Origin of the sequence: Streptomyces sp. NPDC020996, from assembly GCF_040641355.1 — a bacterium.
Taxonomy (GTDB): domain Bacteria; phylum Actinomycetota; class Actinomycetes; order Streptomycetales; family Streptomycetaceae; genus Streptomyces.
The window spans coordinates 113216-170281 of record NZ_JBFADM010000005.1 but is presented as its reverse complement, the minus strand read 5'-3'; the positions used below and the strand labels follow the sequence as shown (position 1 = coordinate 170281).

Sequence of the window (57066 nt, the reverse complement as noted above, 5' to 3'; positions counted from 1 at the left end):
ACCACCTGGATCATCGCGCAGGCGGTGATCAACATCGGTGCGGTGCTCGGCCTGCTGCCGATCGCCGGCGTCCCCCTCCCGCTGTTCTCCTACGGGGGATCCGCCCTGCTGCCGACCATGTTCGCCATCGGGCTGCTGATCGCGTTCGCGCGTGACGAGCCCGCTGCGCGGGCGGCGCTTTCGATGCGGCAACCTCGCTTTGGTAGAAAGCGGGCGGGAGGCGCCGTGCCGGCACGGGGGCCTCGGAGATGGAACACGATGCGACGGCGTGCCTCGGCGGCGCGCACGTCCGGAGAGCGGTGAATTTCGGTGCATGTCGTACTCGCCGGTGGGGGGACCGCCGGCCACATCGAGCCCGCGCTCGCCCTCGCGGACGCCCTGCGCAGGCAGGACCCGACCCTGGGGATCACGGCCCTGGGCACCGAGCGCGGCCTGGAGACCACGCTCGTTCCGCAGCGGGGCTACGAGCTCGCGCTGATCCCCGCCGTACCGCTGCCCCGCAAGCCGACGCCCGAGCTGATCACCGTCCCGGGCCGGCTGCGCGGCACCATCAAGGCGACCGAGCAGATCCTGGAACGCACCAAGGCGGACGTCGTCGTCGGCTTCGGCGGCTACGTCGCGCTGCCGGGCTACCTGGCGGCCAAGCGCCTCGGCGTGCCGATCGTGATCCACGAGGCCAACGCCCGCCCGGGCCTGGCCAACAAGATCGGCTCGCGCTACGCGGCCCAGGTCGCCGTCGCCACTCCCGACAGCAAGCTGCGCAACGCGCGCTACATCGGCATCCCGCTGCGCCACTCCATCGCCACCCTCGACCGGGCCGCGGCCCGCCCCGAGGCCCGCGCGATGTTCGGCCTCGACCCCAACCTGCCCACGCTGCTGGTCTCCGGCGGCTCGCAGGGCGCCCGCCGCCTCAACGAGGTCGTCCAGCAGGTCGCCCCGTGGCTCCAGCAGGCCGGCATCCAGATCCTGCACGCGGTGGGCCCGAGGAACGAACTGCCGCAGGTACAGCAGATGCCGGGAATGCCCCCCTACATCCCGGTAAGTTACCTGGACCGGATGGACCTCGCGTACGCCGCGGCCGACATGATGCTCTGCCGCGCGGGCGCGATGACCGTCGCCGAGCTCTCCGCCGTCGGCCTCCCGGCCGCCTACGTCCCGCTGCCCATCGGCAACGGCGAACAGCGGCTGAACGCCCAGCCGGTGGTCAAGGCCGGCGGCGGACTCCTGGTCGACGACGCGGAACTGACGCCCGACTGGGTGCGGGAGAACGTCCTGCCCGTGCTCGCCGACCCGCACCGGCTGTACGAGATGTCCCGTGCCGCCGCCGAGTTCGGCCGCCGGGACGCCGACGACCTGCTCGTCGGCATGGTGTACGAGGCGATCGCCTCGCACCCGCGCCGGTGACGCACCGGCGAGCGAGCCGGAGGGGCGCGGGCTGAGGCGCCCCGGTGGTTCTCCCCCGGGCCGAGGGCGGCCGGGGGGAGGGCCGAGCCAGGGAAAGGGAGTGTGCGTGGCCGGATCGACCACCGCCGAACGCGGTGAACGCCAGCAGGAGTCGCCCGCTGCGCTCCTGGTCCGGCGGTTCGGGCCCCGCCGGCCCCGTACGGCCGTCGTCATCGCCGCCGCGGCCGTCGTCCTCGGCGCCGCCACGCTCTGGCTGCTGTACGGCTCGCCCTGGCTGCGCGTGCGGCAGGTGTCCGTCTCCGGGACGGCGGTGCTGACGCCCGCTCAGGTACGCGCGGCCGCCGACGTCCCGGAAGGGGCGCCGCTGATCTCCGTGGACACCGCGGAGGTCGAGGCGCGGCTGCGCCGGGAACTGCCGCGCGTCGGCACCGTCGAGGTGGTCCGCTCCTGGCCGCACGAAATCGGGCTGAAAGTAATCGAGCGCAGCCCGGTGCTGATTGTCCGAAAGGGTGGGAAATTCGTCGAAGTGGACCAGGAAGGCGTCCGTTTCGCCACGGTCTCCCAGGCCCCGAAAGGCGTTCCCACGCTCGAATTGCGCCTGTCCCGCCCCGGTTCGGCGGCCGCGAGCCTGCGGCGCTTCGACGGGAAGCGGCTGGTGCGGGAGGCGGTCCGGGTCGCGGACGCCCTCCCGGCCGCCGTCGCGCGCGGCACCCGCACGGTCAAGGTGCGTTCCTACGACGACATCTCGCTGGAGTTGGGCGACGGCCGCACCGTCGCCTGGGGGAGCGGCGAGAGGGGCGCCGCGAAGGCCCGCACGCTGGTCGCCCTCATGAAAGCGGCACCCGGCGCGCGGCACTTCGACGTCAGCGTTCCCACCGCCCCCGCGTCATCGGGGAGTTGACGCACATCCGCGCAGGCCAGCACCCTGGTTGGGCAGCGCTATGCCTGATCACATAGGGTGAAAAGAAAAACGGGAGGTTCGGCGTGTTCGTTGAACGCGCGCCACTTGTCGACTTAGTGTCCTGTTCGGAAGACTCCAGCGAACAGTCACACTGGTAACCCTAAACTTCAACGTTAGGGTTCGGGTCGGCGAAACGGACCGTCCCATTCGGCATCAGTCGTCGGATCGCGAGGCGCAGCTGCGTCCCGGTGATCCGCCGACACGTAACTCGAGGCGAGAGGCCTTCGACGTGGCAGCACCGCAGAACTACCTCGCAGTCATCAAAGTCATCGGTGTCGGCGGCGGTGGTGTCAATGCCATCAACCGGATGATCGAGGTCGGTCTCAAGGGCGTCGAGTTCATCGCCATCAACACCGACGCGCAGGCGCTGTTGATGAGCGACGCCGACGTCAAACTCGACGTCGGCCGCGAACTCACCCGCGGACTCGGCGCCGGAGCCAACCCGGCCGTCGGCCGCAAGGCCGCCGAGGACCACCGCGAGGAGATCGAGGAGGTCCTCAAGGGGGCCGACATGGTCTTCGTGACGGCCGGTGAAGGCGGCGGCACCGGCACCGGCGGCGCGCCCGTCGTGGCCAACATCGCCCGCTCCCTGGGCGCCCTCACCATCGGCGTGGTCACGCGCCCCTTCACCTTCGAGGGCCGCCGCCGCGCCAACCAGGCCGAGGACGGCATCGCGGAACTCCGCGAAGAGGTCGACACCCTGATCGTCATCCCCAACGACCGGCTGCTGTCCATCTCGGACCGCCAGGTCAGCGTGCTCGACGCGTTCAAGTCCGCCGACCAGGTGCTGCTGTCCGGTGTGCAGGGCATCACCGACCTGATCACCACGCCCGGTCTGATCAACCTCGACTTCGCCGACGTCAAGTCGGTCATGTCGGAGGCCGGATCGGCCCTCATGGGCATCGGCTCGGCCCGCGGCGACGACCGTGCGGTGGCCGCGGCCGAGATGGCGATCTCCTCCCCGCTGCTCGAGGCGTCCATCGACGGCGCCCGGGGCGTGCTGCTGTCCATCTCGGGCGGCTCCGACCTCGGCCTGTTCGAGATCAACGAGGCCGCCCAGCTGGTGAGCGAGGCCGCCCACCCCGAGGCCAACATCATCTTCGGCGCGGTCATCGACGACGCCCTCGGCGACGAGGTCCGGGTCACCGTGATCGCGGCCGGCTTCGACGGTGGCCAGCCCCCGGCCCGCCGGGACACCGTCCTCGGCTCGTCCTCGGCCCCGGCCCGCCGCGAGGAGCCGACCCCGGTACGGCAGCCCGAGAGCCGCCCGTCGTTCGGCTCGCTCGGCAGCGTGACGCCGAAGGAGGAGCCGGAGCCGCTTCCCGAGCCGGTCGCCGACATCCCGGTCGCCCCGCCCGTTCCCCCGTCGCGGTCCTACTCGGACAGCGCGGCAGAGGAACTGGACGTACCGGACTTCCTCAAGTGATCCTTCAGACGTGACCACACAGCGCGACATCGTGAACGGCGCGCACTTCGCCTTCACCGACCGGTGGGGCGGGGTGAGCGCCGTTCCGTACGAGGAGCTCAACCTCGGCGGAGCGGTCGGCGACGACCCCGAGGCCGTGAGGACCAACCGGGAGCTGGCCGCCAAGTCGCTCGGCCTCGATCCGGCCCGGGTGGTCTGGATGAACCAGGTGCACGGGGCGGACGTGGCGGTGGTCGACCGACCGTGGGGCGACCGGCCCGTGCCGGAGGTCGACGCGATCGTCACCGCCCGCCGCGGACTCGCCCTCGCCGTCCTCACCGCCGACTGCACGCCCGTGCTGCTCGCCGACCCGGTCGCCGGCGTCGCCGCCGCCGTCCACGCGGGCCGGCCCGGCCTGGTCGCCGGGGTCGTCCCGGCCGCCGTACGGGCCATGGCCGAGCTGGGCGCCGAGCCGTCCCGGATCGTCGCCCGGACCGGACCGGCCGTCTGCGGACGGTGCTACGAGGTGCCGGAGGCGATGCGCGCCGACGTGGCCGCCGTCGAGCCGGCGGCGTACGCCGAGACGAGCTGGGGCACCCCGGCGGTCGACGTGACCGCCGGAGTGCACGCGCAGCTCGACCGGCTCGGGGTGTGCGACCGGGAGCAGTCGCCGGTGTGCACGCTGGAGTCGGGAGATCACTTCTCGTACCGCCGCGAGCGCGCCACGGGGCGACTCGCGGGATATGTCTGGCTGGACTGATAGGGCATGACGGACCGTAAGGACGAACTCGCCGCGAACCTGGCGAGGGTGGAACAGCGCATCGCCGACGCCTGCGCGGCCGCGGGCCGCGGGCGGGAGGAGGTGACCCTGATCGTGGTCACCAAGACCTACCCGGCGAGCGATGTGAGGATTCTGTCGGAACTCGGTGTACGGCACGTGGCCGAGAACCGGGACCAGGACGCGGCGCCGAAGGCGGCCGCTTGCTCGGACCTGCCCTTGATGTGGCACTTCGTGGGTCAGTTGCAGACCAATAAAGTGCGTTCCGTGGTCGGTTATGCGGATGTGGTGCAGTCCGTCGACCGTTCCCGGTTGGTCACGGCCCTGTCGAAGGAAGCCGTGCGGGCCGGGCGCGAGGTGGGGTGCCTCATCCAGGTCGCCCTCGACGCGGGGGCGAGCGGGCGGGGGGAGCGCGGGGGCGTGGCGCCCGGCGGAATCGAAGAGTTGGCCGATCTGGTCGCCGGCTCTCCCGGACTGCGGCTCGACGGACTGATGACCGTCGCTCCGCTCACCGGCGAGTACGCGGGGCGTCAACGGGCGGCGTTCGAGCGGTTGATGGATTTGTCGACCGACCTGCGCCGAAGCCATCCGGCTGCGAACATGGTCTCGGCAGGGATGAGTGCGGACCTCGAACACGCGGTGGCCGCCGGAGCGACACATGTGCGCATCGGCACCGCGGTACTCGGAGTCCGCTCCGGGCTCGGGTAACGTCGCCAGGAAGTCGGACCACAGCAGAAAATATGGTCAATACCGCCGAAAGGCGGGTGTAAAGACCTCGTGGATCGCGGGCACTTGGCGGTCGTCAGCCGATCCACCACAGAGCGGAGGACTCAGAGCATGGCCGGCGCGATGCGCAAGATGGCGGTCTACCTCGGCCTCGTGGAGGACGATGGGTACGACGGCCAGGGATTCGACCCCGATGACGATTTCGAGCCCGAACTCGACCCCGAGCCCGAACGGGAGCACCGGCGGCACGAGCCGTCACTCCCGTCACACGGCGCACACCAGTCCCAGAGGGACGAAGAAGTCCGCGTCGTGCAGCCGCCCGCACCCCGTGAACCGGTCGCTCGGTCCGCTTCGCTGTCCGCGGAATCCGGCCGCCCGGCGCGTATCGCGCCCGTGGCGTCCATCACACAAGAACGCGCAAGCCTGGAGAAGAACGCACCGGTGATCATGCCCAAGGTCGTGTCGGAACGAGAGCCTTACCGGATCACCACGCTGCACCCGCGGACCTACAACGAGGCCCGTACCATCGGGGAACACTTCCGTGAGGGCACCCCGGTGATCATGAATCTGACCGAGATGGACGACACGGACGCGAAGCGACTTGTCGACTTTGCGGCCGGATTGGTGTTTGGTCTTCACGGCAGCATCGAGCGGGTGACGCAGAAGGTGTTCCTGTTGTCGCCTGCTAACGTCGATGTCACGGCGGAGGACAAGGCCCGCATCGCAGAGGGCGGGTTCTTCAACCAGAGCTGAGACGCACAACCGGAAAAGCAGTACACGAGCAGTACCGAGCAGCACCGAAACAGGGGAGAGGGAAGCACCGAACATGGGCGTGGTCCTGGATGTCGTCTACATCGCGCTGATGTGCTTCCTCATCGTGCTCATCTTCCGGTTGGTCATGGACTACGTCTTCCAGTTCGCCCGCTCGTGGCAACCCGGCAAGGCGATGGTGGTCGTTCTGGAGGCCACCTACACTGTCACTGATCCACCGCTCAAGCTTCTGCGGCGGGTGATCCCGCCGTTGCGTCTCGGGGGCGTGGCGCTCGACCTGTCCTTCTTCGTACTGATGATCATCGTCTACATCCTGATCTCGATCGTGAGCCGGCTGTGAGCGATGTGACCTACCGTCTTGCCGAATGCCGACGACTACGTTGAGGTGAAGAGATGCCGTTGACCCCCGAGGACGTGCGGAACAAGCAGTTCACGACCGTCCGCCTCCGAGAAGGCTATGACGAGGACGAGGTCGATGCCTTCCTCGACGAGGTCGAAGCCGAACTGACCCGTCTGCTCCGCGAGAACGAGGACCTGCGCGCCAAACTGGCCGCGGCCACGCGTGCCGCTGCCCAGAACCAGCAGAACATGCGCAAGCCCCCGGAGGGTCCCGGCGGTCCGCAGGATCAGCAGCAGGGTATGCCCCAGCAGCAGGGCATGCCGCAGCAGGGTGGCATGCCCCAGCAGGGCGGTATGCCCCAGCAGGGCGGAATGCCCCAGCAGGGCATGCGAGGACCCGGCGCTCCGGTGCCCGCCGGGATATCGGGCCCGCCGCAGCAGCAGATGGGTGGCCCCATGGGTGGCCCGCCCCAGCTGCCGAGCGGTGCACCGCAGCTGCCCGCCGGTCCCGGCGGTCAGGGCGGTCCGCAGGGTCCCGGCCCGATGGGTCAGGGTCCCGGCCCCATGGGCCAGGGTCCGGGCATGGGCCAGGGTCCGATGGGTGGTCAGCCCCCCATGCAGCAGATGGGCGGCCCGATGGGCGGTCCCATGGGCGGCCCGATGGGCGGCCACGGACAGGGCCCCGGTGGCGACAGCGCCGCCCGTGTCCTCTCGCTGGCCCAGCAGACCGCCGACCAGGCGATCGCCGAGGCCCGCAGCGAGGCCAACAAGATCGTCGGCGAGGCCCGCAGCCGCGCCGAGGGTCTGGAGCGGGACGCCCGCGCCAAGGCCGACGCGCTGGAGCGGGACGCGCAGGAGAAGCACCGCGTCGCGATGGGCTCCCTGGAGTCCGCCCGCGCCACGCTGGAGCGCAAGGTCGAGGACCTGCGCGGCTTCGAGCGCGAGTACCGCACCCGCCTGAAGTCGTACCTCGAGTCGCAGCTGCGCCAGCTGGAGACCCAGGCCGACGACTCCCTGGCCCCGCCGCGTACTCCGGCCGCGGCCTCCCTGCCGCCGTCCCCGGCGCCCTCCATGGCCCCGGCCGGCGCGAGTGCCCCGTCGTACGGCGGCGGCAACCAGGGGATGGGCGGTGCGCCGAGCCCCGCTGCTCCGTCCTACGGCGGCCAGCAGCAGATGTCCCCGGCGATGACCCAGCCGATGGCGCCGGTCCGCCCGCAGGGCCCGTCGCCGATGGGGCAGGCCCCCTCGCCGATGCGCGGCTTCCTCATCGACGAGGACGACAACTGACGGCGGCGTAGCACGCCGTAGGCGTCGGCAGCGTTCAACAGGGCGGGGCCCCGGATCAGATCCGGGGCCCCGCCCTGTTACGCGTGTTGATCCCTGTGCCGACGGCTGCCGTGCCCCGAGGACCGGTGTGGCGGGGCCGGTTGTGCTGGCGGCTGCCGTGCCCCGAGCACCGGTGTGGCGGGGCCGGTTGTGCCGAGGGGTGCGGTGTCCCGACGCCCGGTCGCGGGGCCGGTTGTGCTGGTGGGTGCCGTGTCGCGAGGCCGGTGCGCCGAGGGCCCGGTCTCCGCGGGGAGACCGGGCCCTCGGGCGCCGTGCGGTTACGCCTTGCGCAGGCGGAAGGTGAGGGACAGGCCCTCGTCGGTGAACGGGTCGCCGTAGGAGCCGTCCGCCTCGCCCTGGGCGAAGTCCGTGGCCAGGACCTCGTCGGCGATCAGGGCCGCGTGCTCGGACAGGGCCGCGATCACCGCGGGGTCCGTTGACGTCCAGCGCAGGGCGATGCGGTCGGCCACGTCCAGGCCGCTGTTCTTGCGGGCCTCCTGGATGAGGCGGATCGCGTCACGGGCGAGACCCGCCCGGCGCAGCTCCTCCGTGATCTCCAGGTCCAGGGCGACCGTGGCGCCCGCGTCGGAGGCCACCGACCAGCCCTCGCGGGGGGTCTCGGTGATGATGACCTCGTCGGGGGCGAGGGCGACGGTCTCGCCGTCGACCTCCACCGCGGCCGTGCCCTCGCGCAGGGCCAGGGACAGCGCGGCCGCGTCGGCGTTCGCGATGGCCTTCGCCACGTCCTGCACCCGCTTGCCGAACCGCTTGCCCAGGGCGCGGAAGTTGGCCTTTGCGGTGGTGTCCACCAGGGAACCGCCGACCTCGGACAGGGTCGCGAGGGCGCTGACGTTCAGCTCCTCGGTGATCTGCGCGTGCAGTTCGGGGTGGAGGGACTCGAAGCCCGCGGCCGCCACCAGCGCGCGGGACAGCGGCTGGCGGGTCTTGACGCCCGACTCCGCGCGCGTGGCGCGGCCCAGTTCGACGAGACGGCGGACCAGGACCATCTGCTTCGACAGCTCCGGGTCGATGGCCGACAGGTCCGCCTCGGGCCAGGACGTCAGGTGCACGGACTCCGGGGCGCCGGGCGTGACCGGCACGACCAGGTCCTGCCACACCCGCTCGGTGATGAACGGGGTCAGCGGGGCCATCAGCCTGGTGACCGTCTCGACCACCTCGTGCAGGGTGCGCAGCGCGGCCTTGTCGCCCTGCCAGAAGCGGCGGCGGGAGCGGCGCACGTACCAGTTCGACAGGTCGTCGACGAAGGCCGACAGCAGCTTGCCGGCCCGCTGGGTGTCGTACGCATCCAGGGACTGGGTCACCTGGTCGGTCAGCGCGTGCAGTTCGGACAGCAGCCAGCGGTCCAGGAGGGGCCGGTCGGCGGGGGCCGGGTCCGCCTCGGACGGCGCCCAGTCGGAGGTGCGGGCGTACAGGGCCTGGAAGGCGACCGTGTTCCAGTAGGTGAGGAGGGTCTTGCGGACCACCTCCTGGATCGTGCCGTGGCCCACCCGGCGGGCCGCCCACGGGGAGCCGCCGGCCGCCATGAACCAGCGGACCGCGTCGGCGCCGTGCCGGTCCATCAGCGGGATCGGCTGCAGGATGTTGCCCAGGTGCTTGGACATCTTGCGGCCGTCCTCGGCGAGGATGTGGCCCAGGCACACGACGTTCTCGTACGACGACTTGTCGAAGACCAGCGTGCCGACCGCCATCAGCGTGTAGAACCAGCCGCGGGTCTGGTCGATGGCCTCGGAGATGAACTGCGCCGGGTAGCGGCTCTCGAACAGCTCCTTGTTCTTGTACGGGTAGCCCCACTGCGCGAACGGCATCGAACCCGAGTCGTACCAGGCGTCGATGACCTCCGGCACGCGCGTGGCGGTCTTGGCGCACTTCGGGCAGGCGAAGGTGACGTCGTCGATGAACGGCCGGTGCGGGTCCAGGTCCGACTGGTCGGTGCCGGTCAGCTCGGTGAGTTCCGCGCGGGAGCCGACGCAGGTGAGGTGGTCGTCCTCGCACCGCCAGATCGGCAGCGGGGTGCCCCAGTAGCGGTTGCGGGACAGCGCCCAGTCGATGTTGTTGTTCAGCCAGTCGCCGTACCGGCCGTGCTTGACCGTGTCCGGGAACCAGTTGGTGTTCTCGTTCTCCCGCAGCAGGCTGTCCTTGATGGCAGTCGTGCGGATGTACCAGGACGGCTGCGCGTAGTAGAGGAGCGCGGTGTGGCAGCGCCAGCAGTGCGGGTAGCTGTGCTCGTACGGGATGTGCTTGAACAGCAGGCCGCGGCTCGCCAGGTCCTCCGTGAGCTTCTCGTCGGCCTTCTTGAAGAAGACGCCCCCTACCAGCGGGACGCTCTCCTCGAAGGTGCCGTCCGGGCGGACCGGGTTCACCACGGGCAGCCCGTAGGCGCGGCAGACCTTGAGGTCGTCCTCACCGAAGGCGGGGGACTGGTGGACCAGACCCGTACCGTCCTCGGTCGTCACGTACTCGGCGTTGACCACGTAGTGGGCCGGTTCCGTGAACTGCACGAGCTCGAACGGACGCCGGTACGTCCAGCGCTCCATCTCGGCGCCGGTGAAGGTCTGCCCGGTGCTCTCCCAGCCCTCGCCGAGCGCCTTGCCGAGCAGCGGCTCGGCGACGACGAGCTTCTCCTCGCCGTCGGTCGCGACGACGTAGGTGACCTCCGGGTGCGCGGCGACCGCGGTGTTGGACACCAGGGTCCAGGGGGTGGTCGTCCAGACGAGCAGCGCGGCCTCGCCGGCGAGCGGGCCGGAGGTGAGCGGGAAGCGGACGTACACGGACGGGTCCACGACCGTCTCGTAGCCCTGCGCCAGCTCGTGGTCGGACAGGCCCGTGCCGCAGCGCGGACACCAGGGGGCGACGCGGTGGTCCTGGACCAGCAGCCCCTTGGAGAAGATCTCCTTCAGCGACCACCAGACGGAGTCGATGTACTCCGGGTCCATGGTGCGGTAGGCGTCGTCGAGGTCGACCCAGTAGCCCATGCGGGTCGTCAGCTCGGTGAAGGCGTCGGTGTGCCGGGTCACCGACTCGCGGCACTTCGCGTTGAACTCGGCGATCCCGTACGCCTCGATGTCCGGCTTGCCGGAGAAGCCCAGCTCCTTCTCGACCGCCAGCTCCACCGGCAGGCCGTGGCAGTCCCAGCCGGCTTTGCGGGCCACGTGGTAGCCGCGCATGGTGCGGAACCGGGGGAAGACGTCCTTGAAGACGCGCGCCTCGATGTGGTGGGCGCCCGGCATGCCGTTCGCGGTGGGCGGGCCCTCGTAGAACACCCACTCGGGGCGGCCCTCGGACTGCTCCAGGGTCTTGGCGAAGATCTTCTGCTCGCGCCAGAATTCGAGCACCGCGTGCTCGAGCGCGGGCAGGTCGACCTGGGCGGGCACCTGGCGGTACGTCGGCGTTGTCATCAGCGAGCTTCCTCCGGCGGACTTGCTGCCTTCCGTCCGGAGGGACGAGAGCGACGACTGCGCGTACGTCCTGCCGTACGCCGTCCACGCCGGTCTCGGCGCGCTCCCGCGGTACCACCCTCCTTGGCCCCCCGGCGCGTTCCGCACGCCGGTGAGCCCCCTCATTGGGGTCGCGATGCCGGTTCTACTGGCCTGTCGGGCGTTCTTCCGGCGGCTCCGGGGTGATCTTCGCGTCGCGCTCGCCCCCGGGCTCCCACCGTCCCCGGGTCGCTCTGGGCTGCGTCCGCCGCTACTCGTCCCCATCCACGCTTTTCGCTGCGCCCAGTGTACGGCGCCGCGGGGACAGCGGCCGACCGGTTTTCCGGCCCCGGACACGAGGCGCGCCACGGGGGCGGGGGCGACCCGAACGGGGGCCTGCGGGCCGGTCCGCGATGCGGGACCCGGGTCTCGGCGGATTACCCGGCGGGGAGCTGGGCACAACGGATGCAGGCTCGCCGCGCGCGTGTGCGAGCCGGGCGAATCGGGCGGTGTGCCCCGTTGCCGCGGGACGCAAGTCGATTTATCGTCCCAGCACGATTCGCGAGCTAGATCACGTATGTGAAGGGACGCGGCCATGGTGGCGAAGAAGACCGCCGTACAGCAGCCGGCGTCCGGCAGGTCCACACGTGCCTCCGGCGGTGCGGCCAAGGACGTGAGCGGGGCGAAGAGCGGGCGGGCGGGCGCAGCGGCGCGTACGGCGAAGCCGGCCGCCGGGGCGGCTCCCGCGAAGAGGGCGGTGGCGGGGAAGGACGCCACGAGGAAGTCGGCGAAGAGGTCCGTGGCGAAGGCCACGGCGAAGGCCGCGGCGAAGGTCACGGAGAAGTCCGAGAAGCCCGCGGCGAAGGTCACGGAGAAGTCCGAGAAGTCCGCGGCGAAGGCCACGGCGAAGGCCGCGGCGAAGTCCGTGGCGAAGAAGGCCGCCGGGAAGGGCGCGGCCGGGCGGAGCGCGGTCGCCGAGGCCGCCACCAGGAAGGGCGCGGCCCGGAAGAGCGCGGTCGCCGGGAGCGCGACCACGACGGCCACGGCCGGGAAGAGCAAGGCCGGGAAGAGCACGACCGAAACGGCGGGCGCGGCCGAGGCCGCGAAGCAGACGGGAGCCACGACAGTGGTTGCGAAGAAGACCCCTGGCACGGCCACGGCGGCGACGACCGGCCTGCCCGAGGCGCGGATCGCCACGGTGGAGCCGGGCGAGCTCGCGGTACGCCCCGGTGAGGACCCCTGGACCCCGGAGGAGGTCGAGGAGGCCCGCACGGAGCTGCTGTCCGAGGACGCCCGGCTGCGCGCCGAGATCAGCTCCTCGGAGGCATCCCTCGTGGGCCTGATGCGGGACTCCGGGGACGGTGCCGGCGACGACCAGGCGGACACCGGCACCAAGAACATCACGCGCGAGCACGAGCTGGCCCTCGCGGCCAACGCGCGCGAGATGCTCATCCAGACCGACCGGGCGCTGGAAAGGCTCGAAGCGGGCACCTACGGCCTGTGCGAGAACTGCGGCGACCCCATCGGCAAGGCGAGGATGCAGGCGTTCCCGAGGGCCACGCTGTGCGTGGAGTGCAAGCAGAAGCAGGAACGCCGGTACTGAGGGCGCCGGGGGACGTGCCGTACCCTCGTCCTCAGTCAGGTACTAGGCGAGGGACTCACGTGGCAGAGGCGGAGCGCATCATCGGTACGCCGGACACCCCAGAGGCGGCGGGGACCGGGCCGGAGCAGGACGAGACCGCTCGCCCCCGGGGCAGGCGCCGGATCGCCGTGCTGTTCGCGGTGGCCGCCCTGGCGTACCTGCTCGATCTGGGCAGCAAGCTGCTCGTGGTGGCCAAGCTGGAGCACCACCCGCCGATCGAGGTCGCGGGTGACTGGCTGAAGTTCGAGGCGATCCGCAACGCCGGCGCGGCCTTCGGCTTCGGCGAGGCCTTCACCGTGATCTTCACGGTGATCGCGGCGGCCGTGATCGTGGTGATCGCGCGCCTCGCCCGCAAGCTCTACAGCGTGCCGTGGGCGGTAGCGCTCGGCCTGCTGCTGGGCGGCGCGCTCGGCAACCTCACCGACCGGATCTTCCGTTCGCCGGGGATCTTCGAGGGCGCGGTCGTCGACTTCATCGCGCCCAAGGGCTTCGCCGTCTTCAACCTGGCCGACTCGGCGATCGTGTGCGGCGGCATCCTGATCGTGCTGCTGTCCTTCCGGGGCCTCGACCCGGACGGGACCGTCCACAAGGACTGAGCGCGCGTACGGGGCTGTCTCACCCGTCCGGCATACTCGACGGGTGAGCACGATTCCCGAGATCCGTACCCTGCCCGTGCCCGACGGCCTGGAGGGCGAGCGCGTCGACGCCGCCATCTCCCGCATGTTCGGCTTCTCCCGCAGCAAGGCCGCGGAGCTGGCCGGGGCGGGCAAGGTGCTGGTCGACGGCGCGGTCGTCGGCAAGTCGGAGCGGGTGCGCGGAGGCGCCTGGCTCGAGGTGGAGATGCCGCAGGCGCCCGCGCCCGTGCAGGTCGTCGCGGAGCCGGTCGAGGGCATGGAGATCGTGCACGACGACGATGACGTGGTCGTGATCGTCAAGCCGGTGGGCGTGGCCGCGCACCCGTCGCCGGGCTGGACCGGGCCGACGGTCATCGGCGGGCTGGCCGCGGCCGGGTACCGCATCTCCACCTCCGGCGCCGCCGAGCGCCAGGGCATCGTGCACCGCCTCGACGTGGGCACCTCGGGCCTCATGGTGGTCGCCAAGTCGGAGTACGCGTACACCTCGCTCAAGCGCCAGTTCAAGGAGCGCACGGTCGACAAGCGCTACCACACGCTCGTGCAGGGCCACCCCGATCCCACCAGCGGCACCATCGACGCGCCCATCGGCCGCCACCCCCAGCACGACTACAAGTGGGCGGTCACCGCCGACGGCAAGCCCTCCGTCACGCACTACGACCTCATCGAGGCGTTCCGCGCGGCCTCCCTCCTCGACGTCAAGCTGGAGACCGGCCGCACCCACCAGATCCGCGTCCACATGGCCGCCCACCGCCACCCCTGCGTCGGCGACCTCACCTACGGCGCCGACCCGACCCTCGCCAAGCGGCTGCACCTGACCCGGCAGTGGCTGCACGCCGTGCGCCTCGGCTTCGAGCACCCCGGGGACGGGCAGTGGGTCGAGTTCGCCTGTGACTACCCGGCCGATCTGCAGAGCGCCCTGGACCAGGTCCGCGAGGAGACCTACCGGTGAGCCCGTCGGCGTACGAGGTGCGGGTCGCCGAGGACGCCGCGGACCGCGAGGCCTGCTTCGCCCTGCGCAAGGAGGTCTTCGTCCGCGAGCAGGGCGTGCCCGAGGACCTGGAGTACGACGAGTACGACGCCGTGGCCGTGCACCTGCTGGCGGTGCGGGAGGACGGGGTCGCGCTCGGCACGGGACGGCTGCTGTACGGCGAGGCGGCCGCGGCGAAGACCGGCGGCGACCCGTCGGTCGGGTCCCTGGGGCGGCTCGCCGTGGCCGCTCAGGCGCGCGGACTGGGCGTCGGCGTCGCGCTGGTGCGGGCCGTCGAGGAGGCCGCACGCGCGCGCGGGCTGGCCGCGGTGGACCTGCACGCGCAGACCCACGCCCTGGGGTTCTACGAGCGGCTGGGGTACGAGGCGTACGGACCCGTGTACCCGGAGGCGGGGATACCGCACCGGGCGATGCGGCGCCCGCTGTAGCCGAGAGCGGCGCCCGGTGTAGCCGGGAGGCCGAAATCGCTGGTCGCGGCGGCGGCGTGGCAGGCTGGATGTCTTCCGTCCGTCCGTCGACCCGCCCGGAGCGCTGACCGTGGACCAACTGGCCCTGTTGTTCGTGCTCTTGCTCGGGGCCCTGGTGAGCGTCCCCGTCGGAGACCGGTTCGGTCTGCCGGCGCCGGTGCTGATGACGCTGCTCGGGATCGTCCTCGCCGTGCTCGACTTCGTCCCGAACGTCGACGTGCGGCCCGAGCTGATCCTGCCGCTGCTGCTGCCGCCCCTGCTGTACGCGGCGGTGCGGCGGACGTCCTGGCGGCAGTTCGCGGCCAACCGGCGGCCGATCTTCCTGCTGGCCGTGGCGCTGGTGTTCGTCACCATGGCCGCGGTGGCCGCCGTGGCCGCCGCGATCGTGCCGGGGCTGCCGGTCGCCGCCGCCTTCGCGCTCGGCGCGCTGGTCGCGCCGCCCGACCCGGTCGCGGCGACCGCGGTCGCCGGTCAGCTGGGGCTGCCGCGCCGGCTGGTGTCCATCCTGGAGGGCGAGGGCCTGTTCAACGACGTGACGGCGATCGTGCTCTACCACGTCGCGATCACCGCCGTCGTCACCGGTTCCTTCTCGCCCTGGCGGGCCGGGCTGGACCTGGTGCTGTCCGCCGTCGTGGCCGTCGTGGTGGGGCTGGGCCTCGGCTGGGGCGCCAACAAGCTGCTGGACCTGCTGGGGGACGCCACCCTGCAGATCGGGCTCACGCTGCTGGTGCCGTACGCCTCCTACGTGCTCGCGGAGGAGCTGCACGGCTCGGGCGTGCTCGCCGTGCTGACCACCGCGCTGTTCCTCGCCGAGTACGCCACCGACGCCGACGACGTGATGATCCGGCTCGCCGGGCACACCTTCTGGAACATCGTCGACACGCTCGTCACCGGTGTGGCGTTCGGGCTGATCGGACTGGAACTGCACAACGCGATCCGGACGGCGTCCGGGCGGTGGGGCGAGATGCTCGGCTGGGCGGCGGCGGTCGTGGTCGTCGTGGTGCTGGTGCGGCTGGTCTGGCTGCTGCCGGCCACCTGGCTCACCAAACGGCTGCACGCCCGGCGGGACCACGACGAGGACATCCCGGCGAGCTGGCGGGAGACCGTCGTCATGTGGTGGTCCGGGATGCGGGGCGTGGCCTCCGTGGCGCTGGCGCTGGCGATCCCGCTGACGACCGACGACGGCTCGCCCTTTCCGGACCGCGACGAGATCGTGTTCATCGCCTTCGGGGTGATCATGGCGACCCTGGTGCTCCAGGGGCTGACGCTGCCGTGGCTGGTGAAGCGGCTCGGGGTGCGCGCCGACACCGAACGCGAGAAGGACTTCGAGAAGGCGCTCGCGGCCCGGGCGGCGAAGGCGGCTAAGCGCCGGCTGCGGGAGATCGAGCAGGTGGAGGAGTTGCCGGACGAGCTGTCCGAGCAGATGCAGCGGCGGGCCTTCGACATCGGACTGCGCATCAGCCCGGAGATCGGGGAGGACGAACGGCGCGAGGACCACGAGATGCGGGTACGGCGGCTGAAGCGGGTGCGGCGCATCCAGAACGAGATGCTGAGCGCGGCACGGCACGAGGTGCTGGCGGCGCGCAGCGAACCGGGCGCCGATCCGGAGGTGGTGGACCGGGTGCTGCGCCACCTCGACGTGCGCAGCATGCGGTGAGGCGGCGGGCGCGGCACCGGCGTGGCCGACGGCGAGGGTGCTCGCCGTCGGCGGCCGGCCGTTTGTAGGGTCTGTCCATGGCTCGCAACGTGGTGATCAGTGGTGGCGGTACGGGGATCGGGCTCGCCGCGGCCCGCGTCTTCGCCGAGGACGGGGACCGGGTGCTGCTGGTCGGGCGGCGGGGCGACGTGCTGGAGCGGGCGGACGTGCCCGGCGCGTCGACTTACGCCGCCGATCTCAGTGATCCGGGCGCCGTGCGCGGACTCGCCGCCCACGTGGAGCGGGAGTTCGGCGCCGTCGACGTACTGGTGCACGGGGCCGGGGGCAACGGGCAGCTCGAGGAGCCGGCCGGCGGCGACGACCCGCTCGACCGCGTCGCGCACGAATGGACCGTCGACTTCCGGCTCAACACCCTGACCGCGGCGCTGCTCACCGAGGGGCTGAAGGACCGGCTGGCCTCGCCCGGCGGGCGGGTGCTGTTCATCAGCTCCATCGCCGCCTACCGGGGCTCCGGCAGCGGGGCGTACGGCGGGGCCAAGGCCGCGCTGCACCCCTACGCCCACGACCTGGCCCGCACGCTGGGGCCGCGCGGGATCACCGTGAACGTGGTCGCGCCCGGCTACATCGAGGGCACCGGGTTCTTCGGCCCGCGCATCGACCCGGCCCGCCGCGAACGGCTGGCCGGCGAAACCCTGGACAAGCGCGTCGGCACCCCCGGAGACGTCGCCGCGACCCTGCACTGGCTCGCCTCCCCGGGCGCCGGGCACATCACCTCGCAGATCGTCCAGGTCAACGGCGGCGCGGAGCGCGGGCACTGAGCCCGCGCCCGCTCAGCCCCGGCCGGTCCGCGGCGTCTCGTGGGCGCGGCGCACGGCGGCGCCGTCCCGGGCCGCGCCGTCCCGGGCCGCCCGCAGGATCCCGTCCGCGGACGTCCGGGGCGGCGGCAGCGCCGCGTCGGCCGTGTTGACGCGGGGCAGCGCGTAGGGGTGGTGCTCGCTCAGCCAGGTGATCATCCGCTCGCGGACCGTCACCCGCACCGTCCAGATGTCGTCCGCGTCCTTCGCCGTCACCAGCGCCCGCACCTGGATGGTGTTCGGGGTGGAGTCCGTGACGGCCACGCCGTAGTCGCGGCCGTCCCAGGCGGGGCAGGAGCGCAGGATGTCGCGGAGCTGCTCGCGCATCGCCTCCACCGGCGCCGAGTGGTCGAGGTGCCAGTAGACGATGCCCGTCATCTGACTGCTGCCGCGCGACCAGTTCTCGAACGGCTTGGAGGTGAAGTACGACACCGGCATGGTGATCCGGCGCTCGTCCCACGTCCGCACCGTCAGGAACGTCAGCGTGATCTCCTCGACCGTGCCCCACTCGCCGTCCACCACCACCGTGTCGCCGATGCGCACCATGTCGCCGAAGGCGATCTGCAGCCCGGCGAACATGTTGCTGAGCGTGGACTGGGCGGCGACACCGGCGACGATGCCGAGGATGCCGGCCGAGGCCAGCAGCGAGGCGCCGGCCGCCCGCATCGCCGGGAACGTCAGCAGCATCGCGGCCGCGGCCACCACGCCGACGATCGCCGAGACCACCCGCATGATCAGCTCGACCTGGGTGCGGACCCGCCGGACCCGCGCCGGGTCGCGGTGGACGCGGGCGTAACGGCTGTACGACGTCTCGACGACCGCCGCCGCGATCCGGATCACCAGCCAGGCCGCCGACCCGATCAGCACCAGGGTCAGGGTCCGGCCGACGCCGACCCGGTGCTGCGGCAGCAGGTCCGCCTGGTCGTAGGACCCTCTGAGGAGGGCCGCGCACAGCACGAGCTGGTAGGGCACGCGGGCACGGCGCAGCAGACCCCACAGCGGGGTCTCGTGGTGCCGCCCGTCGGCCTTGCGCAGCAACTGGTCGGTGACCCAGCCGACAGCCAGCGTCAGCACGACCGAGCCGCCGAGCACGATCAGCGGACGCAGTACGTTCTCCATGCCGTCGAACCTAACCGGCCCCGGGCGGGCACGAACATGTGAGTTTCACGCGTTCCTGGGTACGGCCGCGAGCACGCGTTGTCGTACCCCGCTGGCACCATGGCCCCATGAACCTCATGCTCTTTCACTCCACCTACGGCCTCAGGCCCGCGGTGCGTCAGGCCGCGGACCGGCTGCGCGACGCCGGACACGAGGTGTGGATCCCGGACCTCTTCGAGGGGCGCACGTTCGACACGGTCGAGGAGGGCATGGCCTTCAAGGACGAGATCGGCCAGGACGAGCTGCTGAGACGGGCCGTGCTGGCCGCCGCCCCCTACTCGGAACGGGGACTGGTGTACGCCGGGTTCTCCCTGGGCGCGGCCGTCGCCCAGACCCTGGCGCTCGGCGACGAGAAGGCGCGCGGGCTGCTGCTCCTGCACGGCACCTCCGACGTCGCGCCGAACGCCTCCGCGGACGGCCTGCCGGTCCAGCTGCACGTGGCCGAGCCGGACGCGTTCGAGCCCGACGACTGGCTGAGCGCCTGGTACCTGCGGATGGGCAGGGCGGGCGCCGATATCGAGGTGTACCGGTACGCCGGGGCCGGTCACCTGTACACCGACCCCGGCCTGCCGGACTACGACGAGGAGGCGGCCGAGGCCACCTGGCGGACGGCGCTCGGCTTCCTGGAGTCGCTCCGGTGATCCGCTACACCGGGTCGTAGGTCCGTTCCACCTTCTGCGTGCCGCTGCGGGTGCGGTAGGAGCGGGCCCACGACGAGGTCGCGTTCGCCGACGTGCGGTCGGACAGGACGTAGTAGTCCATCTGCGCGCGCTCGGCCGTGACGTCCAGGACGCCGTAGCCGTGCCGGTCGGTGTCGACCCAGTGGACGTGCCGGTTGGCGGCCTTGATGACCGGCGCGGCGATCGCGGAGACCGTGCCCTCGGGGACCTTCACGATGTCGTCCAGATTGTCGGAGGTCACCGAGGTGACCACGAACTCCGTGGCGGCCGAGGCGGACAGCGGATAGGTGCCGGCGTCCACGGGCACGTCGTTGGCCCACGCCATGTGGATGTCGCCGGTGAGGAAGACGGTGTTGCGGATGGCGTTGGACCGCAGGTGGGCCAGCAGCTCCCGCCGGTCGTCGGTGTAGCCGTCCCACTGGTCGGTGTTGAGGGCGAGGCCCTCCTTCGGCAGCCCGAGCAACTCGGCGAGCGGCTTCAGCAGGTCGGCGGAGAGGGAGCCGACGGCGAACGGCGAGATCATCACCGAGTTGCCGACCAGCCGCCAGGTGGTGTCGGACGTCTTCAGCCCCGCCTTCAGCCAGTCGAGCTGGGCGCGCCCGGTGATCGTGCGGTCCGGGTCGTCCACCGAGCCGTTGCCGACCTTGACCTGCTGCGAGCGGAACGAGCGCAGGTCGAGCAGCGACAGGTCGGCGAGCCTGCCGAAGCGCAGCCGGCGGTAGGTGGTGCCGGCGGTCGCCGGGCGCACCGGCATCCACTCGAAGTAGGCCTGCCTGGCCGCCGCCTGACGGGCCGACCAGCTGCCCTCGGCGCCCTCGGTGTGGTTCTCGGCGCCGCCCGACCAGGCGTCGTTGGCGAACTCGTGGTCGTCCCAGATCGCGATGACCGGCGCCTTGTGGTGCAGCGCCTGCAGATCGGGGTCGGTCTTGTACCTGCCGTGGCGGGTGCGGTAGTCGGCGAGGGTGAGGATCTCGTGGGTGGGCGCGTGCGGCCGTACGACGGTCCCGCGGGTGCCGTAGTCGCCGCTGCCGTACTCGTAGATGTAGTCCCCGAGGTGCAGCCAGGCGTCCAGGTCGCCGCGGGCCGCGAGGTGGCGGTACGCGGAGAACCAGCCGGCCTCCCAGTTGGCGCAGGAGACCACGCCGAAGCGCAGGCCGGACACCGCCGCGTCCGCCGCCGGCGCGGTGCGGGTGCGCGCCGGCGGGGAGTCGGTGCCGCCCGCGGAGAAGCGGAACCAGTAGTCGGTGGCCGGCTCAAGGCCGCGGACGTCGGCCTTGACGGTGTGGTCGGAGGCGGCGGTCGCGGTGACGGACCCCTCGGTGACGATGTCCGTGAACGCCTTGTCCCGGGCGACGACCCAGCCGACCTCGGTGTCCGGGCCGAGCCCGGAGCCGGGCACGGCCTCGGCGGTGGGGGTCACCCGGGTCCACAGCAGGACGCCGTCGGGCAGTGGGTCGCCGGAGGCGACGCCGTGCAGGAAGGCGGGGGTGCCGGCGGCCGCGCGGGCGGGCAGCGCGGCGGCCAGCGGACCGGCCAGAACGGCGGTGGCCGCGGCGGCCTTGACGATCGTACGGCGGCGCGGCGAAAGCGAGTTGACGCTCTCGGCGGGCGCGGATGCTCTGTATCGACTGGTCACGACCGATCAGGTTACTGATCGGTATGAACGGGAGCGGGTGAACTCGGAAAGTTCGCCCGCTCTTCCGCTGAAGGTCGCCTCGGACGGTCCGTCAGCCCTTGAGGGCCGCGCCGACCACCTGGTTGAACTGGGCCACCGTCATGGGCGGGTTGCCGTTGCCGTCGGCGGTGAGCATCTTGCCGTTCATGACGAGGCTCGGGGTGCCGGTGACGCCGTCCTTGTTGGTGTCGAAGGTCTTCGACATGGCGAGCGCCCAGGCGTCGTAGGTGCCCTTCTTCACCGCGTTCTGGAAGCCGGCGTTGTCCTTCAGGGCGGGAACGGTCTGGGCGACCTTGATGAGGTAGTCGTCGCTCTTGAACTTGTCGTCCGACTCGTCGGGGTGCCACTTCTTGGAGTAGAGCGCGGTCTTGTACTCCAGGAACGCCTCGTCGCTGACGTTCAGCGCGGCGCCCATGGCGCTCATCGCGTTCTTGGAGCCCTCGCCGCGCGAGCCGATCTGGCCCTTGCCGAGGGAGTCGCCGTCGAGGAACGTGCCGCCGACGTACTGGAGCTTGTACTTGCCGCTGTCGAGGTCCTTCTTCACGGTCGGGCCGACGGTTTCCTCGAACTGGGCGCAGATCGGGCAGCGGGGGTCCTCGTAGATCTTCAGCGTCTTCTTGGCGCTCGCCTTGCCGATGACGACCGTCGTGCCGTTCGTGCCCGTGGTGTTGGCCGGCGCGACGACCTTGTCGTCCTTCACGGCCTCCCAGTGGCCGGGCTTGTTCGCCTGGACGACGGCGTAGCCTATGCCGCCGGCCGCGGCCAGCACGGCGACGACCGAACAGGCCACGATGACCTGCCGCTTGACCTTGGCCCGCTTGGCCTGGCGCTCGCGCTCCTGCCTCAGCCGCTCACGGGCCGCCGTCTTGGCCGACTGGGTGTTCCGCTTGCTCATATCGGTGATCTCCATGTGGGACGCGCATGTGTGGTGCGCGGGATACGTGTGGGGGTCTGCTGGTACTCGACTGTGGTTCAGGCGAACGCGGCCGAGCACGGCGGTCCACGCCGTCCCAGGGAGTGCACGAGAAGCCGGTCGCGGACGACGGCGGACCGGCGGACGGGACGCCGCAGGCGCCCCTGCGCCTCGGCGGGCCGGACGGCCACCGCGGCCGCCGCGAGCAGCAGCGGCCGGAACGTGGTCGCGGCGACCGCCCGCAGCAGCTGGGCCAGGGCCCGCTCACCGCGGCGCAGCCAGGCGGCGGCCAGCAGCCCCACGGCGACGTGCGCGCCGAGCAGCAGCCAGGCGGTCGCCGGGTCGGCGTGGGCGAGCAGTACGGCGAGCCGGTCGGCGCCGGTGCCCGTCACGTGCGCCAGCGGGCTGCCGACCTCGGTGCGGTTGCCGCACAGCACGTCGAAGCCGACGGAACGCAGGGGGCCCGCGACCGGGCCGCCCGCGCGGCCGTAGCAGAGGTGCTGTCCGGTGGTGAAGACCGTGTCGGCGGCCAGCTCCAGCGGGACCAGCGCGGCGGCGATGCGCCCGAAGCCGCGCTCGCCGCCGGCCAGCGCGTAGGCGGCCGCGAACACGGCGGCGGCGACCGCGGCCACCGTGCTCAGCGGCAGCGGGACCCGTGACAGCAGCACGTGCGACGTGGTGCTGAGCGTCACGACGAGCGCCGTGAACACGGCCGCGCGCACGGCTCTCAGCGGGGTCCCGGATATGTCCATAGCGCAGGAGAGTCTGTCACGCCGTGCCGTAAGGGACCCCTAAAGGGTCCCTGTGAGGCACGATCCGTCACAGACCCGGGATCCGGCCGTTGCGGAACAGGTCCACGAAGATCTGGTGGTCGGCACGCGCGCGTGCGCCGTAGTCGTGCGCGAAGTCCACCAGCAGGCCCGCGAAGCCGTCCTCGTCGGCGGCGATCGCCGCGTCGATCGCCCGCTCGGTGGAGAAGGGCACCAGCGACTCGCCGGAGGTGTCGTCCGCCGCGGAGTGCATGGTCGCCGTGGCCCGGCCGAGATCGGCCACCACCTGGGCGATCTCCTCCGGGTCGTCGATGTCGCCCCAGTCCAGGTCCACGGCGTACGGCGAGACCTCGGCGACCAGCTGGCCCGCCCCGTCCAGCTCGGTCCAGCCCAGCCAGGGGTCGGCGTGCTGCTGCAGGGCGCGCTGGGAGATCACCGTGCGGTGGCCCTCGTGCTGGAAGTAGTCGCGGATCGCCGGGTCGGTGACGTGGCGGGAGACCGCCGGGGTCTGGGCCTGCTTGATGTAGATCACGACGTCGTTCTCCAGGGCGTCGGTGTGCCCCTCCAGCAGGATGTTGTACGACGGCAGCCCGGCCGACCCGATGCCGATGCCGCGGCGGCCGACGACGTCCTTGACCCGGTAGGAGTCCGGGCGGGCCAGGGACGCCTCCGGCAGCGTCTCCAGGTAGCCGTCGAAGGCCGCCAGCACCTTGTAGCGGGTGGCGGCGTCCAGCTCGATGGAGCCGCCGCCCGGCGCGAACCGGCGCTCGAAGTCGCGGATCTCCGTCATCGACTCCAGCAGCCCGAAGCGGGTCAGGGACCGGGCGTCGCGCAGCGCGTCCAGCAGCGGGCCCTGCGCGGTGTCCAGGGTGAAGGGCGGCACCTCGTCGCTCTTGGCGCCCGTGGCCAGGGCGTGCACGCGCTCGCGGTACGCGCCCGCGTAGATCCCCACCAGTTCGCCGATCTGGCCGTCGCTGAGCGCCTTCGCGTAGCCGATCAGCGCGATCGAGGCGGCGAAGCGCTTCAGGTCCCAGGTGAAGGGGCCGACGTACGCCTCGTCGAAGTCGTTGACGTTGAAGATCAGGCGGCCGTTGGCGTCCAGGTAGGTGCCGAAGTTCTCCGCGTGCAGGTCGCCGTGGATCCACACCCGCGAGGTGCGCTCGTCCAGGTACGGGCCGCTGAAGGTCCGCCCGTCGCCGCGCCCGGCGTGCTCCGCGTCCAGGTCGTGGTAGAAGAGGCAGGCCGTCCCCCGGTAGAACGCGAAGGCCGAGGACGCCATCTTCCGGAACTTCACGCGGAACGCGGCCGGATCGGCGGCCAGGAGCTCGCCGAAGGCGGTGTCGAAGACGGCGAGGATCTCCTCGCCGCGCTGCTCGTCGTTGAGCTGGGGGACCGGCATCGCTGGGTGCCTCCTGGTGCATGACATTGAGTGACGAGAGAGTCGTCACGTCCAACGGGAGAAGGTACGCGGGAGTGCCCGTGACCCACGCATGAAGGTACGCGCCGAAGGCCCGCGCGTGTCAGTGCCGAGGCATAGACTTCGACGCTGACCCCAGGACTGTCCGCCAGCCCGTCGTCCCGTGTTTCCCTTGGAGGCCGAACCGTGTCGAAGCCGCCGTTCACGCACCTGCACGTCCACACCCAGTACTCGCTGCTGGACGGTGCCGCGCGGCTGAAGGACATGTTCAACGCCTGCAACGAGATGGGCATGACGCACATCGCCATGTCCGACCACGGCAACCTCCACGGCGCGTACGACTTCTACCACTCCGCGAAGAAGGCCGGGATCACCCCGATCATCGGGATCGAGGCGTATGTCGCCCCCGAGTCCCGGCGCAACAAGCGCAAGATCCAGTGGGGCCAGCCGCACCAGAAGCGGGACGACGTGTCCGGTTCCGGCGGTTACACCCACAAGACGATGTGGGCGGTGAACAGCACCGGGCTGCACAACCTCTTCCGGCTCTCCTCGGACGCGTACGCCGAGGGCTGGCTGCAGAAGTGGCCCCGGATGGACAAGGAGACCATCGCCCACTGGTCCGAGGGCATCGTCGCCTCCACCGGCTGTCCCTCCGGCGAGCTCCAGACCCGCCTGCGCCTCGGCCAGTACGACGAGGCGCTGAAGGCGGCCGCCGACTACCAGGACATCTTCGGCAAGGACCGCTACTTCCTGGAGCTGATGGACCACGGCATCGAGATCGAGCGCCGGGTCCGCGACGGCCTGCTCGACATCGGCAAGAAGCTCGGCATCCCGCCCCTGGTCACCAACGACTCGCACTACACGTACGCGCACGAGGCCGGCGCCCACGACGCCCTGCTGTGCATCCAGACCGGCAAGAACCTCTCCGACCCCGACCGCTTCAAGTTCGACGGCACCGGCTACTACCTGAAGTCCACCGACGAGATGTACGCCATCGACTCCTCGGACGCCTGGCAGGAGGGCTGCCGCAACACCCTGCTGGTGGCCGAACAGGTCGACACCACCGGCATGTTCGAGAAGCGCGACCTGATGCCCAAGTTCGACATCCCCGAGGGCTACACGGAGGTCACCTGGTTCAAGGAGGAGGTCCGCCGCGGCATGGAGCGCCGCTACCCGGGCGGCATCCCCGAGGACCGCCAGAAGCAGGCCGACTACGAGATGGACGTCATCATCTCGATGGGCTTCCCCGGCTACTTCCTCGTCGTCGCCGACTTCATCATGTGGGCCAAGAACAACGGCATCGCGGTCGGCCCCGGCCGTGGGTCCGCGGCCGGCTCGATCGTCGCCTACGCCATGGGCATCACCGACCTCGACCCGATCCCGCACGGCCTGATCTTCGAGCGGTTCCTCAACCCCGAGCGCATCTCCATGCCCGACGTCGACATCGACTTCGACGAGCGCAGGCGCGTCGAGGTGATCAGGTACGTGACGGAGAAGTACGGCGCCGACAAGGTCGCCATGATCGGCACCTACGGCACCATCAAGGCCAAGAACGCCATCAAGGACTCCGCGCGCGTGCTGGGCTACCCGTACGCGATGGGCGACCGCATCACCAAGGCCATGCCCGCCGACGTCCTCGGCAAGGGCATCCCGCTGTCCGGCATCACCGACCCCGCCCACCCCCGCTACTCCGAGGCGGGCGAGGTGCGGGCGATGTACGAGAACGAGCCGGACGTGAAGAAGGTCATCGACACCGCCAAGGGCGTCGAGGGCCTGGTGCGGCAGATGGGCGTGCACGCCGCCGGCGTGATCATGTCCAGCGAGACCATCACCGAGCACGTCCCCGTCTGGGTCAGGCACACCGACGGCGTGACCATCACCCAGTGGGACTACCCGAGCTGCGAGTCGCTCGGCCTGCTGAAGATGGACTTCCTCGGCCTGCGCAACCTCACGATCATGGACGACGCCGTCAAGATGGTGAAGTCCAACAAGGGCATCGACATCGACCTGCTGTCGCTCCCGCTGGACGACCCCACGACCTTCGACCTGCTCCAGCGCGGCGACACGCTCGGCGTCTTCCAGTTCGACGGCGGCCCCATGCGCTCGCTGCTGCGCCTGATGAAGCCGGACAACTTCGAGGACATCTCCGCCGTCTCCGCCCTGTACCGGCCGGGCCCGATGGGCATGAACTCCCACACGAACTACGCGCTGCGCAAGAACAAGCAGCAGGAGATCACGCCGATCCACCCCGAGCTGGAGGCGCCGCTCAAGGAGGTCCTGGACGTCACCTACGGCCTGATCGTCTACCAGGAGCAGGTGCAGAAGGCCGCCCAGATCATCGCCGGCTACTCGCTCGGCGAGGCCGACATCCTGCGCCGCGTGATGGGCAAGAAGAAGCCCGACGAGCTGGCCAAGAACTTCACCATCTTCCAGGCCGGCGCCCGCAAGAACGGCTACAGCGACGAGGCCATCCAGGCGCTGTGGGACGTGCTGGTCCCCTTCGCCGGGTACGCGTTCAACAAGGCGCACTCGGCCGCGTACGGCCTGGTGTCGTACTGGACCGCCTACCTCAAGGCGAACCACCCCGCCGAGTACATGGCGGCCCTGCTGACCTCCGTGAAGGACGACAAGGACAAGTCGGCGGTCTACCTCAACGAGTGCCGCCGCATGGGCATCCGGGTGCTGCCGCCGAACGTCAACGAGTCCGAGGCCAACTTCGCCGCCCAGGGCGACGACGTGATCCTCTTCGGCCTCTCCGCCGTCCGCAACGTCGGCACCAACGTCGTCGAGTCGATCATCAAGTGCCGCAAGGCCAAGGGGAAGTACGCCTCCTTCCCCGACTACCTCGACAAGGTCGAGGCGGTGGTCTGCAACAAGCGCACCACGGAATCGCTGATCAAGGCCGGCGCCTTCGACTCCCTGGGCCACACCCGCAAGGGGCTGACGGCGCAGTACGAGCCGATGATCGACAACGTGGTCGCGGTCAAGCGCAAGGAGGCCGAGGGACAGTTCGACCTCTTCGGCGGGATGGGGGAGGAGCAGAACGACGAGCCCGGCTTCGGGCTGGACGTGGAGTTCGGCACCGACGAGTGGGACAAGACGTACCTGCTCGCCCAGGAGCGGGAGATGCTCGGTCTCTACGTCTCCGACCACCCGCTGTTCGGCCTGGAGCACGTGCTGTCGGACAAGGCGGACGCGGGCATCGCCCAGCTCACCGGCGGTGAGCACGCCGACGGCGCGGTCGTGACGATCGGCGGCATCATCTCGGGCCTGCAGCGCAAGATGACCAAGCAGGGCAACGCCTGGGCGATCGCCACGGTCGAGGACCTCGCCGGTTCCATCGAGTGCATGTTCTTCCCGGCCACCTACCAGCTGGTGTCGACCCAACTCGTCGAGGACGCGGTCGTGTTCGTCAAGGGCCGCCTCGACAAGCGCGAGGACGTGCCCCGGCTCGTCGCGATGGAGCTGCAGGTCCCCGACCTGTCCAACGCGGGCACCAACGCGCCCGTGGTGCTCACCATCCCGGCGGTGAAGGTGACCCCGCCGATGGTCAGCCGCCTCGGCGAGATCCTCAGCCACCACAGGGGCGACAGCGAGGTCCGCATCAAGCTCCAGGGCCCGACCAGGACGACGGTCCTGCGCCTGGACCGGCACCGGGTGAAGCCGGACCCGGCGCTGTTCGGCGATCTGAAGGTGCTGCTCGGCCCGTCCTGCCTGGCGGGCTGAACGTCGAAAGCGCGCGAGGGGCGCACCCGGTGCGGGTGCGCCCCTCGCGTCCGTGCCGGGCGGGCGCGGCCCGGTCAGTTGTGGCCGAGCTTCTTCGGCTTGCGGCCGTGCTCGACGACGTCTGCGGGGCTGGACGCCTCGGTGGCCACCGCGGTCTGCTGCTCGGCGCGCTCGGGAGCCTGCCGCTGGCTGCGCATCTGGTTCCCGCCCTGCTTGCGGTTCTTGTTCTTGGCCATGGAAATCTGCCTCCTTGTGGGGCATCTGGGGGCCAGGGACGGGATCAGATTCACATAGGCTTACAAGGTGCGCATGTCGGACAATTACCGTGCGTGACAGGGGTCATGGGAGCGCGCGGCCCCGAAACGCCACGCCGAAGATCGAGTTCCGGCCGTTTACCCCCGTGCTGTCGGGCAGACTCGAAGCAAGCCCGAAGCAAACCTCCCGGAAAGAGGGTGGATCGCGTGGACCGCTGCATCGTCCTGGTGGACGCCGGGTATCTGCTGGGGGCCGCCGCCAGTCTGCTCGCCGGGGAGCCCTCCCGGTCGCGGATCACCGTCGACCACACCGCTCTCATCCAGGGGCTGCGCGAGCGCGCCGAGTCCGAGACGGAACGGCCGCTGCTGCGCATCTACTGGTTCGACGGCGCCCCCGACCGCGTCCCGCAGCCCGAGCACCGCAGGCTGCGTGTGATGCCCCGGGTCACCGTCCGGCTCGGCGCGCTGACCCGCAGCGACGGACGCTGGGCCCAGAAGGGCGTGGACGCCGCCATGCACGCCGAGCTGACCGAGCTGGCCCGCAACCGCGCCTGCTCCGACATCGTCCTCGTCACCGGCGACGGCGACCTGCTGCCGGGCATGATGGCGGCCAAGGAGCACGGGGTCGCCGTGCACCTGTGGGCCGTGCAGGCCGCCGACGGCGACTACAACCAGTCCGAGGACCTGGTCGCCGAGGCCGACGAGCGGCGCGTCCTGGACCGCGCCTGGATCACCAAGGCGGTACGGGCCAAGGAGGTCGGCGGGGTCTGCGCGCCGCCGCCCGCGCCGCGGCCGGAGATCGCCGCGATCCTGTCCGCGCCGCTGCCGGAGTCCGCGCTCGGGGCCGCCGAGCGGCCAGCCGAGGCGGGCGAGCACCCCCCGGCGGCCGCCGCCCCCCGGAACGGCACGCAGGAGCGGGCGTCCGCGCCCAAGGGCGTGCCGACCCCCAAGGACCTGGCGGCGATGCGCGCCCCCGGCGTGCAGCCCGCCCCGCAGCCCGCGAGCGCGACGCTGCGCTGGTCCTCCGACCGGGGGTGGGTCGACCGGCCGGCCGTCGAGCCGCCCGAGGCCGCCTCCATGCCGACGCTGGCGCAGCTGACCACGGCGGAGCAACGGTGGGCCGACCGGGAGGAGGACATCACCACGGTCGGCGGCGATCCCTACGAGGTCGGACAGGTGTTCGCCCGACGGTGGATCGGGCGGCTGGGGGACCAGAGCCATCTGCAGCGGCTGTCCGGCATGTACCCGCGCATCCCGCACCGGATCGACGGGGAGCTGCTGCGGTACGCGGCGCGGTTCGGGCTGCTCGCCCACAAGGACGACCAGATCGACGAGCACGACCGTTACGCCATCCGGGCCGGCTTCTGGCGGGAGCTCGACGCCCGGACGGGCACCGAGCGCGGGCCGGCGGCCGAGTAGGTCTCCACCGTTCTCCCGCTCTCCGCCGCTGTCCACCGCTCTCCACCGGCGGTTCTTTACCGGCGCATGCGCTGTTGTCGACCGACCCGAGACCTGGCGGTGCGCGCGGACGACGTACCCTCGTCCTTTGTGAGTACGCGCGCGGCACAGGCACTTCGGCACGGCGACGATGTCGTGTGCGCGGTGCGCGGGCTGACCAAGACCTACCCGGCGGTGCGCGGCCGGCGGGGCGCTCCCGGAACACCCGCGGTGCGGGCCGTCGACGACGTGCGGCTGGACGTCCGGCGCGGTGAGGTCTTCGGGCTCCTCGGGCCGAACGGCGCCGGCAAGTCCACCCTGGTGCGGCAGCTGACCGGGCTGATGCGTCCCGACGCGGGGAGCGTCGAGATCCTCGGCCACGACATCGTGCGGCACCCGGAACGGGCGGCGCGCATCCTCGCCTACCTCGGGCAGGAGTCGACCGCCCTCGACGAGCTGACCGTGGCGCTGGCCGCCGAGACGACCGGGCGGCTGCGCGGGCTCCCGGCCCGGCAGGCGCGGGCCGAGCGGGACGACGTCCTCGACGAACTGGGCCTCGCGCCCATCGCCGGGCGGCCGCTGAAGAAGCTCTCCGGCGGGCAGCGGCGGCTGGCGTGCTTCGCCGCCGCGCTGGTCGGCCGGCGGCCGCTGCTCGTGCTGGACGAGCCGACCACCGGGATGGACCCGGTGGCGCGGCGCGCCGTGTGGGCCGCCGTGGACCGGCGGCGGGCCGAGCACGGGGCGACCGTGCTGCTCGTCACCCACAACGTCATCGAGGCCGAGACCGTTCTCGACCGGGTCGCCGTCCTCGACCGGGGACGCGTGATCGCCTGCGACACCCCCGGCGGGCTCAAGGAGCAGGTCGCCGGGGAGGTCCGCGTCGACCTGGTGTGGCGCGAGCAGGCACCGCTGCACGTGCCCGGGGTCGCCGCGCTCCGGGAGCGGGCCACCGAGTCCGGCCGCCGCTGGACCCTGCGGCTCGCGCCCGAGGAGGCCCGCGCGGCCGTCGCCACCGTCACCGGCGGGGCCGCCTTCGCCGCGCTGGACGACTTCACGCTGGCCACCCCGAGCCTGGAGGACGTGTACCTGGCGCTGGGCGGCGCCGCGCGGCAGGGACTGGTGAAGGCATGAGCACACGGGCCGTCGCATCCGTAGTCGACAGGGCCGCCGGAGCGAAGAGGAGCAGCACGACGTGAGTGTCGTACCCGCCGATGTCGCGCCGGGCGCGGCCGTGGGCGAGCCGGAGTCCGCCCGCGGCGCGGCCGAGCTGGGACCGCGGGCGCGGCTGTGGCCGTCCCTCGTGGCCGTGTACCGGGCGCAGCTGTCGCGGGCGCGGGTCGCGCGGATCCCGCTGCTGTTCGTGGCGACCTTCCAGTCGGTCGGGATCATGATCCTGATGCGCGGGGTCGTGAGCGGCGGCGGTGAGGCCAGGTCGGTGGTGGCCGGGTCGTCGGTGCTCGTCGTGGCGTTCGTCGCGCTGAATCTGCTCGCGCAGTACTTCGGGCAGTTGCGGGCCGGCGGCGGGCTCGACCACTACGCCACGCTGCCGGTGCCGCCGGCGTCGGTGGTGCTGGGCGCGGCGGGGGCGTACGCGTCGTTCACCGTGCCGGGGACCGTGGTGACCGCCGTGTTCGGCTGCGTGCTGTTCGGCCTGCCGCTGACCCACCTGTGGGTGCTCGCCGCCGTGATCCCGCTGGCCGGGGCGGCGCTGGCCGGGCTGGGCGCCGCGCTGGGTCTGCTCGCGCCGCGGCCGGAGCTGGCGACGCTGCTCGGCCAGTTGGGCATGTCCGCGGCGCTGCTGCTCGGGGTGCTGCCGGCCGACCGGATGCCGGAGGTGGTACGGCTCGCCCGCGACCTGCTGCCGTCGACGTACGGGGTGGAGGCCCTCGCCCGGACCTTCGGGGCGCGTCCCGACTGGGCGTTCGTCCTCGGCGACCTCGCCGTCTGCGGGGTGGTCGGCGTGCTGTCGCTGGCGGTGGCCACCTGGGCGTACCGCAGGGCGGCCGTCCGGTGACGCGCCGTCCCGACGCGCCTGGCACGATGGCAGGGTGACCGCACCGTTGACTCCGCCTCCACCGCCGCACGAACACTCCCCGCACGACGCATGGCAGGCCTCGCCTCCCGGACACACGGCTTCGGCGCCCGAGGCCGCCGGGTACGGCACGTACGGACAGGACGGCCCCGGAATGAAGACCGAAGTGCGGGAGGCCGCCGTCGTCGCGGTGGCGGTGGCGCTCGGCGGGGTGCCGCTCGGCCTGCTGTGGTGGTGGCTGGCGCCGCACGTGCCCCTGGTCGGGGACGCCGTCGACAAGAGCTGGGTCGTCTACCTCGCCGACAGCGAGGGGGAGCAGGCGATCGGGGTCGACGGAACGTTCACCCTGCTCGCGCTGGCGTTCGGCGCGGTGAGCGCCGCCGCGGTGTTCCTGGCGCGCAGGCGCGGCGGAGTGCCGCTGACCGTGGGGCTGGGGGTCGGCGGGCTGCTCGGCTCCCTGCTGGCCTGGCGGCTCGGGGTCTGGCTCGGGCCCGCCCAGGACGTGATCGCCCACGCCAAGCAGGTGGGCGAGGGAGTCAGGTTCTCGGCGCCGCTGAAGCTGGGGGCGAAGGGAGCGCTGCTGGCGTGGTCGCTGGCGGCGCTGCTGGCGCACCTCGGGCTGACGGCGCTGTTCGGGCCGCGGGACCCCGAACCGTACGAGCAGGGCAACGCCGGGAAGGATCCCTACGGGGCCCCGCTGGCGTGAGTCGGGTGGGCCGGCGCCCGCGGGCGCGGAGCGGCCCCCGCGGGGCGCCACCGGCGTCAGCACGACCCCTTCACGACCGCTTCGGCAGGTCCCCCACGACCGCTTCGGCAGGTCCCCGGCACTCGGCCGGGGACCTGTTCCGCCTCGAAGCGCGTGTCGAGGGGCGCGTCGAAGCGCGTGTCGAGGGGCGCGTCGAAGGGTCACGCCCGCCCGATCGGCGCCACGACCGCTTCCGTGAGCCCGGCCAGATCCGCGGGGGACAGCTCGATCTCCAGGCCGCGGCGGCCCGCCGACACGCAGATCGTGGCGTGGCCGTGCGCCGAGGCGTCCAGGACCGTGGGCAGCTTCTTGCGCTGCCCCAGCGGGGAGATGCCGCCGCGGACGTAGCCCGTGGTGCGCTCGGCGAGGGCCGGGTCCGCCATCGCGGCGCGCTTGCCGCCGACCGCGGAGGCGAGCGCCTTGAGGTCCAGCTGGCCCGCGACCGGGACGACGGCCACCGTCAGCCGGCCGTCCACGTCCGCCACCAGCGTCTTGAACACCCGCTCCGGCGACACGCCCATCGCCTCCGCCGCCTCCTGCCCGTAGGAGGCGTGGGCGGGGTCGTGGTCGTAGGAGTGGACCGTGTACGGCACGCCCGCGGCGGCGAGGGCAACCGTCGCGGGCGTGCCTGCGGACTGCTGTTGCTGTTTCTTCGACTTCTTCGCCATCCCGGCCTTCACGGTCCTCAGGGTTTCGTCAGTTGAGGCTGGTCGGACCACGGGTGAGGTCCGCCGCCGGCAGTGACGGCAGACTACGGAGGACCGCCGTCTCGGAGCGAAGCAATTTCAGCTCGTCACGCAGCCGGGACGCGGTGTCCGGAGCCTGCAGCAGCCGCTGCTTGGTCGGCGTGTCCAGCACCATCGCCGCCGCGACCAGGTACGACACCACGGACGGCTCGTCCGGCAGCTCCGCACCCGTGGCCAGCGACCGTTCCCGGGCGCCCGCCAGGCGCTTCTGGTACTGCCGGAAGGCGCGCAGCACGCCCTCGGCCAGGGCCCCGGCCTCGTCGCCCGGCTGCTCCTCGAGCGTCTCCAGCTCCGCCGTCAGGAACGGACCCGACGCGTCGACCGACAGCAGGCGCACCCGGGTGGTGCCCGTCGCCAGCACCTCGAAGGTGCCGTCGGCGCGTTCGCGGACGGTCGCCGCGTCCGCCACACAGCCGATCCGGTGGAACGACTTCGCCGGGTCGGGGCCGAAGCCCGCCGTCGGGCCGCGCTCCGGCAGCGCGGTGGGGTCCGGCATGCCGGGCGCGCTGAGGGCCACCTCGTGGCCGTCGCGGATCGCCACGACGGCGAACCGGCGTGGTTCCTCCTCGGGCGTCTTCAGCAGTTCGCGCATCATGGCGCGGTAGCGCTCCTCGAAGACGTTGAGAGGCAGCACCAGCCCCGGGAACAGCACCGAGTTCAGGGGGAAGAGCGGAAGCCGGACGGTGGTCACGGCGCAGAAGCCTAATGGCCGCGGGGGCGTGCGCGTCCGGCACGCCCACCGAGTGGATGCCCGGACGGCTGTGCGGGACCCGCCGAGTGGATCTCGTCGCGTGCTCTCAGGAAGGCGGCCAGGGGGTCGTCCGAGACCCGGTCCCAGGGGTAGGACGTGGCATACGGGCCGATCAGGCCGAGCTGGGCGCGGGCGTCCTCCCAGCGCTCCAGCCGGAGCAGGACGTACATCAGTTTGTTACGGATCTCGGCCGGCCAGGGGTCGGCGGCCGGGAAGCGGGCGGACAGCGCGATCGCGCGGTCGGCCGCCGCGTCCAGCCGCTCCCGCGCCACCCCGGCGCCCGAGCCGTCGGCCAGATACGACAGGGCCGCCCGCGCGGGCAGCGCCTGCACGAGGGAGTCCGCGGGGGCGTCCTGGGCGGCCAGGTCGGCGAAGTCGAAGCACTCCGGGTGGGAGCCGCGCCAGGAGTCGGCGAGGTAGCACAGGGCCGCCACGTGGCAGCCGTAGTGGAGCGGGGCGCGGCGCATCGCGGCCTCCCACAGCTCCTCGAAGTACTTGTGCCCGGCCCGCGCGCCGCGCGCGTGGTCCAGCGCGATCCGCCACGGCACCGGGTCGCGGTCGTCGCCGCGCGCGGCGGCCGTGATCAGCGGGCTCACCTCGCGCAGCAGCTCCGCCCGCGCCGGGGAGTCCCAGGCGCGGTCCACCGCCAGCTGGGCCTCGACGAGCAGCGCGTCCGGGTCCCGCGGGGCGGCGGCGTGCCAGGCCTCCAGCCACTCGCCGCGGGAGCGCGCGAAGCCCGCGAGCCGTCTCGTGTAACGGTCGCGGCTCTCCCAGTCGGCGTCCGCGCGGGTGGCGGCGAGCAGCGCGGAGGCGGGTCCGTGCTCGCCGCGCGCGGCCGCGACCAGCGCGGGCGCCAGCCGGTCGTCCGGCACGTCGAGCAGCACCTCGTCGTCGGCCGGCACCGCGGCGGCGGGGCGGGGGGTCCGGTGCATCCGGCCCGGGCGGATGAACGGGGGGAGCGGAGCCATGGTGCCGACCATTGAAAGACCGCAGGTCAGCCTCGCGCCAGAGGGCATCGGCACGTCACGGAAGGTTGTACGCGGGAAGGGCAAGGGAGGATAAAGGGTGGCTGTCGGGCGCCTGTCCGGTGCCTGTCCGGCGCCTGTTCGCCACCTGTGCGGGCCCGTCTCCGGCTCCACTGTCCGGGCGTGCCCTCAGTTCCGCCGCAGCAGCCGTGTCGCGCCCGCCGCCACCGTCGTCGCCAGCACCCAGCCCAGCAGGATCATCGCCGTCGCCAGCCACTGCCAGCCGCCGTACAGCCGCCAGAAGCCGGCCTGGCCGAGGTCGATGACCGGCAGCAGCAGGTCCAGGGCGAACAGGGCGGGGTTCCAGACCGGGGCCCCGGCGTCCGCGGCCGGCGGATGGCTCGCGTGCGCGAAGGCCAGGGAACCCGCCGCCCACAGCACCGCCATCCACACCGCGGCCCGGCCGGGCCGGTAGCCGTAGGCCACCGTCCAGTCCTGCGCGTAGCCCCACAGCTTGGCCGCGGGCGGCAGGGTCTCGCGGCGCCGGCGCTGCTTGGCCAGCAGCACCTCGCGGGCGTCCTCGTCCTCGCCGCCGGCCCGCAGCACGGAGGCCAGCCGCTCGTACGGTTCCGGGTTGTACTCGGCGGTCGCCGCGGCCACCCAGTCCAGCCGCTCGGCCAGCGGGAACGGGCCCCTGGGCACCAGGTTCTCGTACGTGAAACCGCCCATCTGCAGGTTGCCCGGGCCCGGCCACGCGCTCGCCCGGTCGACCAGGTTGACCACCCGCGCGCCCGACAGCACGACCTTGCCCCGCTGCGGCGCCTCCCCGAGGAAGCGCAGCTCGGGCGTCTGCACCCGGCGCAGCGACAGCTCCTGGCCGTCGGTGAAGACGAACCGGGCCCGCTCGAAGTCGACCGCGTCCCCGAACCGCCCGTCGTCCAGCCGCACCCCGCCCAGGCACTCGAACCGCTGGATCCGGGTGCCGCGCTCCGGGGTCGTGCCGCTCAGCAGCGGGCTGCCGACGCCCGCCGGGGTCAGGTACAGGGTGCGCTCCACGGTCAGCTGCGGGGCGTTCAGCGCCAGCCGCGCGGTGGGGTTGGCCAGCCTGGCGCCGCGCAGGCTCAGCGAGACGCCGATCTTCGCGCTGCGCAGGCTCAGCTCGCCGTGCGACTCCAGCAGCTCGGCCTGCAGGTCCTGGCCCACCGACAGCCCGTCCCCGGCGATCGAGCGGCCGCTGCGGTCGCGGTGCACGACGGCCTGGTTGAGCATCAGGTCCGTGCCGATCCGGGCGTCGGTGAGCCGCACCCCGCCGCGGAACCGGCACCTCGGCAGGTGCAGGTCGCCCTCCGTGTGCACCCGGGCGGCCTCCAGGCGGGGCACGGAGCAGTCGATCAGCCGTACGGTCGTGAAGCGGGCCTCCGGCAGCAGGACGTCCCGCTCGAAACGGCAGCCGCGCATCTCCACGTACGGCACCACTATGCCGCCGGCGAGGTCCAGGGTGCCGCTGATCCGCACACCGGACAGCTTCAGCGAGGACACCCGGCCGGCCAACGCGGGCGGCCCGTCCAGCAGCAGCCAGCACACGATGCGCGCCCGCACGGTCCGCTCGGGCCCCCACGGGTGCCCGCCGTGCGGGTCGTCGACGACCGCGTCCCCGCTGCTGAGGTCATACATGCTGCCGTTGCGGAAGGCCTGCCACATGCCGGCCTCCGCGACGCTCAGGTCGTCCGGTAATTCTCCGGCGCGCACACCGGCCCCTTCGGTCACGTCCGTTGCATCTCCCTCGTCCGCTCCATGGACACCGCACATCTGTTCCTGCCTCCGTGATGCCCGTTCTGTGACCGGATGAACACTCAAAGTGACACTCAAAGTGAGGAAGATTGCCGGGGATCCATCACGGTCTGTAGCAGCCTCCGTATCAGCCATTGATACGCGCGGACGGCGCCCGACGCGGGTCTGCGAGAATTGACCCCGTGATCTGCCGAATCGATCTGCGCGGCGACGCCCTTCCCGAGGGCCCCGCCCTGCGCGACCTGCTGCCCCGAGCCGACTTCGACGTTCAGGCCGCCCTCGAGAAGGTGCGTCCGATCTGCGAGGCCGTGCATCATCGGGGCGACGCGGCGCTGATCGACTTCGCCGAGAAGTTCGACGGCGTCAAGCTCGACCGGCTCCGGGTTCCCGCCGAGGCCCTCACCCGCGCCCTGGAGGAACTCGACCCGGCCGTGCGCGCGGCCCTGGAGGAGTCCGTGCGGCGCACCCGGCTCGTCCACCGCGCCCAGCGCCGCTCCACCCACACCACCCAGGTCGTGCCCGGCGGCACGGTCACCGAGAAGTGGGTGCCGGTCGGGCGGGTCGGCCTGTACGCGCCCGGCGGCCGGTCGGTCTACCCCTCCTCCGTGATCATGAACGTGGTGCCCGCGCAGGAGGCCGGCGTCGAGTCGATCGCGCTCGCCTCCCCGGCCCAGGCCGACTTCGGCGGGCTGCCGCACCCCACGATCCTCGCCGCCTGCGCGCTGCTCGGCGTCGACGAGGTCTACGCGGCCGGCGGCGCCACCGCCGTCGCGATGTTCGCCTACGGCACCGAGTCCTGCCCGCCCGCCGACATGGTCACCGGCCCCGGCAACATCTGGGTCGCCGCCGCCAAGCGGTACTTCACCGGCAAGATCGGCATCGACGCCGAGGCCGGTCCCACCGAGATCGCGATCCTCGCGGACTCCACCGCCGACCCGGTGCACGTCGCCTCCGACCTGATCAGCCAGGCCGAGCACGACCCGCTCGCCGCCGCCGTCCTCGTCACCGACTCCGTGGAACTCGCCGAGGCGGTGGAGAAGGAACTCGAACCGCAGGTGGCCGCCACCAAGCACGTCGAGGACCGGATCCGCCCGGCCCTGGCCGGCCGGCAGTCCGCGATCGTGCTGGTCGACGGCGTCGAGGAAGGCCTCAAGGTCGTCGACGCCTACGGCGCCGAGCACCTGGAGATCCAGACCGAGCACGCCGTCGAGGTCGCCGACCGGGTGAAGAACGCCGGCGCGATCTTCGTCGGTCCCTGGGCGCCGGTGTCGCTGGGCGACTACGCGGCCGGCTCCAACCACGTCCTGCCCACGGGCGGCTGCGCCTGCCACTCCTCGGGCCTGTCCGTGCAGTCCTTCCTGCGCGGCATCCACATCGTGGACTACACCAAGGACGCGCTGGCCGAGGTCGCGCACCACGTGGTGACCCTGGCGGAGGCGGAGGACCTGCCCGCGCACGGCGCGGCGATCAAGGCGCGGTTCGGATGGAAGGTACCGGCGAGCAAGTGAGCTTCACCATCGACGACCTGCCCGTACGGGACGAACTGCGCGGCAAGTCCCCCTACGGCGCGCCCCAGCTGGACGTGCCGGTACGGCTGAACACCAACGAGAACCCCTACCCGCTGCCCGAGCCGCTGGTCGAGCGGATCGCCGAGCGGGTGCGCGATGCGGCCCGCGGCCTCAACCGCTACCCGGACCGCGACGCCGTCGAGCTGCGCACGCAGCTCGCCGAGTACCTCACCGACACGACCGGCTACCAGGTCGGCCCGGCCAACGTCTGGGCCGCCAACGGCTCCAACGAGGTCATCCAGCAGTTGCTGCAGACCTTCGGCGGGCCGGGCCGCACCGCGCTCGGCTTCGAACCGTCGTACTCGATGCACAGCCTCATCGCGCGCGGCACCGGCACCGGCTGGGTCTCCGGTCCGCGCAACGAGGACTTCACCGTCGACCTGCCCGCCGCCGAGCGGTGGATCGCCGAGCACGCGCCCGACGTCGTCTTCGTCACCACGCCCAACAACCCCACGGGCAACGCGGTCGCGCCCGAGACGGTCGTCGCGCTGTACGACGCCGCGCAGGCGGCGAAGCCGTCGATGGTGATCGTGGACGAGGCGTACGTCGAGTTCAGCCACCACGCGTCGCTGCTGCCGCTGCTCGACGGCCGGCCGAACCTGGTGGTCTCCCGGACGATGTCGAAGGCGTTCGGCGCGGCCGGCCTGCGCCTGGGCTACCTCGCCGCGCACCCGGCCGTCGTGGACGCCGTCCAGCTCGTCCGGCTGCCCTACCACCTCTCCGCCGTCACCCAGGCGACCGCGCTCGCCGCGCTGGAGCACACCGACACGCTGCTGGGCTACGTCGAGCAGCTGAAGGCGGAACGCGACCGGCTGGTCGCCGAACTGCGCGCGCTCGGCTTCGAGGTCACCGAGTCCGACGCGAACTTCGTGCAGTTCGGGCGGTTCGAGGACTCCCGCGCCGCCTGGCAGCAGATCCTCGACCGAGGCGTCCTGGTCCGGGACAACGGCGTACCGGGATGGCTGCGGGTCACCGCCGGCACCCCGCAGGAGAACGACGCGTTCCTCGACGCGGTACGTGACATGAAGAAGGAGCAGAGCGCATGAACCGCGTGGGACGCGTGGAACGGGTCACCAAGGAGACGTCGGTGCTCGTCGAGATCGACCTCGACGGCAGCGGCAAGGTCGACGTGTCGACCGGCGTCGGCTTCTACGACCACATGCTCGACCAGCTCGGCCGGCACGGCCTGTTCGACCTCACCGTGAAGACCGAGGGCGACCTGCACATCGACTCGCACCACACCATCGAGGACACCGCCCTCGCCCTGGGCGCCGCCTTCAGGCAGGCGCTCGGCGACAAGGTCGGCATCTACCGCTTCGGCAACTGCACCGTCCCGCTGGACGAGTCCCTCGCCCAGGTCACCGTCGACCTCTCCGGCCGCCCCTACCTCGTGCACACCGAGCCCGAGAACATGGCGCCGATGATCGGCGAGTACGACACCACGATGACCCGGCACATCCTGGAGTCCTTCGTCGCCCAGGCCCAGATCGCGCTGCACGTGCACGTGCCCTACGGGCGCAACGCCCACCACATCGTGGAGTGCCAGTTCAAGGCGCTGGCGCGGGCCCTCAGGTACGCCTCCGAGCGCGACCCGCGCGCGGCGGGCATCCTGCCGTCCACGAAGGGCGCGCTGTAGCCGTGAACGGACTGTCCACCGTACTGATCGTCGTCGGCCTGTTCCTCATCGGCGGCGTCATCTCCTTCGTCAAGCAGCAGATGCCCAAGAGCCTGATCGTGCTGCTGTCCATCGGCGCCGCCATGTGCCTGGCCGCCGGAATCCTGCGGCTGGAGGTGTGGAGTTGAGCACGCCATCGGCCAAGGCGAAGAAGGTCGTCGTCTTCGACTACGGCTTCGGCAACGTCCGCTCCGCCGAGCGCGCCCTCGCGCGCGCGGGCGCGGACGTCGAGATCACCCGCGACTTCGACCAGGCCATGAACGCGGACGGCCTCCTGGTGCCGGGCGTCGGTGCCTTCGCCGCCTGCATGCGGGGCCTGAAGGACGCCCGCGGCGACTGGATCATCGACCGCCGGCTGGCCGGCGGGCGCCCGGTCATGGGCATCTGCGTCGGCATGCAGATCCTCTTCGCGCGCGGCATCGAGCACGGCGTGGAGACCGAGGGCCTCGACGAGTGGCCCGGCTCGGTCGAGCCGCTGCAGGCCGACATCGTGCCGCACATGGGCTGGAACACCGTCGACGCGCCGGCCGGCTCCGAGCTGTTCGCGGGCCTGGAGGCGGACGCGCGCTTCTACTTCGTGCACTCCTACGCCGTCCACGACTGGTCGCTCGAGACGCACAACCCCACCATGCACGCCCCCAGGGTCACCTGGGCGACGCACGGCAAGCCCTTCGTGGCGGCCGTGGAGAACGGCGCCCTGTGGGCCACGCAGTTCCACCCCGAGAAGTCCGGCGACGCCGGAGCGCAGCTGCTCACCAACTGGATCGGAACCCTGTAGAGACATGGCCAAGCTCGAACTCCTCCCCGCCGTCGACGTTCGTGACGGCCAGGCCGTCCGCCTGGTGCACGGCGAGTCCGGCACGGAGACCTCGTACGGCTCCCCGCTGGAGGCGGCCCTCGCCTGGCAGCGGTCGGGCGCCGAGTGGCTGCACCTGGTCGACCTGGACGCCGCGTTCGGCACCGGCGACAACCGCGCCCTGATCGCGGAGGTCGCCGGGGCGATGGACATCAAGGTGGAGCTGTCCGGCGGCATCCGGGACGACGACACCCTCGCCGCGGCCCTCGCCACCGGCTGCACCCGGGTCAACCTCGGCACGGCCGCGCTGGAGACCCCCGAGTGGGTCGCCGGGGTCATCGCCGAGCACGGCGACAAGATCGCCGTCGGTCTGGACGTACGGGGCACCACGCTCCGCGGCCGCGGCTGGACCCGCGACGGCGGCGACCTGTACGAGACGCTGGAGCGGCTCGACAAGGAGGGCTGCGCCCGGTACGTCGTCACCGACATCGCCAAGGACGGCACCCTGCAGGGCCCCAACCTGGAACTGCTGCGCAACGTCTGCGCGGCCACGGACCGCCCGGTGGTCGCCTCCGGCGGGGTCTCCTCGCTGGACGACCTGCGGGCCATCGCCGGCCTGGTGCCGCTCGGTGTCGAGGGGGCCATCGTCGGGAAGGCCCTGTACGCGAAGGCGTTCACCCTGGAAGAGGCCCTGGAGGCTACATCTTGAAAAGGGACACAGTGTCATGACGTCCGAAGCCGTGCGGCGGGTGCAGAGCGGAAGTCCCTGGGAGGAGTCCTTCGGTTTTGCGCGCGCCGTCGCGGCCGGAGACCGGGTGGTGGTGGCGGGCACGACGTCCTTCAAGGGCGACGTGCTGTACGGGGAGGGCGACCCGTACGAGCAGGCCAAGGTGGCCTTCACCAGCGCGGTCGAGGCGATCGGCGAGTTCGGGCTCGGCATCGAGTCCGTGATCCGCACGCGCGTCTACCTGACGCATCAGCGGGACGTCGACGAGGTGGGCCGGGCGCACAAGGAGCTGTTCGACAGCGTCCGCCCGGCCGCCACCCTCCTGGTGGTGGAGGGCTTCGTCGACCCGCGCGTGCTGGTGTCGGTGGAACTGGAAGCCTTCCGAGGCTGAAGCCGTTTTCTGCGCGTAGGCGCATTCGTGCATTCGTAAGGAGCCGTGGATTCATGACCCTGGCGGTCCGAGTCATCCCCTGCCTGGACGTGGACGGCGGCCGGGTCGTCAAGGGCGTCAACTTCCAGAACCTGCGCGACGCGGGCGACCCCGTCGAGATGGCCAAGGTGTACGACGCCGAGGGCGCCGACGAGCTGACGTTCCTGGACATCACCGCGTCCTCGGGCAACCGCGAGACCACGTACGACGTGGTGCGCCGCACCGCCGAGCAGGTGTTCATCCCGCTGACGGTCGGCGGCGGCGTGCGGACGGCCGAGGACGTGGACAAGCTGCTGCGGGCGGGCGCGGACAAGGTCGGCGTCAACACCGCGGCCATCGCCCGCCCCGACCTCATCCGCGAGATCGCCGAGCGCTTCGGCCGACAGGTCCTGGTGCTGTCGGTCGACGCCCGCCGGACCCCGTCGGGCGGCTTCGAGGTGACGACCCACGGCGGCCGCAAGGGCACCGGCATCGACGCCGTGGAGTGGGCGCACCGGGCGGCCGAACTGGGCGCGGGCGAGATCCTGCTGAACTCGATGGACGCGGACGGCACCAAGGACGGCTACGACCTGGAGATGATCGCCGCGGTCCGCAAGCACGTCACCGTCCCGCTGATCGCCTCGGGCGGCGCCGGCAAGCTGACCGACTTCCCGCCGGCCATCGCCGCGGGCGCCGACGCCGTCCTCGCCGCGTCCGTCTTCCACTTCGGCGACCTGCGCATCGGCGAGGTCAAGCAGACCCTGCGCGAAGCCGGCCACCCGGTGCGCTAGGCGGCGCGGGAGTCCGCCCCGCTCGTCATGCCGTCGTCGGCGGCCGCGACCGGGGTCTGGGGGACCGGTCCGGTCTTCGTCGGCAGCGCGGGCGTGTGCGGACCCGGCGGGGTCGTCGGCCTGTGCGTGCCGGGTTGCGCCGCGCCGCACCGCCCCGCTGACCTCAGATGCCGAGTTCCTTGGTGGCGCCGAGCTTGGCGATCGCGTCCCTGTCGCCCTCCACCTCGACCTTGGCGACGCTCTGCCGGCCGTAGGAGAACAGCAGCAGCTCGGACGGCTCGCCGGTCACCGTCACCACCGGCGTGCCCCGGTGCGCGACCGTCGTCTGGCCGTTCGGGCGGCGCAGCACCAGACCGGTCGGGATGCCGCGGCCCAGCAGGCGGGCGGAGCGCTCCAGGCGGGACCACAGGGCGTCCTGGAAGACGGAGTCGAGCTCGCGCGGCGTCCAGTCGGGCTGGGCGCGGCGGACGTCCTCGGTGTGGACGTAGAACTCGACGGTGTTCGCCATCTCGTCGACCTGCTTGAGCGAGAAGGGCGAGAAACGCGGCGGGCCGGTCCGGATGAGCTGGATCAGCTCCTCGTACGGCTTGGCGGCGTACTCCGCCATCACCCGCTCCAGCCGTGGCGCGAGCGGTCTGACGAGGACGCCGCCGGCGGCGTCGGGCCGGCGCTCGCGCACCACCACGTGGGCCGCCAGGTCACGGGTCAGCCACCCCTCGCAGAGGGTCGGAGCCTCCGGACCCGCGGTTTCCAAGAGGTCGGCGAGCAGAAGCCGTTCACGCTTGGCAAAGGTCGACATGCAGTCAGCCTACGACCGCGTGCCCGGTCACCACCCGTCGGGAACGCCCGTTCGCGCCGCACTGCCCATCACGTGGACAAAGCCCCGGCGCTGTCCGTCCCGCGCGGCACAATGGGCCTCATGACCAGCACGCCCGCCCGCCACCCGGCCGCCACCCCTCAGCGAGGCGCTTCGCGCCACAGTGCTCCACCCGGCAACCTCGACCCGGCGATCGCCGCGCGCCTCAGGCGCAGCGCCGACGGCCTCCTGCCCGCCATCGCCCAGCAGTACGACACCGGAGAGGTGCTGATGCTCGGCTGGATGGACGACGAGGCGCTCCACCGCACCCTGACCACCGGCCGCTGCACGTACTGGTCGCGCAGCCGCCAGGAGTACTGGGTCAAGGGCGACACCTCCGGCCACGTCCAGTGGGTGAAGTCGGTCGCGCTGGACTGCGACGCGGACACCGTGCTGGTCCGGGTCGACCAGGTCGGCGCCGCCTGCCACACCGGCGACCGCACCTGTTTCGACGCCGACGTGCTGCTGAAGGACGCCGTTTCCGGCGTACCGGGCGCGGATCAGTAGGGTCGGCCGTCATGGACCTCGAGACGTTCCGCAAGCTGGCCTCCGACCGCCGTGTCATCCCGGTCACCCGCAAGCTCCTCGCCGACGGCGACACCCCGGTCGCGCTCTACCGCAAGCTCGCCGCCGAACGCCCCGGCACCTTCCTGCTGGAGTCCGCCGAGAACGGCCGTTCCTGGTCGCGGTACTCCTTCGTGGGCGTCCGCTCGGCCGCCACCCTCACCGAGCGGGACGGGCGGGCCCACTGGCTCGGCACCCCGCCCGTCGGCGTCCCGGCCGACGGCGACCCGCTGGCCGTCCTGCGCGCCACCATCGAGGCCCTGCACACTCCCCGCCAGGACGGACTGCCGCCCTTCACCGGCGGCATGGTCGGCTACCTCGGCTACGACATCGTGCGCCGCCTGGAGAAGATCGGCCCCGGCGAGCGGGACGACCTGAAGCTGCCCGAGCTGACCATGCTGCTCACCAGCGACCTCGCGGTCATGGACCACTGGGAGGGCTCGGTCCTGCTGATCGCCAACGCGATCAACCACAACGACCTCGACACCGGCGTCGACGAGGCGTACGCGGACGCGGTCGCCCGCCTGGACGCCATGGAGGCCGACCTCTCCCGCCCGGTCGCCCAGCCCCCGGCCGTCCTGCCGCCCTCCGAGCTCCCCGAGTACACCGCGCTGTGGGGCGGCCCCGACTTCCGGGACGCGGTCGAGGACATCAAGGAGCGCATCCGCGCGGGCGAGGCCTTCCAGGTCGTCCCCTCGCAGCGGTTCGAGACGCCGTGCACGGCGAGCGCGCTGGACGTGTACCGGGTGCTGCGGGCGACCAACCCCTCACCGTACATGTACCTGTTCCGCTTCGAGGGCTTCGACGTCGTCGGCTCCTCCCCGGAGGCCCTGGTCAAGGTCGAGGGCGGGCAGGCGATGGTGCACCCCATCGCCGGCACCCGGCCGCGGGGAGCGACCCCGCAGGAGGACCAGGCCCTCGCCGAGGAACTGCTCGCCGACCCCAAGGAGCGCGCCGAGCACCTGATGCTCGTCGACCTCGGACGCAACGACCTGGGCCGCGTCTGCGAACCGGGCTCGGTCGAGGTCGTCGACTTCATGTCCATCGAGCGGTACTCGCACGTGATGCACATCGTGTCCACCGTCACCGGCCGGGTCGCGGCCGGCCGCACCGCCTTCGACGTGCTGGCGGCCTGCTTCCCGGCGGGCACCCTGTCCGGCGCGCCCAAGCCACGCGCCATGCAGATCATCGACGAACTCGAGCCGTCCCGGCGCGGGCTGTACGGCGGCTGCGTCGGCTACCTCGACTTCGCGGGCGACTCGGACACCGCCATCGCCATCCGCACCGCCCTGCTGCGCGGCGGCACGGCCTACGTCCAGGCCGGAGCCGGCATCGTCGCCGACTCCGACCCGGTCGCGGAGGACAACGAGTGCCGCAACAAGGCGGCCGCCGTCCTGCGCGCGGTGCACACCGCGGGCCGGCTCGGCCGGCCGGGCACGGCCACGGCCTGACGGTCATCGCCTGACGTTCATCGCCTGTCCGGCGCCCGACGGCCCCGGTTGACGCGCCGGGCGCCGGACAGGCGATAGTGGAGTACGTGACTGCCGTACCTCACCCCCGTTCCGAAGCCGCAGGACCCGCCAGGGCCGGCCGCCTGAGTCTCGCGCTGGCCCTGCTGTGCGGCGCCCTCGGCGCCGCCGTGGCCCTGCTGTCCACCCGACAGCGCTGGTCGGAGGGGACCGCGACGGTGGCCGGCGGCTCGTTCCCGCTGACCGCCAGGGGCAGCGACGTCACCGGCGTCCCCGCGGCCCTCGCCATAGTGGGCCTGGCCGCGCTCGTCGCCGTCTTCGCCGTCCGCAGGTCCGGACGCCTGCTGGTGGCCGCCCTGCTCGCGCTGTCCGGGGCCGGCACGATCGCCGCGGCCCTGCTCGGCGCATCCGACGGCTCCGCGCTGGACGACAAGGCGGCGCAGGCCGCCGGAGACACCTCGGCCACGGTGGCCGGCCTCAGCCACACCGCCTGGCCGTACGTCGCGGCCGTCGGCGGCGCGCTGATCCTGCTGGCCGGGCTGCTCGCCCTGCGCTACGGCCGGCTGTGGCCCGCGATGTCCGGCCGCTACGAGCGAGGCGGCGCCCCCCGGTCCCGCCGCACGGCCCCGGCCGTCGACCCCGACCGGCCCGAGGACCTGTGGAAGGCCCTCGACCGCGGCGAGGACCCGACCGGCACCTGAAGCCTGTCCGGCGGGCCGAGCCGGAGGGAACCGGCGGCGCGCCTTGCAGCCCCACGCCCTCCCCTCCCGGGGGAGGGCGTGCCACGCCCCGCGTCTCCGGCATGATCCGCCGGACAGGCCCCGGGGGACCGGACCGGAGTCCGGAACCCGCGGCCGGGCCGGTCGGGTCCCCGGGTCCCACGGGGCGCCGACGCACCAGGGGCCACCCCCGGCTCCCGCGTGTGCCGGGGTGCGGGACAATGTCATCGAGCGTCCGGCTCAGACACATTCACAGCAACGAGGAGCAAGTCATGGCGGGCAGCAGCCACGGTCACACCCCGGCCGCCTGGACCGGTGTCATCATCTCCTTCATCGGTTTCTGCGTCGCGGGCACCTTCATGGTGGCGGCCCAGCCCGTGGGCTTCTGGGCCGGCATGGCCCTCGTGCTCGGCGGCGGCGTCGTGGGCGGCATCATGAGGATGATGGGCATGGGGCAGCCCAAGGACGCGCACGAGGCGTTCCAGGCGCGGGTGGAGGCGGGGCGCAAGCCGGCCGACGTCCAGGGCTGAGCCCGTCCGCGGGGCCACGGTTCCGCGCGGCACCACGCGTGAGGGGCGGTGACGGTACTGTGCGCGTACCGCGACCGCCCCTCACGCGTGGTGCGGTCCCGCACCGTGACCCCACGCGACGGCCGCCACGCGCGCGTGCGGAGCGGAGTGACTGACGCCCCCGAACAGGGCCTTGACGACGGCCGCCACGCGCGCGTGCGGTGCGGAGCGGATTGCGGATACGGCTCACGCGCGCGTGCGGCCCGTACGGGGCACAATGCACGGTGTGAACGCCGAACCTCCCAGGGCGACGCACCCGCACCCCCGGACCGCGGCGGCGCGGCTGGCCGTGCCCGCCGGGATCCTCGCGGCCGTCGCCGTGGCCTTCGCCTACGTGGGCGCGGTGGACCCGAACGAACCCGGCCACTACCCCGCCTGCCCGCTGCTGGCCTACACCGGCGTCTACTGCCCGGGCTGCGGGGGCCTGCGCAGCGCGCACGCGTTCGTCCACGGCGACTTCGCGGCGGCGCTGCGGGACAACGCGCCGGCCGTGGCCGGCTATCTGGGCTTCGCCGTGCTGTGGACCGTATGGGTGGTCCGGGCCGCGCGCGGACGGCCGCTGCGGATCGAGCCCGGGCCGGTGCCCCTGTGGACGGCGGGCGCGTTGCTGCTGGTGTTCACCGTTGTCCGTAACCTGCCGTTCGGTGGCTGGCTGCATCCTTGATCAACTGGGGAACGTCCAGGATGGGGGTACCTCCCGCCCGAGTCTGCGAAGCTGGTTCGAGGGTCGTGGAGGGACCGGGGGCGACCGGATGCGTAGGCTGCGCCCGGCTCCGGATACCATCACAGTGGCCATCGGTATCCCCCGCGGGTCAACCGCTTGAACAGTCAACCGTCTGGAAGGGGGCCGCTCGCGTGAGTGTGCTCGACGAGATCATCGACGGAGTCCGTGCCGACCTCGCGGAGCGGCAGGCGCGCGTCAGCCTCGACGAGCTCAAGGAGCGCGCGGCGAAGGCGCCCTCGGCCAAGGACGGCATCGCCGCGCTCAAGGGCGACGGCGTCAAGGTGATCTGCGAGGTCAAGCGCTCCAGCCCGTCCAAGGGCGCGCTGGCCGCGATCGCCGACCCGGCCGGACTCGCCGCCGACTACGAGGCGGGCGGCGCGGCCGTCATCTCCGTCCTCACCGAGCAGCGCCGCTTCGGCGGCTCGCTGGCCGACCTCGAGGCGGTCCGCGCGCGCGTGGACATCCCCGTGCTGCGCAAGGACTTCATCGTCACGTCGTACCAGCTGTGGGAGGCCCGGGCCTACGGGGCCGACCTCGCGCTGCTGATCGTGGCCGCCCTGGACCAGCCGGCGCTGGAGTCGCTGATCGAGCGCGCCGTGTCCATCGGCCTGACCCCGCTGGTCGAGGTGCACGACGAGGACGAGGTCGACCGTGCGGTGGACGCCGGCGCACGGGTGATCGGCGTCAACGCGCGCAACCTGAAGACCCTGGAGGTCGACCGCGGGACGTTCGAGCGCGTCGCGCCGGAGATCCCCGACGGCATCGTCAAGATCGCCGAGTCCGGGGTGCGCGGGCCGCACGACCTCATCGCCTACGCCAACGCCGGGGCCGACGCCGTCCTGGTCGGCGAGTCCCTCGTCACCGGGCGCGACCCCAGGGCGGCGGTCTCCGACCTGGTGGCGGCCGGCACGCATCCCGCGCTGCGGCACGGCCGGGACTGACCCCCCGGTAGGCTGGGCACCGATGACCCCCGCGATCACCCCGACCAGCACGGACCGGCACGCCCGCCTCGCGCGCGGCTGCCGCCCGCGTGGCTGCCGCGCGCCCGCGCGCAGGGTGCACGGCCGCAGGGTCAGGTACGTCATCGGGGACGAGCCCGGCCAGGTGAACGGGCGTCGATGGCGGCGGGCCCAGGGGCGCGGGGAACTGCGCGACCGGCCCACAGCCCATTGACCGGCCCACAGCCGGCTGACGATCCCCGCCCCCACGGCGACCAGTGTCTTTTCACGCACTCACCGTGAGGTTTCCGCATGCCCAGCGAGTTCTTCGTTCCCGACCCCGAGGGGCGGGTCCCCAGCGCCGACGGCTACTTCGGCGCGTTCGGCGGCAAGTTCATCCCGGAGGCGCTCGTCGCCGCCGTGGACGAGGTCGCCGTCGAGTACGACAAGGCCAAGTCCGACCCCGAGTTCGCGCGCGAGCTCGACGACCTCCTCGCCAACTACACCGGCCGTCCCAGCGCCCTGACCGAGGTGCCCCGGTTCGCCGAGCACGCCGGCGGAGCCCGGGTCTTCCTGAAGCGGGAAGACCTCAACCACACCGGCTCCCACAAGATCAACAACGTGCTCGGGCAGGCCCTGCTCACCAAGCGCATGGGCAAGACCCGCGTCATCGCCGAGACCGGCGCCGGGCAGCACGGCGTCGCCACCGCCACCGCCTGCGCCCTGTTCGGCCTCGAGTGCACCATCTACATGGGCGAGATCGACACCCGGCGCCAGGCCCTCAACGTGGCCCGCATGCGCATGCTCGGCGCCGAGGTCGTCGCCGTGAAGTCCGGCAGCCGCACCCTCAAGGACGCCATCAACGAGGCGTTCCGCGACTGGGTCGCCAACGTCGACCGCACCCACTACCTCTTCGGCACCGTCGCCGGCCCGCACCCCTTCCCGGCCATGGTCCGCGACTTCCACCGCGTCATCGGCGTCGAGGCCCGGCGCCAGCTGCTCGAACGAGCCGGGCGGCTGCCCGACGCCGCCGTCGCCTGCGTCGGCGGCGGCTCCAACGCCATCGGCCTCTTCCACGCCTTCATCCCGGACGAGGGCGTCCGCCTCGTCGGCTGCGAGCCCGCGGGACACGGCGTCGAGACCGGCGAGCACGCGGCCACCCTCACCGCGGGCGAGCCCGGCATCCTGCACGGCTCCCGGTCCTACGTCCTGCAGGACGAGGAGGGCCAGATCACCGAGCCGTACTCGATCTCGGCCGGCCTGGACTACCCCGGCATCGGACCCGAGCACGCCTACCTCAAGGAATCCGGCCGCGGCGAGTACCGCGCGGTCACCGACGACGCGGCCATGCAGGCGCTGCGGCTGCTGTCGCGCACCGAGGGCATCATCCCGGCCATCGAGAGCGCCCACGCGCTGGCCGGCGCCCTGGAGGTCGGCAGGGAGCTCGGCAGGGACGGGCTGATCGTCGTCAACCTGTCCGGCCGCGGCGACAAGGACATGGACACGGCCGCCAGGTACTTCGGCCTGTACGACACCGACGCGGAGGTCGCCGCCGACGAGGCCGACACCGCGGAGATCGAGGGGGACGCCAAGTGAGCGGGAAGATCCAGCTGCTGACCGAGACCCTCGCCGCCGCGAAGGCGGAGGGACGCGCGGCGCTCATCGCCTACCTCCCGGCCGGGTTCCCGACCGTGGACGGCGGCATCGAGGCGATCAAGGCCGTCCTCGACGGCGGCGCGGACGTCGTCGAGGTCGGACTGCCGCACAGCGACCCCGTCCTCGACGGCCCCGTCATCCAGACCGCCGACGACGTCGCCCTGCGCGGCGGCGTCAAGATCGCGCACGTGATGCGCACGGTCAGCGAGGTCCACGAGGCGACCGGGAAGCCGGTGCTCGTGATGACGTACTGGAACCCCATCGACCGGTACGGCGTCGAGCGCTTCACCGCCGAGCTGGCGGAGGCTGGCGGCGCGGGCTGCATCCTGCCCGACCTGCCGGTGCAGGAGTCCGCCCTGTGGCGGGAGCACGCGGAGAAGCACGGGCTCGCGACGGTCTTCGTCGTGGCGCCCAGCAGCAAGGACGAGCGGCTCGCGCGGATCACCGCGGCGGGCAGCGGCTTCGTCTACGCCGCCTCGCTGATGGGCGTCACCGGCACCCGCGAGTCGGTCGGCGCGCAGGCCCAGGAACTGGTGGAGCGGACCCGGGCCACCGGCACCGGCCTGCCCGTCTGCGTCGGGCTCGGGGTCTCCGACGCCCGTCAGGCCGCGCAGGTCGCCGGCTTCGCCGACGGCGTGATCGTCGGCTCGGCGTTCGTGAAGCTGCTGCTGGACGCGCCGGACGAGACGGCCGGCCTCGCGGCCGTGCGCGCGCTCGCCGGTGAGCTGGCGAAGGGCGTGCGCGGGCAGGCGTAACGGGGGGACATTCCCGTGCGTGTGGCGCGAGTCACTCGAACGGGTGGAGCTGGGACCGGGGAGGCGCTTCGCGCCTCCCCGGTTCGTTCTGGGGGTGTGAGCGAGAAGAACCGAGAGGGAAAGCGCACCGCCCGCGAGCGACTGGCGGTCGAGCGCGAGAAGCAGAAAGCCGCGGACAAGCGCAGGCGGGCGCTGATCGTGGGCGCGGGCGTCGTCTGCGTCCTGGGCCTCGCGGCGGTGATCGGCGTGATCGCCGCGAACGCCGGCAAGGAGGAGGGCAGCGGCTCCGCGGGCCCGGTGGTGGCCCCCTCGGGAGCGCAGGGAAAGAACGGCCTCGCGATCCCGGTCGGCAAGGAGAGCGCCCCGTCGACGCTCACGGTCTGGGAGGACTTCCGCTGCCCGGCCTGCAAGGCCTTCGAGTCGTCCTACCGTCCGACGCTCCGCGAACTGACCGCCGCCGGCCAGCTCAAGATCGAATACCGCCTGGTCACGCTCATCGACGGCAACCTCGGCGGCACCGGCTCGCGCACCGCGGCCAACGCGGCGGCCTGCGCCCAGGACGCCGGGAAGTTCCCCGCGTACCACGACGTGCTCTACGACAACCAGCCCACCGAGACCGACGACGCCTACGCCAAGGACGCCAAGCTGATCGCGCTGGCGGGCAAGGTCGGCGGCTTGGACACGGCGGCGTTCCGCACCTGCGTGCAGGACGGCACCCACAACGGCTGGGTCGCCCGGTCCCAGCAGGCCTTCCGCTCCGGCGGTTTCAGCGGCACGCCGACCGTGCTGCTCAACGGCAAGAACATCTACCAGGACCGCACGATGACCCCCGCGAAGCTGAAGCAACTGGTGCAGGAGGCCGCCGCCAAGGGGTAGGGCAACTGGTCGGCGGTGAGCGGGTACGAGGTCGGTTTAGCTCGATCGTGTGACGGTCGGCTCCGGGACTTGCGGCACGCTGGGCCGACCGGACTAACGTGATCGTGCGATCTGGGACGCGGGGTGCGGTGCCAGCGTGTGGGCCCCGTTCCACCGGAGAGATCGTCCGGGGCCTCCCCGTCGCCTCTGGCCGTACCCGCCTGGCCAGGTCGTGAGGGAACCGGCCTCCTGGGGATCGGACCACGCACAGGATGCGTGTCGCCACCCCGGGGCTGAGTACGCCGGGGACCTGGGGGCACCTCCCACGCCCTTGAGGCAGCGGGGGAACGCCCAGGACCGTTCGGGGCGTGCCGGCGTGCGGACTCAGTCCTGCTCGCCGCTCAGGAACGGTGAGCGATTCACACGCCCCTGTTATGGACCCGTAGCCCGGCCGCACACCGCGTGCCCGGCCGGGCACGGTAGCGTCGACCCTGCCATGGAACTTGCCTACATTCCCAGCCCGTCGCGCGGGGTGCTGTACCTCGGCCCCATTCCGCTGCGCGGCTACGCGTTCTGCATCATCATCGGCGTCTTCGTTGCCGTCTGGCTCGGCAACAAGCGCTGGATCGCCCGCGGCGGGCGGGCCGGCACGGTGGCCGACATCGCGGTCTGGGCCGTGCCGTTCGGCCTCGTCGGCGGCCGCCTCTACCACGTGATCACGGACTACGAGCTGTACTTCAGCGACGGCCGTGACTGGGTGGACGCCTTCAAGGTCTGGGAGGGCGGCCTCGGCATCTGGGGCGCGATCGCGCTCGGCGCGCTCGGCGCGTGGATCGGCGCCCGGCGCCGGGGCGTGCCGATGCCCGCGTACGCCGACGCCGTCGCGCCCGGCATCGCGCTCGCGCAGGCGATCGGCCGCTGGGGCAACTGGTTCAACCAGGAGCTCTACGGCAAGGCGACCGACGTTCCATGGGCGCTGCACATCACGTCGTCCGCGGACGGCCGGGTGCCCGGGTACTACCACCCGACGTTCCTCTACGAGTCCCTGTGGTGCGTCGGCGTCGCCCTGCTGGTCATCTGGGCCGACCGCCGCTTCAAGCTGGGGCACGGGCGGGCCTTCGCCCTGTACGTCGCCGCGTACTGCGTGGGCCGGGCGTGGATCGAGTACATGCGGGTCGACGACGCCCACCACATCCTGGGCCTGCGGCTGAACGACTGGACCGCGCTGGTGGTGTTCCTGCTGGCGGTGACGTACATCGTCGTGTCGGCGAAGAAGCGGCCCGGCCGGGAAGCGGTCGTGGAACCGGGGGCGGCCGAGGAGGCCGCCGCGGACGAGGCGGCGGCCGGCGCGAAGAGCGACACCGACACCGACACCGGCACCGGCACCGGCACCGACGCCGACGGCGTCCCGGGCGCGGCCCACGCCGCGGAGACGTCGGACAAGGCGGGAACCGAGCCCGAGTCCGAGGCCGAGTCCAAGCCGGAGGCCAAGGCCAAGGCCGAGGCCGGTGCCGGGGACGAGGCGCGGGCCGCGGCGAAGGAAGACACGACGGACGACACCGAGACCGAGACCGAGACCGGGACGAAGGACGCGGCGGAGTCGGCGAAGCAGGGCTGACGGCCGTCAGGACCGGCGGGCCAGCGCCAGCGTCCGCCGGGCCGCCGCCACCACCGCCGCGTCGACGAACCGGCCGTCCGGCAGCGCCTGGGCGCCCTGTTCCGCCTCCGCGGCCTTCACGACCGCTTCCGCCTCCTCCACCTCCCTGCGGGTGGGCAGGTAGGCCCGTTCGATGACCGGCAGTTGCCGGGGATGGACGGCCGCCCGGCCCAGGAAGCCGAGGGCGCGGCCGCGCGCGCAGGACGCGGCCAGGCCCTCCAGGTCGCGGATGTCCTGGTGGACCGACTGCGGCGGTGGCGGCAGCCCCGCCGCCCGGGCGGCCACCACGATCCGGGAGCGGGGCCAGTCGAGGCCCGCGTCGTCGCGGACGCCCAGGTCGGCACGGAGATCCGCCTCACCGAGCGAGATGCCGCGCAGCGCGGGGTGGGCCGCGGCGATGGCGTGCGCGCGTTCCACGGCCAGGGCCGTCTCCAGCAGGGCGTACAGCGCCGGAGCCGTCGTCCGCGCGACACGGACCACCTGTTCGGGGCCCGTCACCTTCGGCAGGCGCAGGCCGGACACCCCGGGCAACGCCGCCAGAGCCGCCAGGTCCAAGGCCGCCGACGGGCCGTCGAGGGCGTTCACACGGACGTGCACCGGGACCGGCTGCGGCGCGCGCAGCAGGTCGGCGGTGGCGGCCCGGGCGTACTCCTTGCGGTCGGGCGCGACCGCGTCCTCCAGGTCGATCACCACCACGTCGGCGCCGGACACCAGGGCCTTGGCGACCACGTGCGGCCGGTCGCCGGGGGCGTAGAGCCAGGTCAGCGGGACCGTCATACGGCGCCTTCCGCCCGCAGGGCCGCCACTTCGGCCGGGGTCAGGCCCAGCTCCGTCAGGACCGTCTCGGTGTCCGCGCCGTGCGGCCGGCCCGCCCAGCGGACCGCGCCGGGCGTGGCGGAGAGCCGGAAGAGGACGTTCTGCATGCGCAGCGGCCCCAGGTCGGGGTCGTCGACGGTGGTGATCGTGCCGAGCGCCGCGTACTGCGGGTCCGTCATCACCTCCCGTACGTCCTGGACCGGGGCCACCGCCGCCTCCGCCTTCTCGAAGGCGGCCAGCACGTCGTCGCGGGTGCGCCCGGCGATCCAGCCGCCGACCGCCCGGTCCAGGACGTCCGCGTGCCGGGCCCGGCCGTCGCCCGTCGCGAACCACGGCTCGTCGATCAGCTCCGGCCGTCCCACCAGGTGCATGACGCGCTCGGCGACGGACTGGGCGGAGGTGGACACGGCCACCCAGGAGCCGTCGGCGGTGAGGTAGGTGCCGCGCGGGGCGTTGTTCTGGGAGCGGTTGCCGGTGCGGGGCTGGACGTGGCCGAGCTGGTCGTACCAGAGGGGGTGGGGCCCCAGGACGGTCAGGATCGGCTCGATGATCGCCATGTCGACGACCTGGCCCTCGCCGGTGCGCTCGCGCGCGGCCAGCGCCGTCATCACCGCGTACGCCGTCGCCAGGCCCGTGATCGAGTCGGCGAGGCCGAACGGCGGGAGCGTCGGCGGCCCGTCCGGCTCGCCGGTGATCGCGGCGAAGCCGCTCATCGCCTCGGCGAGGGTGCCGAAGCCGGGCCGGTGGGCATAGGGGCCGAACTGGCCGAAGGCGGTGACCCGGGCGAGCACCAGCCGCGGGTTGACGGCGGACAGCTCCGGCCAGCCGAGGTCCCACTTCTCCAGCGTGCCGGGGCGGAAGTTCTCCACGATCACGTCCGCCCCGGCGGCCAGCCGCAGCAGGGTGGCGCGGCCGCCCGGCCGGGACAGGTCCAGGGTGATGGTGCGCTTGTTGCGGCCCAGCAGCTTCCACCACAGCCCCACACCGTTCTTCGACGGGCCGTGGCCGCGGGAGGGGTCCGGTCTGTCGGGGTGCTCGACCTTGACGACCTCCGCGCCGAAGTCGCCGAGCATCGTCGCGGCGAGCGGACCGGCGAAGAGGGTGGCGAGGTCGAGGACGCGCAGGCCGGTCAGCGGGGCGTCGGCCCGGGTGTCCCGGGCGGGGGCGACGGGGGTGGTCATGGGCGGGACGCCTCCAGATGCGTGAGGTGGGCGAGGGTGTCGAAGCCGATGCCGTCGAAACCGGCGACGGAGGTGGCCAGCCGGTTCTTCAGCGGGGCCGTCCAGCGGTCGGGGAGGGCGGCGGGGGCGCCGGCGAGGAGGGCGCTGACGCTGCCCGCCGTCGCGCCGTTCGAGTCGGTGTCCCAACCGCCGGACACGACGCGGCAGACGGAGCCGGTGAAGTCGCCGTCGGCGTGGGTGAGAGCGGCGGCGACGAGCGCCGTGTTGGGCACGGCGTGCACCCAGTGATGGGCGGGGGAGTGGGTGGCGTGCAGCTCGTCGACGACCCGGTCGAAGTCCGCGTGCCGCCGCGCCAGCCGGACGGCGTGGCGAACGGCCCGGGCCAGCCGGGAGTCAGGGGGGACCACGGCGAGGCCGGTGCGCAGGCAGGCGTGCACGTCGTGGGCGCCGGTGGCGGCCCGCGCGATGACGGCGGCGGTGAACATCGCCGCGTAGACGCCGTTGGCGGTGTGTGTGAGGGTGGCGTCGCGGTGGGCCTGGGCGGCCGCGGCCGCCGGGTCGCCGGGGTTGGTCCAGCCGTGGACGTCGGCGCGGATCAGGGCCCCGATCCACTCGCGGAAGGGGTTGCGGTGGCGGGCCGTGCGCGGGGGTTCCACACCGCTGAGGAGATTGCGGTAGGCGACGCGCTCGGCGGTGAAGGCGCGGCCCGCCGGGAGTTCGTCCAGCCAGAGGGACGCCACGTCCGCGGTGCTGAAGCCCCTGCCGTGGCGTTGCAGCAACAGCAGGTTGAGCAGCGGGTAGTCGAGGTCGTCGTCCTCCGGCATGCCGTCGATGTTCTCGGCGAGGGAGTTCGGGGCCGAACGGCGGTTGAAGGGGAACCGGGCGGAGAGCTCGGCGGGCACTCCCCGGCCGGTGAAGTACGTGTGCAGCGGCCGGTTGCCGGTGGCTTCGGCCAGTTGCCGGATGCCCTCGAGGGGGAGCTTCTCGACGGGCTTGCCGAGGAGGCAGCCGACGGCCCGCCCGAGCCAGGCCGCCTCCAGCCGGGCGGGGTCGAGGCGGGCCGGGGCGATGCGGGTAGGGCCGAGGCGGGCCGGGGCGACGCGGGCCGGGTCGAGGCGTACGGCGGGGCCGGCGGCGGGCCAGTCCGGGCACAGCGCCTTGATCTGCTCCAGGTCCGTCGGCTCACGTTCCGTCAGGGCGCTCGGCAGCTCGGCCAGTTCGTCGAGCAGGTCCTCGGCGAGCAGCCGGAGGTAACGCGAGGCCGGTTCGGACGACGCGCCCGCCCGCGGCGGCGCCGGCCGGCCGCCCGCCGCCCGCCAGCGCGCCGCGATCGCGGAGGGCTCGCGGCCGTCCAGCGCCGCCTGGCGCAGTTCGTGGCCGATCAGGTCCTCCGGCTGGACCCACGTCAGTCGCAGCACGCCGGGCCCCCGATCCCGGCGAACGCCGCCTCGTGCGCCCGGCGCCGGCGCACGTCCCGGGCGAAGATCTCCCGGGCCACACCGGTGAGCGTCCGCGCCGGTTCCCACAGGTCCAGGCGGCTGGCCTCGGCGACCGTCCTCGCCCAGTCCTCCGGGACCGGGGAGCCCAGGGCCCCGGCCAGCGCGCCCGCCATCGTCGCGATGGAGTCGCAGTCGCGCCCGTAGTTCACCGCGCCCAGGACCGCCTGCCGGAAGTCGCCGCCGGCGACCACCAGCATGCCGAGCGCGACGGGCAGTTCCTCGATCGCGTGCAGGCGGGAGGGGCGGCGGGCGCCGAGGGAGGGCTGCCGGTAGTCCGGGCCCACGGTGTCGTACGGGGCCACCGCCTCCCGCAGCGGGATCAGGGCCGACTCGAAGTCCGAGTGACGGGCGGCCACTTCGCAGACCCGCTCGATCGCCGCCCGCGTGCCGTCCTT

General features: G+C 72.5%; 55 protein-coding genes and 1 pseudogene (2 of these 56 only partly in view). 40 read left to right on the top strand and 16 right to left on the bottom strand.

Annotated elements, in window-relative coordinates:
* The 9 genes from ftsW to AB0G63_RS05985 all read left to right on the top strand — a co-directional run.
* Positions 1–303: the 3' end of a putative lipid II flippase FtsW gene (gene ftsW / locus AB0G63_RS06025; protein WP_360744939.1), read on the top strand. Its footprint begins 1062 nt before the window's first position; only the last 303 of its 1365 coding nucleotides appear in the window; the start codon falls outside the window, past its left edge; its stop codon occupies positions 301–303.
* Positions 304–309: 6 nt separating this feature from the next.
* Complete coding sequence (murG, locus tag AB0G63_RS06020; RefSeq protein WP_360744936.1) at positions 310–1404, top strand: undecaprenyldiphospho-muramoylpentapeptide beta-N-acetylglucosaminyltransferase; 1095 nt, start codon at positions 310–312, stop codon at positions 1402–1404.
* Positions 1405–1510: 106 nt separating this feature from the next.
* Positions 1511–2305: an FtsQ-type POTRA domain-containing protein gene (locus AB0G63_RS06015; RefSeq protein ID WP_360744933.1), complete on the top strand. Its 795-nt coding sequence runs from the start codon at positions 1511–1513 to the stop codon at positions 2303–2305.
* Positions 2306–2594: 289 nt separating this feature from the next.
* Positions 2595–3791 (top strand): cell division protein FtsZ, encoded by a 1197-nt coding sequence (gene ftsZ, locus AB0G63_RS06010; RefSeq protein WP_360744930.1) that lies wholly within the window; start codon positions 2595–2597, stop codon positions 3789–3791.
* 10 nt (positions 3792–3801) lie between these two features.
* Entirely contained in the window at positions 3802–4530 is a 729-nt protein-coding gene (pgeF, locus tag AB0G63_RS06005) for a peptidoglycan editing factor PgeF (RefSeq protein WP_360744927.1), read from the top strand.
* Between the two features lie 6 nt (positions 4531–4536).
* Positions 4537–5256: a YggS family pyridoxal phosphate-dependent enzyme gene (locus AB0G63_RS06000; protein WP_360744924.1), complete on the top strand. Its 720-nt coding sequence runs from the start codon at positions 4537–4539 to the stop codon at positions 5254–5256.
* Positions 5257–5385: 129 nt separating this feature from the next.
* Entirely contained in the window at positions 5386–6027 is a 642-nt protein-coding gene (gene sepF / locus AB0G63_RS05995) for a cell division protein SepF (RefSeq protein WP_360744921.1), read from the top strand.
* 73 nt (positions 6028–6100) lie between these two features.
* The gene (locus AB0G63_RS05990) at positions 6101–6385 is read left to right on the top strand and encodes a YggT family protein (protein ID WP_324783720.1); all 285 of its coding nucleotides are present in this window, start codon (positions 6101–6103) and stop codon (positions 6383–6385) included.
* 53 nt (positions 6386–6438) lie between these two features.
* On the top strand, positions 6439–7671 hold the full coding sequence (locus tag AB0G63_RS05985; RefSeq protein WP_360744917.1) for a DivIVA domain-containing protein: 1233 nt from the start codon (positions 6439–6441) through the stop codon (positions 7669–7671).
* 317 nt (positions 7672–7988) lie between these two features.
* Here AB0G63_RS05985 and ileS read toward each other — a convergent pair whose 3' ends face one another.
* Positions 7989–11126 carry an isoleucine--tRNA ligase gene (gene ileS / locus AB0G63_RS05980; RefSeq protein ID WP_360744914.1) on the bottom strand — a complete coding sequence of 1046 codons (3138 nt, stop codon included), beginning with the start codon at positions 11124–11126 and terminating at the stop codon, positions 7989–7991.
* 613 nt (positions 11127–11739) lie between these two features.
* Between ileS and AB0G63_RS05975 the strand changes: the two genes are divergently transcribed.
* From AB0G63_RS05975 to AB0G63_RS05950, 6 genes are all read left to right on the top strand, one after another.
* Positions 11740–12747, top strand: a complete 1008-nt coding sequence (locus AB0G63_RS05975; protein WP_360744911.1) for a TraR/DksA family transcriptional regulator — start codon at positions 11740–11742, stop codon at positions 12745–12747.
* Positions 12748–12806: 59 nt separating this feature from the next.
* Complete coding sequence (gene lspA / locus AB0G63_RS05970; protein ID WP_360744908.1) at positions 12807–13382, top strand: signal peptidase II; 576 nt, start codon at positions 12807–12809, stop codon at positions 13380–13382.
* Between the two features lie 43 nt (positions 13383–13425).
* A complete protein-coding gene (locus tag AB0G63_RS05965; protein WP_360744905.1) occupies positions 13426–14370 on the top strand; it encodes an RluA family pseudouridine synthase in 945 nt (314 codons plus the stop codon).
* The gene (locus tag AB0G63_RS05960; protein WP_360744902.1) at positions 14367–14837 is read left to right on the top strand and encodes a GNAT family N-acetyltransferase; all 471 of its coding nucleotides are present in this window, start codon (positions 14367–14369) and stop codon (positions 14835–14837) included. Before AB0G63_RS05965 ends, AB0G63_RS05960 begins: the two co-directional genes overlap by 4 nt.
* A gap of 109 nt (positions 14838–14946) precedes the next feature.
* Positions 14947–16533: a Na+/H+ antiporter gene (locus AB0G63_RS05955; RefSeq protein WP_360744899.1), complete on the top strand. Its 1587-nt coding sequence runs from the start codon at positions 14947–14949 to the stop codon at positions 16531–16533.
* 77 nt (positions 16534–16610) lie between these two features.
* Positions 16611–17351, top strand: coding sequence for an SDR family oxidoreductase (locus AB0G63_RS05950; RefSeq protein ID WP_360744896.1), 741 nt, complete (start codon positions 16611–16613; stop codon positions 17349–17351).
* 12 nt (positions 17352–17363) lie between these two features.
* On the opposite strand, the gene AB0G63_RS05945 is transcribed toward AB0G63_RS05950, so the two are convergent.
* Positions 17364–18506: a mechanosensitive ion channel domain-containing protein gene (locus tag AB0G63_RS05945; RefSeq protein WP_360744893.1), complete on the bottom strand. Its 1143-nt coding sequence runs from the start codon at positions 18504–18506 to the stop codon at positions 17364–17366.
* A gap of 38 nt (positions 18507–18544) precedes the next feature.
* Between AB0G63_RS05945 and AB0G63_RS05940 the strand changes: the two genes are divergently transcribed.
* Positions 18545–19186 (top strand): dienelactone hydrolase family protein, encoded by a 642-nt coding sequence (locus AB0G63_RS05940; RefSeq protein ID WP_360744890.1) that lies wholly within the window; start codon positions 18545–18547, stop codon positions 19184–19186.
* Between the two features lie 4 nt (positions 19187–19190).
* Here the strand turns inward: AB0G63_RS05940 and AB0G63_RS05935 are convergent, their stop codons facing one another.
* The 4 genes from AB0G63_RS05935 to AB0G63_RS05920 all read right to left on the bottom strand — a co-directional run bounded on the left by AB0G63_RS05935 (position 19191) and on the right by AB0G63_RS05920 (position 23982).
* Positions 19191–20861 (bottom strand): alkaline phosphatase D family protein, encoded by a 1671-nt coding sequence (locus AB0G63_RS05935; protein WP_360744887.1) that lies wholly within the window; start codon positions 20859–20861, stop codon positions 19191–19193.
* A gap of 91 nt (positions 20862–20952) precedes the next feature.
* The gene (locus tag AB0G63_RS05930) at positions 20953–21795 is read right to left on the bottom strand and encodes a thioredoxin domain-containing protein (RefSeq protein ID WP_360744884.1); all 843 of its coding nucleotides are present in this window, start codon (positions 21793–21795) and stop codon (positions 20953–20955) included.
* A gap of 77 nt (positions 21796–21872) precedes the next feature.
* Positions 21873–22565: a hypothetical protein gene (locus tag AB0G63_RS05925; RefSeq protein ID WP_360744881.1), complete on the bottom strand. Its 693-nt coding sequence runs from the start codon at positions 22563–22565 to the stop codon at positions 21873–21875.
* Between the two features lie 67 nt (positions 22566–22632).
* Positions 22633–23982 (bottom strand): DUF2252 domain-containing protein, encoded by a 1350-nt coding sequence (locus AB0G63_RS05920; RefSeq protein WP_360744878.1) that lies wholly within the window; start codon positions 23980–23982, stop codon positions 22633–22635.
* Positions 23983–24186: 204 nt separating this feature from the next.
* On the opposite strand from AB0G63_RS05920, the gene dnaE reads away from it, so the two are divergent.
* Entirely contained in the window at positions 24187–27726 is a 3540-nt protein-coding gene (dnaE, locus tag AB0G63_RS05915) for a DNA polymerase III subunit alpha (protein WP_360744875.1), read from the top strand.
* Between the two features lie 74 nt (positions 27727–27800).
* Here the strand turns inward: dnaE and AB0G63_RS05910 are convergent, their stop codons facing one another.
* Entirely contained in the window at positions 27801–27962 is a 162-nt protein-coding gene (locus AB0G63_RS05910; protein ID WP_360744872.1) for a hypothetical protein, read from the bottom strand.
* A 225-nt stretch (positions 27963–28187) separates the two neighbouring features.
* Between AB0G63_RS05910 and AB0G63_RS05905 the strand changes: the two genes are divergently transcribed.
* The 4 genes from AB0G63_RS05905 to AB0G63_RS05890 all read left to right on the top strand — a co-directional run bounded on the left by AB0G63_RS05905 (position 28188) and on the right by AB0G63_RS05890 (position 32155).
* Positions 28188–29399, top strand: a complete 1212-nt coding sequence (locus AB0G63_RS05905) for an NYN domain-containing protein (protein WP_360744869.1) — start codon at positions 28188–28190, stop codon at positions 29397–29399.
* Between the two features lie 174 nt (positions 29400–29573).
* Positions 29574–30548, top strand: coding sequence for an ABC transporter ATP-binding protein (locus tag AB0G63_RS05900; RefSeq protein ID WP_360745140.1), 975 nt, complete (start codon positions 29574–29576; stop codon positions 30546–30548).
* Between the two features lie 61 nt (positions 30549–30609).
* The gene (locus AB0G63_RS05895) at positions 30610–31431 is read left to right on the top strand and encodes an ABC transporter permease (RefSeq protein ID WP_360744866.1); all 822 of its coding nucleotides are present in this window, start codon (positions 30610–30612) and stop codon (positions 31429–31431) included.
* 34 nt (positions 31432–31465) lie between these two features.
* Positions 31466–32155, top strand: a complete 690-nt coding sequence (locus tag AB0G63_RS05890; RefSeq protein WP_360744863.1) for an AAA family ATPase — start codon at positions 31466–31468, stop codon at positions 32153–32155.
* Positions 32156–32355: 200 nt separating this feature from the next.
* Here AB0G63_RS05890 and ybaK read toward each other — a convergent pair whose 3' ends face one another.
* The 4 genes from ybaK to AB0G63_RS05870 form a co-directional block, all read right to left on the bottom strand.
* Entirely contained in the window at positions 32356–32862 is a 507-nt protein-coding gene (gene ybaK / locus AB0G63_RS05885; protein ID WP_360745137.1) for a Cys-tRNA(Pro) deacylase, read from the bottom strand.
* 28 nt (positions 32863–32890) lie between these two features.
* Positions 32891–33631: an LON peptidase substrate-binding domain-containing protein gene (locus tag AB0G63_RS05880; protein ID WP_360744860.1), complete on the bottom strand. Its 741-nt coding sequence runs from the start codon at positions 33629–33631 to the stop codon at positions 32891–32893.
* Positions 33632–33642: 11 nt separating this feature from the next.
* On the bottom strand, positions 33643–34671 hold the full coding sequence (locus AB0G63_RS05875) for a hypothetical protein (RefSeq protein WP_360744857.1): 1029 nt from the start codon (positions 34669–34671) through the stop codon (positions 33643–33645).
* Positions 34672–34845: 174 nt separating this feature from the next.
* Positions 34846–36423 (bottom strand): oxidoreductase, encoded by a 1578-nt coding sequence (locus tag AB0G63_RS05870; RefSeq protein WP_360744854.1) that lies wholly within the window; start codon positions 36421–36423, stop codon positions 34846–34848.
* A gap of 206 nt (positions 36424–36629) precedes the next feature.
* Here AB0G63_RS05870 and hisD point away from each other — a divergent pair, with 206 nt between their 5' ends.
* From hisD to AB0G63_RS05825, 9 genes and pseudogenes are all read left to right on the top strand, one after another.
* Positions 36630–37955 carry a histidinol dehydrogenase gene (gene hisD, locus AB0G63_RS05865; protein ID WP_360744851.1) on the top strand — a complete coding sequence of 442 codons (1326 nt, stop codon included), beginning with the start codon at positions 36630–36632 and terminating at the stop codon, positions 37953–37955.
* Entirely contained in the window at positions 37952–39061 is a 1110-nt protein-coding gene (locus AB0G63_RS05860; protein ID WP_360744848.1) for a histidinol-phosphate transaminase, read from the top strand. The genes hisD and AB0G63_RS05860 overlap by 4 nt, the downstream gene beginning before the upstream one ends.
* Positions 39058–39651, top strand: coding sequence for an imidazoleglycerol-phosphate dehydratase HisB (gene hisB, locus AB0G63_RS05855; protein WP_324783696.1), 594 nt, complete (start codon positions 39058–39060; stop codon positions 39649–39651). The genes AB0G63_RS05860 and hisB overlap by 4 nt, the downstream gene beginning before the upstream one ends.
* A 2-nt stretch (positions 39652–39653) precedes the next feature.
* Entirely contained in the window at positions 39654–39818 is a 165-nt protein-coding gene (locus AB0G63_RS05850) for a hypothetical protein (RefSeq protein ID WP_360744845.1), read from the top strand.
* Positions 39815–40468 carry an imidazole glycerol phosphate synthase subunit HisH gene (gene hisH / locus AB0G63_RS05845; RefSeq protein WP_360744842.1) on the top strand — a complete coding sequence of 218 codons (654 nt, stop codon included), beginning with the start codon at positions 39815–39817 and terminating at the stop codon, positions 40466–40468. Before AB0G63_RS05850 ends, hisH begins: the two co-directional genes overlap by 4 nt.
* 4 nt (positions 40469–40472) lie before the next feature.
* Positions 40473–41195 (top strand): bifunctional 1-(5-phosphoribosyl)-5-((5-phosphoribosylamino)methylideneamino)imidazole-4-carboxamide isomerase/phosphoribosylanthranilate isomerase PriA, encoded by a 723-nt coding sequence (priA, locus tag AB0G63_RS05840; protein ID WP_360744839.1) that lies wholly within the window; start codon positions 40473–40475, stop codon positions 41193–41195.
* 16 nt (positions 41196–41211) lie between these two features.
* On the top strand, positions 41212–41604 hold the full coding sequence (locus tag AB0G63_RS05835) for a RidA family protein (protein WP_324783692.1): 393 nt from the start codon (positions 41212–41214) through the stop codon (positions 41602–41604).
* A gap of 53 nt (positions 41605–41657) precedes the next feature.
* Positions 41658–42413 carry an imidazole glycerol phosphate synthase subunit HisF gene (gene hisF / locus AB0G63_RS05830; RefSeq protein ID WP_360744836.1) on the top strand — a complete coding sequence of 252 codons (756 nt, stop codon included), beginning with the start codon at positions 41658–41660 and terminating at the stop codon, positions 42411–42413.
* 15 nt (positions 42414–42428) lie between these two features.
* Positions 42429–42545: pseudogene (locus AB0G63_RS05825) on the top strand (MFS transporter); the annotation flags it as partial.
* A 31-nt stretch (positions 42546–42576) separates the two neighbouring features.
* Here the strand turns inward: AB0G63_RS05825 and AB0G63_RS05820 are convergent.
* Positions 42577–43212: a TIGR03085 family metal-binding protein gene (locus AB0G63_RS05820; RefSeq protein ID WP_360744833.1), complete on the bottom strand. Its 636-nt coding sequence runs from the start codon at positions 43210–43212 to the stop codon at positions 42577–42579.
* 120 nt (positions 43213–43332) lie between these two features.
* On the opposite strand from AB0G63_RS05820, the gene hisI reads away from it, so the two are divergent.
* The 10 genes from hisI (at position 43333) to lgt (ending at position 53136) form a co-directional block, all read left to right on the top strand.
* Positions 43333–43776 (top strand): phosphoribosyl-AMP cyclohydrolase, encoded by a 444-nt coding sequence (gene hisI / locus AB0G63_RS05815; protein ID WP_360744830.1) that lies wholly within the window; start codon positions 43333–43335, stop codon positions 43774–43776.
* An 11-nt stretch (positions 43777–43787) separates the two neighbouring features.
* Positions 43788–45284, top strand: coding sequence for an anthranilate synthase component I (locus AB0G63_RS05810; RefSeq protein ID WP_360744827.1), 1497 nt, complete (start codon positions 43788–43790; stop codon positions 45282–45284).
* A 77-nt stretch (positions 45285–45361) separates the two neighbouring features.
* Positions 45362–46003 carry a TIGR02234 family membrane protein gene (locus AB0G63_RS05805; RefSeq protein ID WP_360744824.1) on the top strand — a complete coding sequence of 214 codons (642 nt, stop codon included), beginning with the start codon at positions 45362–45364 and terminating at the stop codon, positions 46001–46003.
* 290 nt (positions 46004–46293) lie between these two features.
* Positions 46294–46551, top strand: coding sequence for an HGxxPAAW family protein (locus AB0G63_RS05800; RefSeq protein ID WP_360744821.1), 258 nt, complete (start codon positions 46294–46296; stop codon positions 46549–46551).
* Between the two features lie 256 nt (positions 46552–46807).
* On the top strand, positions 46808–47254 hold the full coding sequence (locus AB0G63_RS05795) for a DUF2752 domain-containing protein (protein ID WP_360744818.1): 447 nt from the start codon (positions 46808–46810) through the stop codon (positions 47252–47254).
* Positions 47255–47445: 191 nt separating this feature from the next.
* The gene (gene trpC, locus AB0G63_RS05790; RefSeq protein ID WP_360744815.1) at positions 47446–48255 is read left to right on the top strand and encodes an indole-3-glycerol phosphate synthase TrpC; all 810 of its coding nucleotides are present in this window, start codon (positions 47446–47448) and stop codon (positions 48253–48255) included.
* A gap of 309 nt (positions 48256–48564) precedes the next feature.
* A complete protein-coding gene (trpB, locus tag AB0G63_RS05785; protein WP_360744812.1) occupies positions 48565–49848 on the top strand; it encodes a tryptophan synthase subunit beta in 1284 nt (427 codons plus the stop codon).
* Positions 49845–50663 carry a tryptophan synthase subunit alpha gene (gene trpA, locus AB0G63_RS05780; RefSeq protein ID WP_360744809.1) on the top strand — a complete coding sequence of 273 codons (819 nt, stop codon included), beginning with the start codon at positions 49845–49847 and terminating at the stop codon, positions 50661–50663. Before trpB ends, trpA begins: the two co-directional genes overlap by 4 nt.
* 96 nt (positions 50664–50759) lie before the next feature.
* Positions 50760–51539 (top strand): thioredoxin domain-containing protein, encoded by a 780-nt coding sequence (locus AB0G63_RS05775; protein WP_360744806.1) that lies wholly within the window; start codon positions 50760–50762, stop codon positions 51537–51539.
* 475 nt (positions 51540–52014) lie between these two features.
* Complete coding sequence (gene lgt, locus AB0G63_RS05770; protein WP_360744803.1) at positions 52015–53136, top strand: prolipoprotein diacylglyceryl transferase; 1122 nt, start codon at positions 52015–52017, stop codon at positions 53134–53136.
* A 6-nt stretch (positions 53137–53142) separates the two neighbouring features.
* Here lgt and AB0G63_RS05765 read toward each other — a convergent pair whose 3' ends face one another.
* The 4 genes in view from AB0G63_RS05765 to AB0G63_RS05750 are tightly spaced (each overlapping or abutting the next) and all read right to left on the bottom strand, a layout consistent with a single transcriptional unit that may run on beyond the window.
* On the bottom strand, positions 53143–53952 hold the full coding sequence (locus tag AB0G63_RS05765) for an aldolase/citrate lyase family protein (RefSeq protein ID WP_360744800.1): 810 nt from the start codon (positions 53950–53952) through the stop codon (positions 53143–53145).
* Complete coding sequence (locus AB0G63_RS05760) at positions 53949–55172, bottom strand: CoA transferase (RefSeq protein WP_360744797.1); 1224 nt, start codon at positions 55170–55172, stop codon at positions 53949–53951. The genes AB0G63_RS05765 and AB0G63_RS05760 overlap by 4 nt, the downstream gene beginning before the upstream one ends.
* On the bottom strand, positions 55169–56590 hold the full coding sequence (locus tag AB0G63_RS05755) for an ADP-ribosylglycohydrolase family protein (RefSeq protein WP_360744794.1): 1422 nt from the start codon (positions 56588–56590) through the stop codon (positions 55169–55171). The genes AB0G63_RS05760 and AB0G63_RS05755 overlap by 4 nt, the downstream gene beginning before the upstream one ends.
* Positions 56578–57066 carry the 3' end of an ADP-ribosylglycohydrolase family protein gene (locus AB0G63_RS05750; RefSeq protein ID WP_360744792.1) on the bottom strand. Its footprint extends 684 nt past the window's final position, so only the last 489 of its 1173 coding nucleotides appear in the window; the start codon falls outside the window, past its right edge; the stop codon is at positions 56578–56580. The genes AB0G63_RS05755 and AB0G63_RS05750 overlap by 13 nt, the downstream gene beginning before the upstream one ends.

What these genes read in the sequence shown, in the direction of transcription:
- AB0G63_RS06000 (WP_360744924.1), top strand. Translation starts at nt 4,537, where the DNA reads ATGACGGACCGTAAGGACGAACTCGCCGCGAACCTGGCGAGGGTGGAA.
- sepF (WP_360744921.1), top strand. Translation starts at nt 5,386, where the DNA reads ATGGCCGGCGCGATGCGCAAGATGGCGGTCTACCTCGGCCTCGTGGAG.
- AB0G63_RS05990 (WP_324783720.1), top strand. Translation starts at nt 6,101, where the DNA reads ATGGGCGTGGTCCTGGATGTCGTCTACATCGCGCTGATGTGCTTCCTC.
- AB0G63_RS05985 (WP_360744917.1), top strand. Translation starts at nt 6,439, where the DNA reads ATGCCGTTGACCCCCGAGGACGTGCGGAACAAGCAGTTCACGACCGTC.
- ileS (WP_360744914.1), bottom strand. Translation starts at nt 11,126, where the DNA reads ATGACAACGCCGACGTACCGCCAGGTGCCCGCCCAGGTCGACCTGCCC.
- AB0G63_RS05975 (WP_360744911.1), top strand. Translation starts at nt 11,740, where the DNA reads ATGGTGGCGAAGAAGACCGCCGTACAGCAGCCGGCGTCCGGCAGGTCC.
- AB0G63_RS05950 (WP_360744896.1), top strand. Translation starts at nt 16,611, where the DNA reads ATGGCTCGCAACGTGGTGATCAGTGGTGGCGGTACGGGGATCGGGCTC.
- AB0G63_RS05945 (WP_360744893.1), bottom strand. Translation starts at nt 18,506, where the DNA reads ATGGAGAACGTACTGCGTCCGCTGATCGTGCTCGGCGGCTCGGTCGTG.
- AB0G63_RS05930 (WP_360744884.1), bottom strand. Translation starts at nt 21,795, where the DNA reads ATGAGCAAGCGGAACACCCAGTCGGCCAAGACGGCGGCCCGTGAGCGG.
- AB0G63_RS05925 (WP_360744881.1), bottom strand. Translation starts at nt 22,565, where the DNA reads ATGGACATATCCGGGACCCCGCTGAGAGCCGTGCGCGCGGCCGTGTTC.
- AB0G63_RS05920 (WP_360744878.1), bottom strand. Translation starts at nt 23,982, where the DNA reads ATGCCGGTCCCCCAGCTCAACGACGAGCAGCGCGGCGAGGAGATCCTC.
- AB0G63_RS05910 (WP_360744872.1), bottom strand. Translation starts at nt 27,962, where the DNA reads ATGGCCAAGAACAAGAACCGCAAGCAGGGCGGGAACCAGATGCGCAGC.
- ybaK (WP_360745137.1), bottom strand. Translation starts at nt 32,862, where the DNA reads ATGGCGAAGAAGTCGAAGAAACAGCAACAGCAGTCCGCAGGCACGCCC.
- AB0G63_RS05875 (WP_360744857.1), bottom strand. Translation starts at nt 34,671, where the DNA reads ATGGTCGGCACCATGGCTCCGCTCCCCCCGTTCATCCGCCCGGGCCGG.
- hisB (WP_324783696.1), top strand. Translation starts at nt 39,058, where the DNA reads ATGAACCGCGTGGGACGCGTGGAACGGGTCACCAAGGAGACGTCGGTG.
- priA (WP_360744839.1), top strand. Translation starts at nt 40,473, where the DNA reads ATGGCCAAGCTCGAACTCCTCCCCGCCGTCGACGTTCGTGACGGCCAG.
- AB0G63_RS05835 (WP_324783692.1), top strand. Translation starts at nt 41,212, where the DNA reads ATGACGTCCGAAGCCGTGCGGCGGGTGCAGAGCGGAAGTCCCTGGGAG.
- hisF (WP_360744836.1), top strand. Translation starts at nt 41,658, where the DNA reads ATGACCCTGGCGGTCCGAGTCATCCCCTGCCTGGACGTGGACGGCGGC.
- AB0G63_RS05820 (WP_360744833.1), bottom strand. Translation starts at nt 43,212, where the DNA reads ATGTCGACCTTTGCCAAGCGTGAACGGCTTCTGCTCGCCGACCTCTTG.
- hisI (WP_360744830.1), top strand. Translation starts at nt 43,333, where the DNA reads ATGACCAGCACGCCCGCCCGCCACCCGGCCGCCACCCCTCAGCGAGGC.
- AB0G63_RS05810 (WP_360744827.1), top strand. Translation starts at nt 43,788, where the DNA reads ATGGACCTCGAGACGTTCCGCAAGCTGGCCTCCGACCGCCGTGTCATC.
- AB0G63_RS05800 (WP_360744821.1), top strand. Translation starts at nt 46,294, where the DNA reads ATGGCGGGCAGCAGCCACGGTCACACCCCGGCCGCCTGGACCGGTGTC.
- AB0G63_RS05795 (WP_360744818.1), top strand. Translation starts at nt 46,808, where the DNA reads ATGCACGGTGTGAACGCCGAACCTCCCAGGGCGACGCACCCGCACCCC.
- trpB (WP_360744812.1), top strand. Translation starts at nt 48,565, where the DNA reads ATGCCCAGCGAGTTCTTCGTTCCCGACCCCGAGGGGCGGGTCCCCAGC.
- lgt (WP_360744803.1), top strand. Translation starts at nt 52,015, where the DNA reads ATGGAACTTGCCTACATTCCCAGCCCGTCGCGCGGGGTGCTGTACCTC.
- AB0G63_RS05765 (WP_360744800.1), bottom strand. Translation starts at nt 53,952, where the DNA reads ATGACGGTCCCGCTGACCTGGCTCTACGCCCCCGGCGACCGGCCGCAC.
- AB0G63_RS05760 (WP_360744797.1), bottom strand. Translation starts at nt 55,172, where the DNA reads ATGACCACCCCCGTCGCCCCCGCCCGGGACACCCGGGCCGACGCCCCG.